The organism is Candidatus Nitrososphaera sp. 86-2 (assembly GCF_056726185.1).
Window position 1 is genome coordinate 1,929,278 of the sequence record NZ_JBWZON010000001.1, and the last position, 54,086, is coordinate 1,983,363.

Consider the following 54,086-nt stretch of genomic DNA (forward strand, 5'->3'; position numbering starts at 1 on the left):
TTGCCTCCTGCAGCATGTTGTAGACGCCCTTGTGCATACTTCCCCTGCACAGCATGTCTATTGCATCCGTCGCAAGCCGGACTTCGTGGTACGTGCCTATCAGGCTCACGGTATGCCCGTACACAGACAGCGACACGCCGCTTAACTCCTCTATTGTGCGCCGCGACTTGCCGCCCTCCCCTATTATCCTGCCCTTGACTCGCTCTAGCGCGCTTGACGACCTGCCGGTATAGTCGCGCAGGTCAATCTGCTGGAACAGCATCTCTTTTTCGTCCAACAGGCGCATGGCGCGCTGGGGCGAAAAGCCCCGCGAAATGGCAGAGATTATCTCGACTGCCTTGAACATCTCCATCTGCTCCACGGACTTTTCCCCGGTTATCAGGGCGTCGCCGGACTCGCTGTCGATCTCGATTGCGACACCGCACCTCTTCTCAATGTCCTGCTTTACCCTGCCGCCCTTGCCTATCAGGACGGCTATCCTTTCCCTTGGAAGCTTGATGTTGTACTGGAAACTCATTTTCTCTTTATCCCGCTGTCATTATCTTGTCCATGAGGTGCGTGGTGTCAATGACGTCTATGCCCCTCTTTATGAAGAACCTGTTTACGTTCTGCACGTCGCGGACTAAAAACTGTTTTGAATTTGGGTGCTTGACGTCGACTGCCGAGCCAAAGTCCAGTAGCATTATCTCGCCCTTTGGGTTCTTGAATATGTTGTACTCGGACAGGTCGGCGTGGACGAGGCCGGCCTTTTGGTACAGGATTTCCAGCTGCTCCACCACTTCGGCATAATCGGCTTCTGTTACGCTTTCAAGATTTGCCAAGGCCGTTGCCACGTTTCCCTCGCTGTCGCCAATGAACTCCATGACGAGCACGTTCTTGTCGACCGCTATCGGAGCAGGGGCGCGCACGCCGGCCTTGTGCGCCTGCTGCAGGTTCTTGAACTCTTTTCTCGCCCACGCCGCGATAAAGTTTCTAGTGCCTCCCTTGATCTCTGAAAAGCGCGGGTCGCCGGCGATGTACTGCATCCTCTTCTTGAACTCGGAACTCACCGTCAGGTATATCTTGACCGCAAGGGGCGAGCCGTCGGGCGCCTCTGCTATGAACACCTTGGCCTCCTTGCCGGAGGCAAAGTGGCTCTGCACCGATTTCAGTATGCCATCGTTTACCATTTTCGTGATGACCATCATCGTGGGCATGTCAAATACCTCCTCCATCACTTGATAGTCCTCCGACCTTTTCTGCAGAAAGCGGTTCTCACGCTCGTGGCGCGCGTAGCGCTTGTCGGCCCGCGTGACTGCCTTTGATTCTTCTTGTTGTTGATCTTCTTCCGGCGCTTGTTGATCTTCCGGCTCTTCTTCGCCCATCTGGGTCACTTTTGCTGGAACTTGAAGATCATCAAGAACGGGACGCCGGATATGCGCTTGACGCTTGCCTCCTTGGCCAGCTTCATCGAAAGCGCCTGCCCGACTATCTTGTCGCCGACCAGGTTTGCAATCGCGCATTTCTTCAAAAGCTCGCCGGCTTCCTGCTGTGCTATCACTTGCTGCTTAAAGTACGCCTCTGTCAGGTCGATGGCAAGGCCATCCTGCTCCAGCTTGCTTCCTATCAACTCAAGGTCGCAGATATCTACCATGAGTGACCCCTGGTACGGGGTCGTCCGGGCGGCGTACAACTGATTTTTCTTGCATGGACAGTGTAATGAGCATTGCTATGTCTATCTAGCCGTACGTCTCTACCTTGATGTCAAACGAGCCGTCCTTGCGCTTATTCCTGTTGCTGACAAACCCCAGCGGCTGCAGTATAGAGATGACGCTGTCAATCGTGCCAGAATAGCCGCAGATATGGAAAAACGAGTTTTCCGGCGAGACTTTGTTGCCAAGGGCCTTTTCAAGCTCGGACATGCCGTTCTTTGGCACAAGTAACGACTCTACCCTGCCGGTGTGGCCCGTCCAGCCCGCGGAATTCGGATCGCTTGGCCTGCTCACCGTGGGCAGGTAGATGAAGTTGCTGCTGTTTTCCTTTGCGAGCCTTTCAAACAGTTCGCGGTAGCCAAGCTCCTTTGCGTTGCGCGCTCCGTGCAACAGCGCTATCCTGCGCTTTGATCCGGTTGATTTCAGGTGCAGGCAATAGCCTACAAACGGCGCAAGGCCGGTCCCGGAAGCGACCAAGACTAGCGTCCTTTCGTCGGGCGTGCCGTCCACCTTTTTTTCCTCGATTGTAAAGGCTCCGGCGGGCTTGCGCCAGTAGAGCTCGTCGCCCTCCTTCATGTTGAAAAGTGCGGTGGTGAACTTGCCGGGCACCGGCTCTTGCGCCCACTTTATGTACAGTTCAAAGTACCGCTTTTCTTCCGGCGGCGATGAGAGGGAGTAGGCGCGGTTTGTTATCTTGTCGCCCTCGCCGTCCAGTTTTATCCCAAGCGTAACGAACTGGCCGGGTTTAAAGTCGGGAACGGGGCTGCCGTCGGACGGCTGGATGCGGATTATCGCAAGATCGGAGGTAAGGTCGTTTCGGTAGACGAGTTTGCCAAGGCTGGGCTGCACGCTCATAATATGTACACCCGTACTTTCGGATTTTGCGATATATTTTGGTATGTTTTTATTTGGAGCTGTTACACGGTAGATTTACCACCTTGGCAGTAAGCAAAAAGGGCATAGTGATAACAGCCGTAATCGCCGCCGGCATAATTGGCGCCAGCACGCTCATCTGGCTCTTGCCGCAACAGAGCGGGCCCACCGGCGTCAACATCACCGACGATAAAGGCGCCGCTGCTGACGCTGCAAACCTGCCCGCTGACAACCTTTCGTTCGTCTACACGCAGCACAATTTCGCAACGACGGAGGTTCAAAACTCGTTTGACAAGTGGACCAAGGGCGAGGTTTCTACCAGCGACATGAATTCTGCGATAACCAAGGCAAGGTCGGATCTTGACGCGCTGAAAAAGCGCGTGGACACGCCCGGCGTGCCGCAAGCATGGCAGGAAAGCTATGGCCTCTATTCGCAGGCCCTGAGCAAGTTCGGCAGCTACCTTGACGAGATGAAGAAAATAGTTGACGCCGACAACAAGAGCGGCGACCATTCAACACTTGATTCTATCAAGGCAGAGATGGACGGCCTGATTGACCGGGCGATAAAGTCGTTCCCCACCACCGCTACCTGAGAACGTCGATTATCCTGTCGAGCCTTGCGTCCGTCTTGAAGGCGCTTGGGTTGAACGGCGTCTTTGACGCCTTGTAGCCGGCGGCGCGCAGTTTCTCGATTATCTTTGCAATTGAATGCGGGTTTGTCCTCAATTTTGAAGAGATCTCGTCTGCCTTGAAGTAGTATGGAACGCCGTCTATCTCGTCGAGGGCCGCGTCGAGGACCTTTTTGCTCTTCTCGTCTGCGCCCTCTTTTGCCATTTTTGCAACAAACTCTTTGTCGTGCAGGGGCCCGGTCCACAGCTGGCCTCCTATCCTGAGCTTTTTCTGGCACAGCTCGCATTTTGCGTCCCCGTCGTACTCGGCGGCAGAAAAACGGTGGCCGCAGTTGAAGCAGTGCATCATATGGCCGATGCTCGCATAGACGTCGTTTGCCTCGCTAGAGCTGACCGACATCTGCGCGTACACCCGCAAATAGTGCATTGTGGCGTGCGAAAACACCGGCTTGACTGCAAGCTCTAGCCGGGAAGCGGTGAGCGCTATCAGCGACGTGAGCAGGCGCAGCGCTGTCTCGTTTCCATAGCTGTTGTTCAGGGGCCGGCCGTAGTAGCGGCGCAGGCACACCTCCGGGTACACACCGCAGAGGACTGCCGTGTCAGTCGCGGTTATCGAGACTAGGCCGCCGTCAAGCGCTGCGCGAAGCACGCAGTCGACGTGGCGCGCCGGCGTTCCAAATGGGTCGAGGTCGACTATCCCAAAGCGCTCCTCGCGGTCGTCTCCCTTCATCAAAAACTTGCAGACTTCATTTATCGAAAACCGGCATTTTCCAGACACGCCGTTGAGTTCCGCGGATTTTCTGGCGGCTTCAATCGCCGTCGGGTTGGCGTCGTTGGCAAACACCTGCCCTATCTCCGGCACCTCCACTGCCACGCGAAGCGCCCGGGCGCCAATCCCGGTAAAGCCGTCTGCAAGCGTCTTTTCCTTCAGCCGGGGAGCAAAGGCACGGTACGCAAGAATAGAGAGGTCGCGGCTCTGCTTTGCCGCGGGGTTGAAAAAGGCTGGGACCTTGGGCGGCACCTTCGCCGTCAGGGACAGCTCTGGCACCAGCAGTCTCGTCCTGCCCTCCATCGTCTCGACAAAGCCGTCCATGTACGCAAGAGAGCTGTTTCATGCGGTATTTATTATAAGTACACAGGCGCTTTTCGTCAGATGTCAAATCATCAAAGTCATCGGCGCCACAAATCACACATTTTATACCCGGATGTTGAATTAAGGATGAAGCAGATTGCAAGGACAGGACGAGGTAAATAATAACGTCGATAACTCGCTACTTTCGCATTTTGAGCAAGAGATCTGGAGCAAGGTTCCTCACAGGGCAGAGAAATCTGGCAGTGCAGGAACAATAATCAACGCGACTCCGCTTGTTGACATCACCAAAGAAGTAAAGGAATGCGCAAAAAGCGTGTTCGGCCTGGACCTTTCCGGCAAAGCATTGAAGGTTTTCGGCAAGTTTGATTCAGAATTGCTGGCAGGCTCGATAAAGGTAAGGCCGGCAGTCCAGATAATTCACGGCGCCATTGCCACTGGCAAACTCAGGCGCGGGCAGACGGTGTTCGAAGCGACTTCGGGCAACTTTGGCATTGCCCTGGGGCAAATCTCCAAGCTGGGCATTGACGTTATCGCCCTTGTCTCTAGAAAGCTCCAGGAAGGGGTGTTTGACGAGCTGCGGAATGAAAAAACGCGCATCATCAACCTCGACATGGACATCTGCCCTGCCCCGGGTATGAAGGGAAACGCAAGCCTGATGGCGGCAAAGGCAACGGCCTCAAACGTCCGCGCACAGCTCACCGAGCTTGGGTTTGACCCCGCAATTTTCGACAAGTCGCGCTCTGAAGTGGAAGCGGTTCTGGCTAGTCAGGACATAATCAACCTGGCAAAACTGTTGGCAAAGATCTATGGCGGCTTTTGCCCCGAGCAGTACGACAACGAGCTGAACATCGAGGCGCACAGGACCGTGACGGCTGCAGAACTGGACCAGCAGCTGCAAGAGCAGAAAAGCGCGCTGTCAGAATCCAGGATCGTCTGCACGTTTGGCACGGGTGGCACCTCCGGCGGCCTGAGCAGGTACATGATGGAAAAATACGGCAAAAAGTCTGTGCACGTGGTCTTTCCGCTTGGCGACCAAGACGTTGCAGGAATAAGGACAAAAAGCAAGGCGTCGGGCCTAAAGTTCTACCAGCCTGACATGTACGCAGGGCAGCACGAGGTAGATTTCAAACAGGCAAGGCGCCTGCTAAAGTTTTTCGTGGACAAAGGATACGACATGGGAGAGAGCAGCGCGCTTGCGCTTTATGCCGTGGTGCAGCTGGCGAATTTTGGCGCAGGTGATGATAGCACCTTTGTCGTGATGATTGCAGACGGGATAGAAAAGTACAGAAAGAACCTTGAAGCGATGCAGGAAGAGAAAAAGCAAAGAGGTCTTGAGGTTCCCCTGCAAGAAGCCGTCTCGAACATCGGAGATTATGACCGGGTTGTCTGGATTCACACGATGTACACCCCGCGCAAAGAGGGGATAGAGCTCATCGCAAAATCGCTGGGCGTCGATGAAAGCAAGATCTTTGTGCCGACGGCCAGAGAGGTGGAGCAATTGCTGATGACCCAGCAGGTGCCCAAGGAGATGGAAAAATCATTGGGAGGAGCCGGCGCCAAGCCGTTGCTCGTCTGCATGATGGGAAACACTTCTCTCAGGGTAGCAGAAGTGCTTGCGCGCAAGGGCATCGTGGCTGAAAGTCTGAACGGCGGCATATCTGCCCTTTCTGCAGGGAAAGGCAAACAGCTGCCCGAACTGGTGCGGATGGCCACAGAATAAGAAGAACCACAACAACAATCTGGTTTCGTCAGCATTATTTTTTATTGTCGCAATGCTGACGGCGATTATGTCAAAGATTATGCCAGGTGCTCGCCGCGCTTTATTCTTTCCAGCTTTTCTTTAATCTTTTTTTTCAGCTCTTTTTCCCCTTCCCTGTCGATGCTGACGCTTGCCACTTTATCATTTTCTGATATTGTCAGCTTTAACCTGGCGCCCTGCCGTGCCCTCTTTGGAAGCAATGTCCTTGCAACGTCAAATTTCCTGCCGTCGTCGGAATAGACTATTGCATAATCGCCTTCAAATCTGTCCAAGCTTGCCTTTACTTCAACCGGTTCCATATTGCGTCCCTCTTTTTGAGTACAAGCAGGATGCCCAGCAATGCGACAGCCGATAGCATGGCAGGATTGCTGAATTCCGGCACCACGACCACGGTTTTTTCCGACCTAGACGTTTGCATGGTATATTGCCCGCTGCCGTCGGTTGTCAGGACAATAGAGCCGTCGATGTCCGTCCTAAAGATGTTCTTCACCTTCATGGCGTCAAAGTTATCCATCGCTTTTTGGTTTGGAAACCCGTACTGGTTGTTTGCCCCCGCGTAAATGACAACCGTTTCGGGAGACACCGCCCTCAGGAAGGGAATCGAATTGGAGTGGCTGCTTCCGTGGTGCGCCGCCAGCAGTACGTCTGCGTCCAGCTTTTTGGCGGCAAGCCTTCCTTCAGCATCTTCCCTTACGTCGCCGGGGAACACTATTGAAAAGTTGCCGTACGTCATCCTCAGGACGACGGAATTATTGCTGATGTTGTCGTCCGACCCGTTAATCAAGGGAATTGGTGGATTGAAAACTTCAATATTCACAGACTGGTCAAGGTCTAGCTTGTCGCCTTCGTGCACAATCCCGTACGGAATCTTGTTTCTGTCAATCGCATCAAGGTAGTCGAAATACGTGTTTGTGGTGTAATCCTGTCCAGAGTCAACCACTTTGCCCACAGGCAGCTGGTTCATGACTGAAATCAACCCGCCTATGTGGTCTGCGTGCGGATGCGTCGCGACGATAACATCTATCTTGGCAACGTGCATGTCTTTGATGGTTGACAGGACTGCGTCGCCCATGTCGCGTTCGCCACCGTCAATGAGCACGGATTTTCCGTTAGGCAGGATTACCAGCGTGGAATCGCCCTGCCCGACGTCGATAAAGACGACTTTCAATTCTTGCCCGTTTGCGGCAGCAAATGCACGTGGCACGTAGTAGAATTGCGTGCAGAGTAAGGCTGCTAAACAGCCCGAGACGAAAAAAAGTACAAGGCTTTTTGGCAGCAACAGCACTATTCTGCCCAACAGCGATGTTATTAGCATTGTGTAGCGAGAGAGGGCAAGACATTGGGTGCAATTCATTCTCGAATCCCCGAGATTGAGTAGGACCCGAGCGCAGGTTCTGTTTCTTTGGGCGTATGATCGCAGGCAATGATTTTCCAGATTCATCGCTTACGTGATAGAACTTTAGATCCTTGCTTCTCTTTGCATATTCGTGTTTGTCGTACGACATGACTACCAGGCGGGAAAAGAACGCCGCCAGCTTTAGCTTTTTTGGTTATTTCTTTATTGCGAGTATTCTAACTGAATGTTCCCACTAACATTTTTCGCCGATATGATCGAAAAGCTGTTATCGAATACTAAGTAGTATGTCTGTCCGTCAGGCAAGTTTGTATTGATATTGCCTGTCGTCACCTTGCCGCTGTTATAATTTGTACTCGAAGAATGTCCGTTTTGCCAATTGATGTAATCTGTCTGTGAAAGTATCGTTACAACAATATCGTTACCGCTTCCGCCGCTAGCGTAAAAGGTTCCAGTGACTTTCGTATTCGTAGCGCCACTAGGCACATTGAATTGATAGGACTGATAATGACCAGGATTCACAGCCACGTTACCACTCATCAGCTGTATGCTATGCTTGGACTTACCAACTGAGGATAATCCCCCGTTTGAAGCTGCTGCTCCAATAATCATTACTGCAATAATGGCAACTATAACCACGCCGACGCCGATTCCGATATACTTTCCCTTAGACGCCTTTCCTTTTGGTTGCGCCTCTGTCATAGTCGCCTCTAGAAGAGTCTTATATAAATAGATACCATAGGACTGTCGCCTCCGATGCTTAACGGTCTGAATAACGCCCGAAGATTGAACAGAACCGGAGCGCAAAAGGGATAATAGCTACCTCCCAAATCACATAGACAGCTTATGCTGATGATTGGCGGCGTGGACGAGGCGGGGCGCGGCTCGATAATAGGGCCGCTCGTCGTCGCCGGCGTCTCTGTCCGCGAATCCAAAGTTGCGAAATTAAAGGAGATGGGCGTCAAGGACTCGAAGCAGCTGACGCGGCAGGCCCGCGAAAGGCTCCACGACGAAATAGTGAGCATAGCCGACCACTACCATGTGCACACGATAAAGTCGACGGAGGTTGACAGCCACGTGCTTCAGCGCGGCCTGAACAGGCTGGAGGCAAGGGCGATGGCGCACGTCATCGGCAAGATGAAGGTCGACGAGGTGTACGTCGACTGCTGCGACACAAACCCGGAACGCTACAGGGAGCACATCGCCGGCCACCTGAAGAGCGCGCCGCCGGCAAAGATACACTCGATGCACCACGCGGACAGGATAAACGTCGTGGTGTCCGCCGCGTCGGTATTGGCCAAGGTAACACGCGATTCTGAAATACAGAAGATTAGGAAGCGCTACCGCGACATCGGCTCCGGCTACCCTTCCGACGAAAAGACGATGCTTTTCATCCGCAACTGGGTGGAGGCGAAAAAGGTGCCGCCGGCGTTTGCAAGGAAATCGTGGAAGCCCTTGCGAATCATGCTCGAAGGGATGGAGCAGAGGACGCTTTTCTAGGACTTGAAAAGCAGTAGATCATGCCGTGGTCCTTGTCAAAAGGCTCTAGCTTTAGGATCTGATCTATCTTGAATCCCGCCTTTTCCAGTTTTTTTGCCTCCTGCGCTATCACCGCATTCGGGTCGCGTGTGACGTCGATGCTCTGCGTCTTTACCAGAAGGAGCATGATTCCTCCCGGCTTCAGGTACGCGTTGCAGTTTGCTATCGCAATGTCGGTCTGGTCCGGCTGGGCGATGTCGCAGTAGACCACGTCGACCTTGCCGAACACGGAAAAATACGAGTTTGGCTTCCTTGCATCTTCAAGGACCGGCACGACGTTCTTGCGCTTTGACGCCACGTTCTCTATCAGCTCCCTTGCGACGCGCGTCGCCGGCTCTACTGCAAACACTATCCCCGAGTTGCCGACGATGTCAGAGACATGGCTCACTGTCGTTCCAGTTGAAGCGCCGAGGTACAGAACCTTGGTGCCGTTTTTTATCGGCAGGTTCTTTAGCCCTTTTTTCAGCGCGCCGGCAAGCTTGCTCCGGAAAGGGTCCCACAGCCGGTATTCCTCGCCCCCCTGCTTCACCAGCTTTTCGCCGTAGACGCTGTCGCCGGGGACGAGGTTAACCGTGGCCGCGTGCTTTTCGCCGCCGGAAAAAATCCACTTAATATCGTCGTTTTCCAAAGCGTTTTCTGTCCTTTCCCGACTTGCCCTGCGAGCCGCCGTAGCCGCTGCTAGAGCCGCCAATGTCGCCGCTGCCACCCTCACGTCTGTCCCGGCCATAGCCTCCACCACCGCCGCTGCTGGAGCCACCACCGGCACTAGCACTGCTGTCACGCCTATCGCGGTCGCTGCCGCCGCCGAACCTTCCGCCTCCTCCGCGCCTGTCGCGGCCATATCCTCCACCGCCACCATAGCGCCTTCCTCCACCGCCGCCGAACCTTCCGCCTCCTCCGCGCCTGTCGCGGCCGCCGCTACCACCACCGCCCCGGCCCTCGCGGCGCTCGTGCTCCCTGTATTTCTTGTCGCGCTCTTTCTCAGGCACCGGTTCCTTGTACTTTTCGCGGATCTCTTCAAGGCGCGTGTTCAGTTTTTCCGTTATCTGGGTGTCCTTGCCGGCGTGCCGGTAATAGTCAATCCTTGCGGCTATTGCGACCTTGGACGCTATTGCGCGGGCTATTTTGCCCCGCTGCCACTTTGGAGCAGAGTGTATGAGCGGATGCTGGAATAATATGCCGTGCTTGGGCGGCCTTGCGCCCGTCTTTAGCGCCCTGAAAAGCGCCTTTTCTGCTCCGAGCACCTGAATCGTGCTTGCGGGAAGCACTGCAAGCCTTGCGAGGCTTCCGGCCTTGGCGATGAGCCTTGCGCCCACCGCGGCCGTCAGCAGTTCCTTGACGTTCGGGGCGACCACTTCCATCGCCGCCTCGATGTGGTCAGAGAGTATGCGCCTCAGGTCCGACTGCAATATGACCTGGTCTGCCAGCTTTTTCACTATTGCGAGGTTCTCCGGCGTCATGTCGCCACCCCTGCTGCGCCTTGCGCCGTCAATGATTATCTCTACCTTTTTGTCCTGCATCCCGGCGCTCTCTAGGATTTCTTTTGTAATTTTGTCACGCGAGCCGGCCCTGCTGATAATCTCTGCGTGCGCGACCTGGCTCTGCACCAGGTTGTCGAGTTCTGGATAGTGCAGCCCGTACCACTCGCGCATCCTCGTGCCGATTGTATTGATTATCTTGTCCAGCTCATCCAGCGCGTTTATCGACTGGACTATGTGCAGGTCGAGCTTCTCCGACGCCTCCTTTACGCGGGAAGACGAAAGCTCTATCGCAAAGTCGCGCAGCGCTTGCATGGCGTCCTGCGGGTTTGCCGCAAAGCCGGCTTTTACGATATAGTCGGGCTTGCTCCCCTGTATCTCTTGCTGCTGGGCTTCCTGCATCATCTGGGTGTTGGGAAGGCCGGCCTGGCGCAGCACTATGGCCACGCTTGCGTCGTTTACGGATATCGTATCAAATGAGCGCAATTTGTCCACAAAGGACTTGATCTCGTCGGGCGTGCCCCCGCTCTTTAGCAGTCGGTACGAGCGCAGCGCGCTGTCGAACTTCCTTGACGCCACGGCGTTGCCGGCGCCGTCAAAGGCTGCTATGCCAAGCTCCAGCAGGACCACGGAGCAGGAGTTACTGTTACTTGAAGACATTTGAAAAGTGCTACAATAATGCCATTAAAAAAGTTAGGGTCAAGGGACCTGCCTCGCTTTTGTAAAGGCCAAAAGCAAACAAGGATTTTCTTGCTAGAATTTATACCCACCCGACCCACCAACAGGCGTGGGACTTGCGCTTGCTGACAGAAAACAGCTTGAAACGTTGCTAAAGGCGGCCGCCAAAGACCCCAAGGTGGCGACAGCCCTTGCGGGCAGGATGGTCCCGGGGCAGGGCGACGCAAAAGAGTTTGCGTATGGCCTCCTGTCGGGCATGGTCATCGGCAGCTTTATAGCCTCTTTTGAAGCCAGAAACGGCAGGCAGCCGGACAGGGACGAGACTTCTGACCTGCTGTCAATCGTGATGTCTGGGATGCCAGCGCTAAGAAAGGCCATAATGAAGCAGCTTGACATGCGCTAAGCAAGTAAGTGAACATTGTTCGAAAACGTTTATCTAATGTTTACGTCACAAAGCCTCCGGTGGAGCAAAAGTCCAAGGTGCCAGTCGCCGTGCGCGACATCATCATCGTCGTTGCCGGCGTGGCCATAGTGTGGCTTGGACTGAGGCTTGCGTTTGACACCAACAACCCGTTCTACGTGGTTTCCAGCCAGAGCATGGTTCCTATCCTGCAGGTAAATGACGTCCTTGTGGTGAGGAACGGAGGCTCATGGGACACCCTCCATGTGGGCGACATCATTGTGTTCAACAGGCCCGACGGCGAGGACCGCGTCATTGTCCATCGCGTGGCCGAGATAGGCGAGAACTCCGCCGGCGACCGCGTCATCAGGACAAAAGGCGACGCAAACCCGGCCTCCATACCCGGCACCGACTATCCCATACACAAGGACAACTATATCGGCAAGGTCGTGTACGTCCTGCCGGGCGCCGGCGTGATAACAAAGATCATCAGCCCGCCCGTCAACTATATCATAATCGCGATAATTCTCGTGATACTATTTTTCAGCAAGTGGAGCGGCAGAAAGGGAAAAAGCGACTCTTCGCAGCCGTCGCCATCGTCGTCCTCATCCGGCACGCCGACGGGCCAGCCGCCGGCATGAAATCCATGACGGAATACCTGACTTTTAACACGCCGGAAAGGCACGCTTTTGTAAACATTACGCCGCAGGTGAGAAAAATAGTCGACGAGAGCGGCGTGAAGGAGGGATTGGTCCTGGTGAACGCGATGCACATCTCGGCAAGCGTCTTTATCAACGACGACGAAAGCGGCCTGCACCAGGATTTTGAAAGGTGGCTTGAAGGACTTGCGCCGTACTCGCCGGAGAGCTACCTCCACAACCGCACCGGCGAGGACAACGCCGATGCCCACCTAAAGAGGCAGGTTATGGGCAGAGAAGTCGTAGTTGCAGTCACAAAGGGCAAGCTTGATTTCGGCCCATGGGAGCAAATTTTCTACGGCGAGTTTGACGGCCAGAGGCCAAAGCGCGTCCTGGTGAAGGTCATCGGCGAATAGAGAGAGAGAGAGGAGTAGAGTATTTAGCTCCGCTTAAATCGGCCGACTGAAATTTACTTCAAATTTTCAACAAATCGTTCGAAATATGGCAAGCAGGTATATATACTGCCCCTTTATAAAGGGGAGTGTGCCCCAGACCAAGCCCATAGTCAGCATTGAAAACGTGGTAGCTTCTGCGACCGTCAACCAGACGGTCAACCTAAACCTCATCACCCAGATATTCCCCGACGTCGAGTACCACCCGGACCAGTTCCCGGGCCTCGTGTTCAGGCTGAGGTCGCCCAAGACTGCTACCCTGATTTTCAGTTCCGGCAAGATGGTTTGCACCGGCGCAAAATCGGAAAAGATGGCAATCCAGGCGGTCAAAAACGTGGTCCAAAAGCTGAAAAAGGGAGGAATCCCGCTTGAAAACGAGCCGCAGATAGAGATACAGAATATCGTAGCGTCTGCAAGCCTCGGGGGCAAGATACATCTTGAATTGGCTGCACGTGTACTGCCAAGGAGCATGTACGAGCCGGAGCAGTTCCCCGGCCTCATCCACAGGATGCTGGACCCAAAGACGGTCATACTGCTCTTTGCCTCCGGAAAACTGGTGTGCACCGGCGCCAAGAAGGAGAGCGAGGTGTACAGGGCGGTCGGCAACCTACACACGCTGCTCGAAGAAAAGAACCTGATGATCTACGAAGGTTGAAAGGGTAAAGGGTTATTAGCACTTGTACTAGAATGTGTCAATAGTGGCCCGGGCGCTTGCGTTTGCTTTGGTTGCAACAGTCATTGTTGCAGGGTTTGTAGCAGCACCGGCGTTTGCCGCAACGGGCTCCCGTCCCGCGTACATCTATGACAGGGCGAACATCATCACGCCAGAATACAGGCAGACAATCGACGCGTACCTGCGCGGCCTTGACGACGCGACCACCAACGAAATAGTGATCTACACCATCCCAAGCTTTGTAGGCCACGGGATAAAGAAGGACGGAATAGAGATTCAGGACCGGGACATGCTTGCCAACTATATCTACAACGAGTTGACGCTGGACGGAAAAAAAGGGATAGGCAAGGCTGGAAAGGACAACGGCGTGCTCGTGCTGGTGTCGCTAGAGCGCGACGCAGGCGGAGGCTCCATGAGGATTGAAGTCGGCAGGGGGCTTGAAGGGAACATCACGGACGGGACGGCAGGTGAGATCCTCGACCGGTACCTGGTGCCGGCAAGGCAAGAGTACGAGAACACGGGAAGCACGGCGGCGTTTGACAGGGCGTTTTACAACACGGTGATTGCCCTGGGCGCGCGGACGGGCTACCAGGCAGGCGACTCGGTGTCTGTGCCCACAGACAGCTCGCGGCCGGTGACAGACGACAATAATATGCAGACTATATTTTTTGTATTGTTCTTTGTGGCAGTAATAGCTATAGGCGTGCTCAACGCCAAGTATGGAAGGGGAAGGAGAAGAGGCGGCTACGTCGGCGGAGGGTATGGCGGTGGCTGGGGTGGAGGTTGGGGAGGAGGAGGAGGGGGTGGCGGCTTTGGCGGGGGAGGCGGCAGGTCCGGCGGCGGTGGCGCGGGGCGCTAAAAGTAATAAGTAGGCACAAATAAAGAGAAGCTGCTACCACCTTGGTTAAAAAGAGCATTATAATAGCAGGCGCCGCAGTTGGCATCATCGCAATAATTTTCGGCTCGCTGTTTTCCATGTATTTTTCGGGCTTTAACGCCGCGCAGGCCAAAGACGAGAACGTGAAAAAGCTGGCGGGGGACATTGACGTGCAGCTGCAGCGCCGGTACGACCTGATACCCAACATAGTCAGGACGGCGCAGACGTACCTCCAGTTTGAAAAGAGCGTGCTTGAAAACGTCACAAAGCTCAGGACAGACTGGCAGAGGGCCCCGACAGTCAACGAGCGTGTGCAGACGAGCAACCAGATAGAGCAGGCGCTCAGCAAGATCCTGATAACGTACGAGAACTACCCTCAGCTAAAGTCCGACCAGCAGCTGACAAGGGTCATGGACGAGCTTGCGGGCACGGAAAACCGCATAGCAGTCGCGCGCACCTACTACAACGACGGCGTGCGGGACTTTAACGTCAACCTGCGCACGTTCCCGAACAACGTGTTCAATGAAAGCGGCTTTTTAGGGTTAAAGCCGTGGGGACTCCAGCAGTACGTGTCCTACCAGGCGACGACAGCAGCGCAGACGACCGTCCCGCAGGTAAACATACAGGTGCCCTAGCTAGTCCGTCTCTAGGCCGCCGCTTGCGGCCACCTGCTTGACCACGGCGCCCATCGTGCTATCGTCCACGAGCCCGGCCTTGTGGAGCGCGCCGGCGATGTCCTGTATGGTGGCGACAGAGGTGAGCCGGACGCCCATCTGCTTTAGCTTTTCCGTTGCGCCTTCCATCCTGTTAACCACTGCGACTACGTCCTCCACCACGCCGCCGTTCGCCCTCAACGCGTCTATCGCCTTGCTAACTGAAAGGCCGGTGGTCGCCACGTCGTCAATTATCACCACCTTGGCACCTGAGGCAAGGTGTCCCTCCACCAGCTTGCTCATGCCATAGCCCTTGGACTCTTTTCTCACGTAGACAAAGGGCTTTTCCATCTCGTAGGCGAGAGCGGAGCCAAAGACAAGTCCGGAGGTCGGGACCGAGGCAAAGGTGTCAAAGCTTCCCACATTTTTTGCCACAGCGTCTTTGAGGGCGCCTATTGTCAGGCGAAAGTGCGCCGGAAAGCTCGGCAGCATGCGCAGATCGATGTAGTAGGGGCTTGGCTTGCCGCTTGCAAGCGTGAACGCGCCGAACTTTAGCGCGTTGCTCTTTAGCAGGAACGATGCAAATTCCAGCGTGAAATCAGAAGAGGACACGCCTGATCTGCAAGGGATTCGTTTTTATCTTTTGTTATCGTGCCCTGCATGGGGGATAATATATGCCGGAGATATGGCTCAGGTATGGCGGCACCGACGTGGTGCTCGACATAAAGTTTGAAAACCTGTCAAGCCATGTGTCATCCGCGTTTTCAGCCATGCCCGACGAGCAGTACGGAGCTGCGCTTGACTCTGTCCCGGTAACTGACAACATGCTTGTGCTGGCGCTTGCCCCGTCAAGGGCGGCTGCAAGGGCTGTTTCTTTTATTTCAGAAGCTGCAAAGACAAAGGGCTTTTCTGCCATCACAGTCGATGTGCCTGCAAAGGCCGCCGGTGCGCTGCGGGCAAACCTTGCGTCCGTTGCGCCTGCTGACCCGCAAGCATCCGTTTCGATAAACCGCATCGACTACCAACAATCATTTGAAGAGCGCGCCAAGAAATTCCAGAGCACCGTCATCGTGTCCCAGGCCGGCCTTGACCCGCTCTTTGGGTTTTCCGGGGCGCCCACCGCGCTGGTCCGCGCCCTGTATCCAGAAAAGATGTCAGAGGCGTTTTCGGCTCGAAAGGAAGGCAATGTGCCGGCGCCCGGCGAGCAGGGCGAGCCACTGAAAATAGCAACGGCGGCCGTGCAGGGTGTGTCTGCGACGGCAGTGGAGCTCGTGGCAAACGGCACAGGCATTGCCGGCGTGCACACCGGCACCGTGCAGGAAGCGTTTTCAAAAGCAGTCGAGCAATTAAAGGCGGTCGCGACCGTCGAAGCCGATCCCGTCAGGTCCGCGATAATCAGCGCGGGGAGCGAGGCCGGCACGCACGCGACGCTTGCTGGCGCGCTCTACTCCCTGTGGAACGCAACCTACATCGTGAGAGATGGCGGGTCAGCAGTGCTCCTTGCAGAGTGCCGCGAGGGCGTCGGGGGCGGCGCGCTGCAGGCTTTCGTAGAAGGCAGGCTAAAGCCGGAGCAGATTGCGACGGCGCCGTACGTTGACGGCCTTGAGCATCTGCTGTACATGCAGGAGCTGAGGCAGAGATGCGAGCTTGGGCTGGTGTCGAGCCTGCCCCATTATTATGCAGGAGCCAAGCTCGGCTTTGTCACGTACGCAGGCGCAAGGGACGCCCTTGAAAAGCTGCTGGCTCGGAACGGCAAAGGCCACAAGGCGCTCGTGGTGTCTGACGCCGACATCACTTTGCTCAGGCCAAGGGCCTGAAAATCTCTGCCGGCAGCGGCGCGCACAGGACGGCAAGCGCTATTGCGACCCAGAAAAGCACCTTGCGCTTTTTCGACAGGGGCGACACGTCATCAAGAGGCGTGCTTTCCGGCGCGCGGGAGCTAAAGAGGAGCACGAACGCGGCCATGATAAAGTAGCCGAGGCCCGTCAGCACGCCGACGCTGGAATAGGTCAGGACGCGGTGCCACCGGACGCCAAGGGCAGACCTTGCGAGGTGCCCGCCGTCTAGCTGCCATGCGGGAAGCAGGTTGAGAAACGTGATGAGAAAGCCTACCCACGCGGCAAAGAGCACGGGCGACATTATCAGGACCGCGTTGCCGGCAGCAGCGCCGTGACCCGTCAGGTCCAAAGTAGCCTGCATCAGGATGCTGCTGTTTATGCGCATCAGGTCGAAATTGCCTATCAGGTCCTGCACTCTTTCGGCAGGCACGAGCACCGATATGGACGAGCCGTATACTGACACCACCATAGTCACAAGCAGGCCGGCTATGGGCCCGGCTATGCCCACGTCGAACAGGACGTTTCGGTTGGTCATGTTGCTGCGTATCTGGATCATCGCGCCAAAAGTAGGCACAAAGAGCCCGGGTATCCCTGGTATAAAGTACGGCCACGATGCCCTTATGCCGTGGTGTTTTGCCGCAATCATGTGGCCCATCTCGTGCACGCCCAGTATGCCCACGAGCGACATCGTGTAGACTGCCGCCAAGAGAAGGGGGTCGCGGATGAACGCGTTGGCAAAGCTGGACTGGGAGCGGTACAGGCCGTCAATAAAGACGACGGTAAGGGTCGCTATGAACAGAATCACCGGGAGCGAGAGCAGGTACTTGCTGCGCGGCTTTTTGCTCTGCTTTTGCATCTTGGACACGGTCACTACTATACCGTCATCGACCGTCAGGTTGGTAGACGAAAGCGATGGCATCAGCCTCGATGCGTACTTGGTGCGCTTGGCGGTGGCTATCATGTCCACCTTGGCAAGCTCCCTTATGAGCCGCGGAAACGAGTCATAGATGTCCGACTCGGCTATCAGGAACCGGACGGCGTCCTCGGTCTGGTGCTTTTGCATGTCCACTATGCGGTAGAACGAGGAGACGACCGGGACCGCCCGCGAGTAGTCGCCTCCGACAAAGCTTGCCACTGCAACCACCTATTGGCAATTTTGGGATTAAAACATTGTTCCATGCGGCTCCATTAGACCCGGCCTCAATAAAAGGCAGAACTGTAGACTTAAGGTTAAATAGTGTCGGTTCAGAGTCTAGTTCAGGTTTGCAGACTGCCCTGCGAAAAATAGGCGACGACTATGTGATACGCCGCTGCGAGGAAGGCGACCTACAGGCAGTCATAGACATCAACATGGCCGCACTGCCTGAACACTATTCGGACTATTTCTTCGAGTCGATATTAAGAGAGCTTCCCGAGGCGTTCATCGTGGCCGAGACAGGAGGCAAGGTGATCGGCTACATTATGTGCAAGATAGAGTTTGGCTTTTCCAACTTTCGCAAGCTGGGCTTTGTGAAAAAAGGTCATGTGGTCTCTGTGGCCGTGCTTGAGGAGCACAGGGGCAGGGGAGTAGGCAAGGCGCTGATGCTAGAGGGCGTCAACGGCGTGCTCCAGAGAAAGGCAGACGAAATATACCTTGAAGTCAGGGTCAGCAACACCAGCGCAGTCAAGATGTACGAGAGGCTGCGCTTTGAGACGAAATCCAGGCTGCGCTCGTACTACCGCGACGGCGAGGACGCGTACCTCATGGCGCTGGAACTCACTTAATCGACATAGTCGTTTGCGATGTTGCCTATTGCTTCCATTATCCTCGGCTCGTGAGCCTTGGCGTTGACAAGCACTACCGCGCCGGCGCCCTCGTAGGACGAGACGGCTTCCGACACGCGGCGCAGGAGAGAGAACGCCTTCTCAAAGCCAAGCGTGTATATGAGCTCAGTCGCGCTGTCGATTAGGACGGTCGCGCCAGGGTTTTCCCGGATTATCGACTCTATTTTGCTGGCTATTCCGTCCTCGCTGTCCGACGGGATGACCCGCTCGGAGCCGTTTCTGCCCTCCTTTACGCCTCCGGCCGGCTGGAATATGTACAGCTTGCCCTTTGCTGCACGGTAGACGTTGCTCCCCTTTCTCGTGAGGACCAGAGTGTCCGGGCTTGCAAGCAGTTCTTCAAGCGCCTTTGCGGCGTGGCCGAACCTGCTTGCGTTGAGTATCACAAGCTTGCCCCTGTAGTCGATTTTCGGGGCCGGCGAATCCTCTCTGTTGGCGTCTGCAAACGCCTTTGTCTTTCTGCCGACAGCGGCGGCAGAAGAAGAAGGCTTGCTGTCGTCGTCTGCAAACGCCCACGTCGGCTTGCCTGCAGCAGCCGACGGGTCATCGTCCTCGATGAAAGCCTTGGCCTTTTTCTTGCCGATGACGACATCGTCCTCGCTTGCGGACGGCACCACGGCGAACGGCACGTCTGCAACAACCCGTGGCGCCCCGCCTTCTTCACTCTGCATCTGGCTCTTTACCATCTGCAAGAGCGCGTCAGAGCCTCCGCCGATGAGGTCCCGGAGCGTGGTCTCGACAAGCTCTAGCTTTGTCATGCGCACCAGGTCGCCAAGCACTACCCTCTTTGAGATGAGAATGGCCGCCGCAGTCGCGCATGCGGCCGAAATGGCCGACGCAAGGCCGCCATACAGGAACCCCAGCTGCATCACCTGCTGCGACTGGGTGCGGGACGCATTGCCTATCTGCGCGTCGACTGCGAGGAGCGCGTCGTAAGACGAGACGAGCTTGTCAGTCTGCGTCACGAGCTGCAGCGCCTCCGCCTGTGCTTGGGCGGAAAATGACGGGTCCGTGGACAGGATTGCGAGGTCGTCCACCCGGGAGCCATAGTCTTTCCATTGCTGGCCTATGGTCTCCACAAGCACGGCCTCGTCAGCAGATATCTTGCCCAGGTCGACTCCTTCCACTGGCAAAAAGTCGCCCGGCAGGTTTTCTATGGTCTTGTAGCCTCCCGCGGTCAAGGCTATGCCGTTTTTGAGCGAGATCATGTGGGTTATGCCGGCCTTTTTCAGCGCAGGGTCTTGCGAGTTTGCGAACTGGATGAGGTCGGACCTGATGCCGAGCAGGTCGCCCTTGTTCTTTGAGAGCAGTTCCACGTTTGTGACGTAGCCGGAATAGATGTTGGCTATCTGGTCCTTGAACTTGATTATCGTGACCGTCGAGACGGCCGAAAGCGCGATGATTGGGATGATGGCTATCAGGATGAAAAACAGGATCAGCCTGTTCTTAAAATCCAAGTATGGATCGATAGAAATAGGTTCTATGTAAGTTTTGCCGGGGAACCGTTTTTGGGCAATTAAGAGGAGTTGTCGCCCTAATCGCGGCCAATGGCGGTGAGTTTAAAAGCGCACACCATAAGATATGCGCATGGTTTTCAAGTACATCGACATCTTGGGTGAGTCGACAAAGAGCTTTGAGGACGCGGTGCAGAACGCCATCACAGAGACTGCAAGGACCGTCAAGGACATCCGCACGGCCGAGGTGATGAAGATGAATGCCATCGTCAACAGCGACAAGATTGTAGAGTACCAGGCGGTGGTGCGCGTAGCCTTCAAGGTCCGCCGGAAGGAAGAATAGCTAACTGGCCCTAAAGATTGATAAGATGCACAGCTTGCCATCAACGGCATGGGCGCAGTGAAGGGCAACAAGGGCGCAGGTGCGGCCCTTTTAGCGGCTGCAATAATCGCATTTCTAGCCTACGCCTATGCCATGTTCGGGACGCAGTACAGCGAGATAATAATAAAGTTCACCATGGTAGGCGCAGTTGGCGTGCTCCTTGCGGTGCTAGGCTGGATAGGCTACACGATGCTGACTGCGCCAAAGGAAGACAAGGCTATTTCGTGATTTGTACGTCGGCGACTATCTGGTAGATGCGGGGGCCGACTTCGCGCACTATTGTCGTTTCCGTGATTTCATTTTTGTAGGGCGAAAACGCCTCTGCGGCGTCCTTGGTGCCTGCCTCTCTCGCCTTTTGCTTGCCGTCTGCCTTGACATGGGCAAAATAGTGCACGATGCCATCGCGCCCTTCTTTCAGGGCAAGCACTGCCGGCCCGACAAACTCCCTTGCCCTTTCCGGAAGAGGCATTATCACCCTGTCTGCGACGCCGGCAAGCTGCGACTCTATCGCCTCGGTCGCGTCAGCGCACACCGGCATGACGCGGTCAGCCACCTTGTTCAGTTTTGCGTTTTGTATGCACAGGTCGTTTGCCACTGGGTTTGAATCGATGCTGTACACCTTGCACGTCTTGACCATCTTGGCGATTATTACAGAGTAGGTGCCGATGCCGGCAAACATGTTGACCACTGTCTCGCCGTCCTGCACCAAGCTTGCTATGCGCTGGCGCTCTGTAGATAGGCGTGGTGAGAAATAGGCGCGCGCAACGTCAACTCTGAACCTGCATCCATGCTCTTTATACTCTGTGACCGTGCGGTCCTCCCCTGCCATGAACTCTAATTCGCGGATGCGATAGTCTCCCTTTACCGCGGACGCTTGCGCAAACACTGCCTTTGCGGTCTTGACGTTTGCAAGTATCGCCTCCGCAATGACCTGCTTTTTTGAGGCAAGGCCGTCGGGGATTTTTATTATGACAATGTCGCCCACCTGGTCAAACGCGGAATAGACCTGCGACGCCTCCTCGGCAGGGAGCACGCCGGCTAGCACGTTTCTGAGCATGTGCGGCATTTTATTGCTGCGGCTGCCTTGTGTAGTAATAGTTGCCCGAATCCTTTTGCTCCCTGTCCAGCCTGCCGCCTTCCTTGTTCACTCGGGGCCTGCCGGTGGTCTCGTCGCGCCTGTAGGTGATGGCAAGCGCCTGCAAAAAGCGGTTCATCCCGTCCTCCTTGCGCATGGGAGCAGTCGCGTGGCCCTCGATGCCCGGCTCGCCCTCGAATATCACTAGCGTGTCCGACACGAGGTCTATCAGCTGGAGGTCGTGGTCGATGATTATGGCCGAGCGCCCCTGCGCCCGTACAAAGCGCTGCAGGAATTTTGCGACGGCTATCCTATCCTCTGCGTCCAAAAACGCGGACGGCTCGTCGAGCGCGTAAATGTCGGCCTGGCGCAACAGCGATGCGGCGACTGCTACCTTTTGCAGCTCGCCTCCGCTCAGGTTCTTGACGCTCTTTTCAAGAAGCTTTTTTATGCCAAGTGGGATGATTATCTGCTCCTCCGCCGGCGAGTTTTCAATCGGGCCCTGGTATGCCGTGTACAGGAGCGAGCGCACGTCGCCCTCATAGTCCTGGTTGAGGTACTGCGGCTTGTAAGATATTTTTGCGCCGACTTCAATCTTGCCAGAGTCTGGCTTGTCGACTCCGGCCAGCATACGCATGAACGTGGTCTTGCCAAGCGCGTTTGCACCCACCATGCCCACTATCTCGCCCCTGCGGATCTTGCCCGCTGCTACGTTCAGCTTGAACGAGGGAAACGCCTTTGAAACGTCGGTATAGCTTGCGACTGCCACTTCCTCTATCACGTCGTCCATCGCCGTGGCGACATCAAAGCGGAACGCCTTTTCTCTGAATCGCACGTTTTCCGCTGGCAAGTAGCCTTCGAGAAAGTTGTTGATGCCCACCTTGGTGCTCTGCAGAGCCGAGACGATGCCGTACGCGCCCGGCTCGCCGTATATTATGTGGACGTAATCGGACAAATAGTCAAGGAGCGTCATGTCGTGCTCTACAACCATCACGCTCTTGCCCTGCTCTGCAAGGCCCTTCATCACCTTTGCGACTGCGAGGCGCTGGTACACGTCGTTGTACGAAGACGGCTCGTCGAAAAAGTAATAGTCGGCGTCCTTTGCTGCAGCCACCGCAACCGCAAGGCGCTGGAGCTCCCCTCCCGAAAGCGTGGCAATGTCGCGCTCTAGCACGTTTTTCAATCCCAGCTCTTCAACCAGGCTGTCAGAGACCTTGCGCTCGTCGTACTTTTTCAAAAGTTCCTTTGGCGTGCCCTTGAACGCCTTTGGTATCATGTACACGAGCTGCGGCTTTATCGACGCGCGCAGCTGGCCGTTTGCTATCTTTTCAAAATGGGCTTTTAGCTCGGTGCCCTGGAAATATTTCAACACTTCGTCCCATGCCGGCTCGCCCCCGAATTTGCCTAAGTTTGGCTTCATGTTGCCGGAAAGGACGTTTACTATCGTGGACTTGCCCATGCCGTTTCTGCCCACGAGGCCGACCACTGCGCCCTTTTTGGGCGTCGGCAGGCGGTAAAATCGGAACGAGTTGACGCCGTACTGGTGGATTTTGTCCTCGGACAGCTCTTTTGCGAGGTTGACTATGACGATGGCGTCAAAGGGGCACTTCTTTATGCAGATGCCGCATCCAGTGCACAGCTCCTCGGAAATCAGCGCTTTTCCGTCCTCCTCGCGCTGTATTATGCACTGGCCTCCCGTCTTGTTCACGGGACAATACACTATGCACTCTAGGCCGCACTTTCTAGGCTGGCAGAGCTCATAGTCCATTACCGCTACGCGGTGGGTCGATGACGGGTCGTCGCTTCCCATGCAAGCTCTTTGCGGCGCAAATGCGTTATATAGGTAGTGTTTTTTGTTTGCGCGCCGGAGAGAGTCCTGCCGGCAAGGCGGCCAGCAGCAGTACTGCTCATCTCATTATTTTTGCATCTGTTGGAGGAAGGGCCGCGGGTCGAAAACCACCCTGAGCGAACTTAATTTCCCATCGTCGCCCACGCGATACCAGCCGCACACGAAAACGGCCGCAGGCGGGTTGCCACCGACATTCAGGTCGTAGAGGAGGCAGACGTCGTTGCCGTCCGCAAAGACCTTTTTTATATCGAACTTTGGCAGGCGCAGGCGTTCCATGTCCTTAAAGTATGTTTCAGCATTGTCGTACGAAGCAAGCGGTCCCCGAAAAGACATGCTGTCGTTCACAAAGCTCCGGGCAGATTTATAATCCTGGTTCCCAAGGGCCTCCACGAACGACATTACGACTTGCTTTGCACTTCTTTTTTCAGGTTCGTTCTTTTGCATGGCATTCCTCTGACAATATTGGATTTATCTGCGCGTAAGGTCTGACTTTTGATAAAGGGAAACTTTTATCCTGTCACCAACGCAAACAGAGCGTATGGACTCGAAGGACTTTCAGCTGCTCGTGGCGCTGGAGGATAACGCGCGCCGGAGCTACCGGTCGCTTGGCCGGCGAGTCTCGCTCTCTGCTCCTGCGGTTCGAGACAGGCTGGAGCGCCTGAAGGGCAAAGGAGTCCTCCAGGGGTTCATGCTGTCGATAGACCCGGGCGTGTTTGACCGCGATTATCTCTTGCTGTTCTTTCGCGGCGATTTTACGCGAAAAACGGTGCTGGCGGCGCTTGAAGCGCCAGACGTGTCTTGGGTGGCATGGAAACTCGACGGGCGCGTGACTGCCGGGCTGTGGGTGAAAGACGAGCGAGAGGCTACAGACGCCCTTGCGAACATCCTTGGCGTCCAGCCCTCGGGACGGGCTTTTACTCCGCGCAACAAAAAGCGCGCGCCGGTTTCGGTTATCGGCCTGTCCATAATGGACGCCCTTGTCGACGAGCCGAGGCTGCCGTTTGACCAACTTGTCAAGTCCACGGGGCTGAGCCCAAAGACGGTGCGCAAGCATCTTGAGACACTCGTAGAGACGAAAACGATTTCCATCGAACCCAGTCTGGGGGCGCTGACGGATTCAGGCGAATTGATATGCCAGCTGCTGGTCGCAGGGAGGGTCGGCATGAGCGAGGTGCGGAGGATAATGGGCGAGACTGCCCTGACTCACCGCACCCAGGAACCGCCGATGAAGTACATGCTCTGCATGGGAAGTTCGTTAACTGACGTGACAAGCAAGACTCGCTTGCTGGAGAAGGTCGAGGGAGTAGAGTCAGTCACCATATCCCTGAACCGCGAGGTTCTGGTCTCTACGAGCCTCAGGCATTCGCTTATCAGGGAGGAAATGCGAAAGATGGAAAACGCCAAGAGCAAGGTTAAATTAACCCCTTCTCGGAAAAGAGAGTAAGCCGGTCATAGCGGCAGGGTGCGACCCGGTCCCATTCCGAACCCGGAAGTCAAACCTGCCGTCGCTGCTGTGTTACTGATCTGCGTGAGCGGTCGGGAAGCAGCAGTGCTGGCATTTTACTATATTTTACTAAACATACTCGTTTTCCCCAAAGTGCACCTGCTTCATCAGCTTGCGCGCGTGCATCGCCGCCCTGTCCATTATCCCAAACACGGAGGCAAGGCCGGCGGGGTCCCATACAGAAGTTTCCACGACGCAGCAATAGTTGTGCGCCCGGACGCTTATTCTCTTGCACTCTTCCTTCATGATGTTTTTCGCAAGCTCGTCTGAAAGCTCGGCGTCCTTTGCGAGCAGATTTGAAAGCACGCCTCCGCTCCAGCCGAGGTTCCTTGGCTTGCCCCGGTGCAGGTCGAAATAAGGGCTTGCGTCCAGCAGGTTGTGGGCGTTGTCGTCGCTTCCAGACAGTGAGTCGTTTCCGACAAGGCAGTAGACGTTGAAGAACGGCCCCATGCGCACAACCTCCTCTATTCCTATAAAATCAATATGGCCGCTTTCCATCGTCACAAAGCCGTCGCGGTTTTGCAGCCACCGCTCAAAATAGGGCCACCTGTCCGGCCTGATGTCCGACCTGGATCCTGCCCTGCACGCGTAGCCAAGCGCCGCAAGGGCCTCCACAAGGGCGTCGACTGCAAAAATCGGCATCTCTCGCTCTACTCTACTATTGCTGCTGTTGTTGTTGTCCCTGCTGTTGCTGTTGTTGTTGCGGCGACGGCTTTTCCTCCTCTCCGAGCAGCTTTAAAAGAGTCCTTATTCCAAAGCCCGTGGCGCCTTTCGGGTTGTAGCTTCTCTCGTAGGTGCCGTCCTGCGTCCACGCGGTTCCGGCGATGTCCATGTGGACCCACGGCACGCCGTTGATGAAATTAGAGAGAAACGCCGCTGCGGTTATGGCGCCGCCTGACCTGCCGCCGATGTTCTTGATGTCCGCGTACGGGCTTTTTATCTGCTCATGGAACTCGTCGAACAGGGGCAGGTCCCACATGCGCTCGCCAGCCTTTTCCGCCATCCTGCGCACCCTGTCGGTCAGCTGCTTGTTGTTTCCGACAAGCGCCGCGACGTTGGAGCCAAGGGCGATTATTGCCGCCCCCGTGAGGGTGGCCATGTCGATTACCGCCTTGGGGCTGTAGGTGGCAATCCCGTACGCCAGCGCGTCGGCGAGAATAAGGCGCCCCTCGGCGTCCGTGTTGAGCACCTCGACGGTCTTGCCGCTGTACATCCTGATAATGTCGCCGGGCCTGTATGACGTGCTTGACGGCATGTTCTCGGCCGACGGCACGATGCCCACCACGTTTACCGCAAGCTTTAGCGATGCCACCGCCCGGAGTATCGCAAGCACGTCGCAGCCGCCGCACTTGTCAAACTTCATCTCGTCCATCTTGTCGCCTGACTTTAGCGATATGCCGCCGGTGTCAAACGTGACTGCTTTTCCCACCAGCAGGTATGGCTTGGCATCGCTTGCGGCGCCGTTGTATTCGAGGATTATCAGTTTGGGAGGGTTGTTGCTGCCCTTGCCCACTGCGACTATTCCACCCATGTTCATGTTCTCTAGCTCGTAGCGGTCGATGACGCGGGCCTTCATGCCATAGTCGGCCGCAAGCGACAGCGCCACCGACGCAAGGTGCGCCGGCGGGCAGTCGTTTGGTGGCAGGTTCCCGAGGTCGCGGGCAAAGTTGACGGCGTCTGCGACGTGGCTTGCGCGCTCGGCTATCATGGAAAAGCGCGGCGAGTCCGAGTTTATCAGGATGGTGACTTCTTCGACGCGGCCAGCATCCTTGTCCTGCGCCTTGTACTTGTCAAACGAGTAGAGTGCAAGGGCGATTCCCTCAGTCATGGCCTCCACGAGCCCCTCGTCGAGGTTTGAGAACTGCAGTATCGAGAACTCTCTTGTTCCGAGGTCTTTTGCCCTGTGGGCCGCCTTGCCGGCGCATATCCTAGCCATCTCGTCGGTGAATTTTTCACGCTTGCCGAGGCCGAGGAGCAAGACCTTCTTCATGGGCCCCTTGCCTAGCGTGTACGCGACCATGCTGGAGCCAAATGTGCCCCGGAAATCCTTGTTCTCAAGGGCCTCCTTTATGTACGTCAGTACGAATGGGTCGAGCTCTTTGGACTGAGAGAAATCCTGCTCGCCTTCAAACACGCCGATAACCAATAGAGAAGTCTGCTTTTGATCAATCTTGGCCTTTTCCACCCTGATCTGGACCATATGGAATATTGTGTTGCTTTCTTTGTTATTTTAATAATATGATCATGAGAGGAAGGAAAAGGTCGCGCCGTGCGACAGCATCTTGGCCAGCCGCTTGAAGATGTTGGTTGGCGTGTAACACGACATAGATGGGGTGCCGTCATACTCGCAGACTGGCGCAAACATGTCCATGTTCTTTCTGCCTCCCTTGAACCACCCTGCCACTACCTCTTTTGCAAGCGGCGGCAGGCCCGAGCGGGCCCCGTGTGCTCCTGACCTGTTGACGAGCCAGAACATGCGGGTTGAGTCATAGCTTTTCGGAAATATCATCTCCTTAGCCCTCTTGGCCTCCTCCGAGTGATAGTGGCCCGCGGTGCGTATCCAGCCCCTTGAGAGGGCGCTTGCAGTCCTGGCGAACTTGGTGCACGAGTAGCACTTGTCGTCGTATATGAGAAGCGGCCTTGCAAACGTCGATGACAGCGACAAGCTTCAGCGTACATTGCACTGCCGGCGTTATAGCCTTAGCGGAGGCATGTGGGGAGCTATGTTTTTATTTCCTCAAGAATAGGTGTCAGCTGCCGCTTGGGCTGTTGCTTGCAGGGTGACAATGACAATAATGGGATTTGACATGCGCTATCTGGAGCTAAAGAGGAAGATACGCGAGGTCCGAATGTGGGCCATTCAGGGAATCGCGGAGGCCGGTTCCGGCCACCCGGGCGCGTCGTTTTCTGCAGCAGAGATAATGAGCACGCTCTACTTCCGCAGGATGAGGCACGACCCGAAAGACCCGGCGTGGCAAGAGCGCGACTACTTCATCAATTCAAAGGCGCACTCGGCGCCCGGCTATTACTCTACGCTTGCTGTGGCAGGCTATTTTCCGCCGGAGGAATTAAAGACGCTTCGCAAGCTGGGCGCCCGGCTTCAGGGCCATCCCGTGCGTTACTCTAATCACCAGAAGGACCACAGCGTGCCCGGCGTAGAGTATTCTGGCGGGTCAGAAGGCATCGGGCTCTCTGTCGGAGTCGGCATCGCGCTTGCAAGCAAGCTGGACGGCAAGAAAAACCGCGTCTACGTCATGATAGGCGACGGCGAATCGAATGAGGGCCAGGTGTGGGAAGCCTCGATGGCTGCTGCAAAATTCAAGCTCGACAACCTAGTGGCAGTGCTTGACAGAAACCGCATCCAGCAGGACGGCTTTACCGAGGACATCATGCCTCTTGACCCGGCAAAGAACAAGTGGGAGGCGTTCAACTGGCAGGTATTCGAAGTCGACGGCCACCGCGTCGAGCAGCTGGTGGACGCGCTCAACAGGGCTTCTCAGGTAAAGGACAAGCCGGTGATGATAGTGGCAAATACGGTGAAGGGAAACGGCATACGCCACATGGCCAACAACCCGCAGTGGCACGGAAAGGCGCCTTCCAAAAAGCAGACGCCGGTGCTCCTTGAGGAACTTGAAAGTGAGTATTTCATAGCACCCTCCATAATCGCCGGCGAAAAAGAGAACTATGATGACAAGATACGCAAGGTCGAGCGCGAGGGGGTGGAGATGATACACCTCGACGTGATGGACGGCAAGTTCGTGCCAAACACCACGTTCTTTGCAGACACGATAAAGCGCCTGCGGCGCGTGACTGCGCTTCCCTTTGACGCGCACCTGATGATAGAAAAGCCCCTTGAGCACATTGACGAGTACATTGACGCGCGCTGCGACGTCATCACCGTCCACGCAGAGGCGTGCAACGAGGGCGAGTTTGTCCAGATACAGGACAGGTGCTTGGCGGCAGGCATCAGCCCGGGGATTGCGATAAACCCCAAGACGGACATACCGGATTGGCTGTACCCGCACATTTCAAACGTCGACGTAGTGATTGTCATGTCTGTCAACCCCGGCTTTGCGGGGCAGAAGTTCATGCCCGAAGTCTTGCCAAAGATGGTCGCAGTCGACAAGAAACTGCGCGAGCACGGCTTCAAAGGTTACATAGAGGCGGATGGCGGCATCGATTCAACAACATTGCCGCAGGTATACGACGCCGGCGCCCGCATATTCGTGACAGGCAACGCAGTCTACGGCAACGTCGACGTGCACACGGCGGTGATACAGCTGCGCCACAAGGCGGCAGTCGCGCTAGAGAGGAAACTGCTCGACCACGCGACGCGCCTCGGCATAAGGGGCGACTGGATGAAGGCGCGTAAACATATATTGATTCCGTACGCTTCTGAACTTGGGATAGAGGCAGAGCTTCATGCTGTTAAGTAGCGAGAAAAAGACGGCAGACATGAGGGGCGCGTACGGCGACGCCCTGGTGGAGCTTGGCAAGACAGACTCGCGCATCGTCTGTGTCGGAGGCGACACAACCGACTCGCTCAAGACCAAGAAATTCGGCGACAAGTACCCCGAGCGCATGTTCAACGTCGGCATAGCAGAGGCAAATCTAGTCTCGATTGCCGCCGGCCTGGCGATTGCAGGCAAGGTGGCTTTTGCAAGCACCTACGCGGCTTTTATCCCGGGAAGGGCGGTCGACCAGATACGGAACGCAATATGCTATCCTGCGCTCAATGTAAAGCTCGTAGTGTCGCACGGAGGGCTCACGGTGGGCCCGGACGGCGCGACGCACCAGCAGATTGAAGACCTGAGCACCACGCGCGTCATGCCAAACATGCGCGTCCTGGTACCGGCAGACGCTATCGCAGTCAGGCACCTGATAAAGGTCGCAGTCGACACGCCGGGGCCATTCTACATGCGCATCGCAAGGCCGACTACGGAACTCGTCTATGCAGAGTCTACGCCGGCCGACCAGTTCAGGGTAGGCAGAGGAAACGTGCTCGTGGACGGCTCTGACGCTACCATAATTGCGTGCGGCCTGATGGTCGGAAAAGCCCTTGAAGCGGCAGACGCGCTAAAGCGCGAAGGAATATCCGCAAGGGTGGTCGACATGTTTACGATAAAGCCGATTGACTTTGACCTTGTTGCAAAATGCGCCAAGGAAACCGGCGCAATTGCAACGGCTGAAGAGCACAACATAATCGGCGGCCTAGGCGCGGCAGTGTCAGAGGCGGCCGGCGAGACATACCCGGTCCCCATAAGGCGCGTAGGCGTGCGAGACACGTTTGGCGAGTCGTCAAGGGACGAGGAGGTAGACACGCTCCTTGAAAAATACGGCCTGACCGCAACAGAAATAGCAAAGGCAGTTGTTGAAGCAAGGAGCAGGATTAGAAAATAAAAATGAAGATCTTTCTTGACACGGCCAACCTCGACTCGATAAAAAAGTACAACGACATGGGCCTAGTCGACGGAGTCACCACCAACCCGACTCTCCTGTCAAAGGAGAAGGGAAACCCGGCGGACATCATGTACGAAATCGTGCGCATCGTCAAGGGCCCGGTGAGCCTGGAGGTCGTCGGAACGGACTATGACAGCATGATGGAAGAGGCGCACAGGCTGAAAAAATACGGCAGAAACGTCGTGGTGAAAATCCCGATGCTCCCCGATGGCATGAAGGCCGTAAAAAAGCTCAAGGAGGAGGGGATAGAGACGAACGTCACCCTGATCTTTTCTGCAAACCAGGCCGTGATTGCCGCAAAGGCAGGCGCCTCGTACGTCAGCCCGTTCATAGGCAGGCTGGACGACGCGGGGCAGGACGGCATGACACTGATTCGCGAGATAGTGCAGATCTTTGGCAACTACAAGTTCACCACAAACGTGCTCGTGGCAAGCGTGCGCCACCCGATGCACGTGGTAGAAGCAGGCAAAATTGGCGCGCACGTAGTCACGCTACCGCCGGACATCCTCGGCAAGATGATGGCCCACCCGCTCACGGACAAGGGGCTTGCGGCTTTTCTTGCAGACTGGGAAAAGGTAAAGAAGGAAAACCCGAAACTGTCGCTCTAGGAACGCAGCAGCTTTATTACTTTTGTCGGCATGTCCTGGAGACGGCTGACCGACAGGGCCTTTTCATAGTTCAGGTGCTTCAAGTTCTGGCCGATGCCTACCGCGTCGTTGAGGTTGCGCCCGACTCCTATTGCCACCATCTTTACCCCGACCTTGCGGTACGAGAGCACCATCGCCCTCACGGCGTCAAAGTCTGACGGCTCGCCGTCGGTCAGGGTCACGAATATGTCCGGCTTGAAAGACTTTAGCACCGGCTGCAACAGCCCATAGACTTCTGCGAGCGGAGTGCCGCCCACAGCCTTTATCTGTACGAGCCGGCGGGCGCAAACAAGCGACCACTTTACCGCAGGCGGCTTGACCACCCAGCACTTTACCTGCCGGTTCTCGGTGGAAAACGCGTACACTGCAAATTTCACGCCGAGGTAGCTGAGAGCCTCGCAGAGCGCCACCGTGGCCTGCTTGTATTCCATCTCCACGTCGGCTATGCTGCTCGAATGGTCAAGCAGCAGCACGACCTTGGACTTTATCGACAGTTTCACGTCAGAGAGAAACGGCTTTGGCAGGGACTCTACAATCGTCTCGATGTCAAGCTCCTCGCCCGTCTCGTCGTGGCGCTCTACCCAGCCTGTCTTCCACTGCCGAAAGGCGGCCTTGACCTTCTGTATCAGGTCGAGGTCGTAGATCTGCGCCTCGTCCACGTCCATCCTGTCCGGCACGCTCAGGCCAAAGTTCTCCAGGCTGTCGTAGCCCTTGTTCTCGGTTTTCTTGCTCTCCTTGACCAGCGCCTCGAACTCGTGCAGCACGTCGTTTCCCTCGTAGATCTCCTTTGACTTTTCCTCGGAATCCTTCTCCTTCTTTTTCGTCCTGACGACCTTCTCTATCTGCTTTAGCACGTCCTGCTGCGTCAGAGAGGCGCCCATCCGCGTGCGGGGCGCAAGGACGGGTATAGAGACTAGCGGGTCAAGCTCTAGCATTTTTATCAGCTTTGGAATCTGCTGCTCCACCCACTCTGTACCATAATTGTTGTCGAGGGCCTCCTTTACCACCTCATTGGCAAACTCGACTGCCCCCTGCACCTTTTCAAGCTCGCCACCGAACAACTCGCCCTTGACATAGCCTGTCAGGAAATACTGCGAAAACGCCTCTGCTATCTTGTACCGGCCGTAGATGGTGTTTAAAAGCTGCCGGGACTGCCACGAAATCCCCTCATAAAATATAAGCTCGTTTTCCATGCCCTCCCAGTCGCGCAAGCCCAGAATCTCAACCCTCTTTGTCTCTAGCGTGTTCAGGAGAAAGCCAAACGCGTGCTCGTTTGACAGCACCTTGCTTGAATGGCGCATACGCATCGACTCGTACCACAGGGCGACGCGCCACTGCCGGTACTTCTGGAAATCCGTGCCTACATAGTAGGCAAGGGTGGGGAGCGTCACCTGGCTCGTGTCCGGCTTTGTCGCCGGCGGCTTGTCCGGCGCAAGGGCGATTATCACCCTGTCGTTTCCCGACCACCTGCGGGCAAGGAACGTGGCGATGTCCAAAAGGACGTCGTTTCGCATCACGGCCTTTTCAAGCTTTGACATGCTGTGTGTTACCTGTCGCCAAAGATAGAAGTTATCATGTCCAGGACCTTCTGGTACTCCACCTGGCCCCACTGGTCGTACGCGTTGGCGTACACCACTTCAGCGGCCTGCCTGCCGGAAAGACCTGCGTTGAGCATCTTGGCAAACGCAATCGTCTCCCGGAGCGATGGGCTGTAGTACAGCTCTTCCACCGACGCGGCGTCGCGCAGGCTCCTTGCAAGCTGTATGGCGTGCTTGACGTCGCGCATCCTGCCGTCGTCCATGTTCACATGCCTCTTTACTATCTCTAGTTCCAGCTCTTCCGGCGGGTAGTCAAGCCTCATCCTCACCGGGAACCTGCTCAAGAGCTGCGGCGGAAGCTCCTTCGTGCCTACGTGCGAAAGCGGGTTAATCGTCGCAATCACGAACCAGCCCGGTGACGCCTTTATCAGCTGGCCCTCTGCCTCCTTGAGCACCAGCTGGCGCCTGTCGTCAAGGGCCTCGTCGAGGCGCAAAAGCACGTCTGCCTCGGCGGCGTTGAGCTCGTCAAGGTACAGCATCGTGCCTTCCTTCATCGATTTTACCAGCACGCCTTCTACAAAGCTTATCTGCCCCTTGTCAATCGTCCTAGTGCCGACAAGGTGCGACTCCCTCGTCCTGAGCGAAAAGTTGACGGAATAAAGCTCTTTTTTCATCGCCGAGGCGAACTTGCGCACGAGCGTGGTCTTGCCGGTCCCCTTGGGGCCGATGATTAGCACAAAGAGCCCGGCTTTTTGGGCCTTTTCAAGCACGTCCAGGGCGTTGTTCCAGTCAAGGTAAGTGACTTCTTGACTGCCGTCCAGTTCAGTCGCTGTCATCTCTGAGTTATAGCGAGACGCAATGGTATTTGAGCGTTTAAGCGCAGAGATATTATAGAGAGACGGTGCGCATTTTTCCCGCGGTGAGCACCAGGGAGCTCGTACACGACCACGTCGTCATCAGGCGCATACGCGACGTCGCGCAGAGGTGCTCCGACAGGCTGTACGCCGGCGACGACATCCCGCTTGAGGAGATAGAGATAATCTCCGTGGTCATTGAGGAGTTTGTCGACGCGTTCCACCACGGCAAGGAGGAAAAGGCGTACTTTCCGGCAAGCGAGCACAAAAGCGAGGGCTACGCGGAGGAGGTGCGCAAGTTCACGATAGAGCACGAGTTCGGTCGCAGGGTCGCAAGGATGATGCTCCGCAACCTGAAAGAGTGGAAGAGTGGAGCTGCCAACGGCAGAGAACCCGTCGCGCGGTTTTTGAAAACGTACGCCGCGTTTGTAACCGACCACACAGGCAAGGAGGAAAAGTTCTTTGAAGCGGCTGAAAAGAGCATTTCAAGCGAGGAGGACAGGCAGATCCTGCGCCACTATGAATCGTGCAGGAGAGAGGCAGGCGGAAGCGCAAGGGTACAGGAATTGCTAAAGCTGGTAGAGTACCTGGAAGAAAGGAAGTGGATGAAAAAATAACTCACCCCACAGTCACGCTTCCTTCCATCCACGGATGCAGCGCGCAGTAATAGTCGTACTTGCCTGCGCTGTCGAACTTGTGCGTCCACGAGCCGCCAGCGTATATCATCGACGAGTCAAAGGCTCCCTTCCTGTCCGTGACGGTATGCATGGTGGCGTCATGGTTTTCCCATGTCAGTTCCGATCCTGCGTTGACGGACATTTCGCGCGGGGAATAGTTCTCTTTTTGCTTGTTGTCCCACGAGCCTTTTGCAATCGCGACCTGCGGTCCCGTGCCGTGATGGCCTGCTGCAGGGGCGGCGGTAGCTGTGGCGTTGTTTGCACCGCTGGCGTGCTCTGTCGTCGTCATCTCCGGCTTTTGCAGCTTTTCAATCTGCTCGTGCTGCCAGCCTATCATTGACTCTGCCTGGTACGGCCCCTGCGATGGCTCGACCATTATCTCGCCCATGTTGCCCCGCTCCTCCTGCAGGCCGTGGCTGTGGAATAGGTACGTCCCTGGCCACTTCCACTTTGCCTCGATGATGGCGGCGTTTCCCGGCCCTATCTCGACAGTCTGGGCGTCTATTGGAGCATTGGACCAGAGCCCCGATGGGTACGCCTTGAAGATGGTGCTGTGCAGGTGGAACGAATATGGAATCGTGGTGCCCATGTTAATGACGTACATCCTGACAAGCTCGCCCTGCTTGGCGTGCAGCATGTTGTCTCCCATGTACTGGTCCGCGTAACCGTTTACGAGATAGTACTTTGGCACAAAGTTCTCTTGATTCTCTGGGTCAAACTCTCCCATCACTATCGCAAACTCCCTTGCAGGAGCGGGCTTATCCTTGGGGTCTATTATCAGCGCGCCGTACATGCCCATCCTGATGTGGTGCGACGTCGGGTACGCGTGGCAGTGGTACATCAGCGCGCCTGCAGGGTCGGCCACGAAGGTATAGTTGTACGTCTGCCCGGGAAGTATCTGCGGGTTGACGCCGTCGCTTTCGTCGTCGTGATTCCCGTGCAGGTGAACAGTGTGAGCAAGAGGGGTCTTGTTTATGAAATGCAGAGTGACGTTGTCGCCCTCGGTGAACCGGAGGGTCGGCCCGGGCACGGTGCCGTTGTACGTCCACGCCTTCACCCGCTCGCCGGGCGCTATCTCTATCTCGGCCTCCTCGGCCACGAGCGTGACTTCCTTCTTTTTAGCACCATCATTATTATTACCGCCTGCCGCCGCTGCCACCACTCCCGCCGCCTGGCCTTCTGGCGCAAGGAAGAAGAGCGAGCCGGCCGCTGCGCTTGAAACGACTGCAGCCACGATTGCAAAGGCGAGGAGCTTTTTCCCTCCAGTATTGCTGTTGTTTTCACTCGACATGGAAAAGCTGTCCCCAGTTTTGCATATAGGCAGGCCGTATACACAGCAAGCCCGCCTCTGTACCATAATCGCCTGCAACCTTTTGCAGCCGACAGCAGGTGTGCGCCTGATTGCCGGCGCTTGCAATGCAGACTTTTTGTTTTAATATGGGCGGAACAAACGTGATGCCGTTGGCCGACTGGCTGGTGGAAAAGCGCGCGCTCTTGGAAGGCGTCATGTTCGTGGCAATAGCCGAGATCGAGCTGAAGAAAGGAAAGGAGGAAGCTTTCAAAAAGTGGTTTTCGCAGTCAAACCGCGTTCTTGCAGGGCAGGACGGCTTTATTGCAAGAAGGCTGCTAAAGTCGCCTGCTGGGCAGCACATCATAATGGTCCTCATGGAAAGCAGAGAGGCGTTTGCCAAGATGCATACAACGCAGGAGCACGCCAGGCTGCACGCGGAGGCGCTTGCCTTCATGGCAAGGCCGCCGAAAATATCCGCGTACGAGTCTGCGGCCTGAAACACTATTCGTCGACGGTGAGCGTGAGCATCGTGTTTGACACCATGATGTCCACGCGCCTGTTCAGGATCTCGTTGAATATCTGCTCCAAAAGCGTCTTGTGGTAGAGCGACCAATTGTAGCCGAGGTCGTGCTTCATGACAAAGACGTGCCGGCCCTCGTTTTCGCTGTGGGAAAACTCTATCGACGAGCTTTTCATCCTAGTCTCAAGCCATGACAGGAACGACGAGAGGTCCATCCTAGTCTTCATGAAAAGCGCGATGTCGTGGACCACGCCTTTTCCTATTTTTTGCGCCATCTCGATTATCGCCTCCCTGTCCATGCTGTCAAAGAGCGCGTGCACCAGCGGCCTTGCGATTGGTATCATGCCGACCTTGGGCTCGTACACGTCCCACTCGACAAAGCGCTTCAGTATCTGGTTGACAAGCGTGTTGAGGCTGACTTCGCGCTTGTCAGACTCTGACCTGAGCTTGCCCATGACGCTCTCTTCGATGCGGAATGTCATCGTGACTGTTTTTTTAGAATCATCTGTCATGGACAAGTAGATTTTCCACGTTTGAACTATAATAACGATGCTGAAACGCTGAAACCGATTGCAGGCGATTGCAATGCGTACCTGACGCATAAGTATTGATATTGTCATATACGCAGCGTTGGTCCTTGGATGTAGGGGGCTGTGCACCCGGCTGGAGACTATTGGCGGGGGCAAGAACTCGGCGTACAGCCTCGGCTACAAGCGCTGCTCGTCCTGCGACATCTACATAAAGTGGGACAGCTGTCGGTGCCCATGCTGCAAGCTGCCGCTGCGCGTGAAAAAAAGGACGAAGCAGAGCAGCAGTAGTAGCAGTATCGTCGCAGCGTACTGATTATTTGTAGTACAGTTTTATGGCAATGCCGTCAGGGTCGCGCACGGTGACAGAGCCGCGCTCTTGCGACGCCAGCAGCACGCCCCGGCTCGACAGATTATTTGTCGCTCGCTGCAGCTCTTTTTCATCGGGGACTTTGATAGCAAAGTGGTTCAGGCCGACTTCCTCCTCTTCCGGTGAGGCAGCGGCGACAACATCGTTGCCAAGCCACGTGTTTACCGCGACATGGTGGTGATAACTCCCTGCGGCAAAAAAGTACGCGCCGGGAAGCGCAAGTGTGAGGCCAAAGCCAAGGGCCTGCGAGTAAAACTGCATTGCCTTGTCAAGGTCGCGCACGTGCAGGTGCATATGGCCTATGGTGGTTCCCGCTGGCACGCCCTTCCAGCCTGCGGTCGTGGCCTGCGCCAGCAGGTTTTCCGTGTCCAGTCTTTCAGTCACCACCTTGACACGCCCTCCAGACAATAGCTGCCATTCCGCGCGGGGCCTGTCCCGGTAGATCTCTATGCCGTTGAAATCCGGGTCGCGGATGTACACCGATTCGGAAACGCCGTGGTCGGCCATGCCGTCAAAGTGCACCTGGCCGCGCCTTTCCCCAAGGAGCACGAGTGCGTCGGCAAGGAATTTCCTTTCCGGCAGGAGCATCGCAAAATGGTACAGCCCCGCCCTCTTCTTCTCGTACCCTGCCGGCTTTGCAGCCTTGCGCAGCTCCACGAGGTGCTTGGAGTTGCCGTCGGAAGAGAGAAGCGCCCTATCGCCGGACGGCCTTCCCACCACCTCGAATCCGAGAATAGACTGGTAGAACTCTAGCGACTGCGGGATGTCCGACACGTTCAGGCTGACGTAGCCTATCCTGGTGGAAGGGTGGGCCATAAAATGTTCGCCGGCAGCAGCTGCCATTATCGTCATATTGTGCGCACGCCGGCGTATTAAAGAGGGCAGCAGGTCGAGTCAGGCACTTGTACAAAGAGGCAGATGTTCTGTACAATCAATAAAAATAATATTTATTCGGGCGCCAAGGACGAACTGTAGTAGGAAATGCCAAAAGAGCTTTCAGAAGCGCAAGCGTGGGAGATAATAAACCCAGTATGCAGGGAGCTGTTCGAGTTAGTCAACGAAAAGATGGTAAGGTTCGTCTCTGCGACAGAAAGCGACAGCGGGACGTACACAATAAATTTGAAATCAAGCCGCATCCACCTTGCGTCGCGCGGGTTCAAGGACAGCATCGGCGACGTAGAGTACGGCGAAGGCAAGATGAGGATAGGGCTGCGGGCAAACGGCAGGCCGGGGAATATCTTTATTGACCTAGAATAAGTAATGCATGGCCCTGTTTTTCAAGCGTGCATAAATGCATAATTTGAGCACGCTTGTGCATAATTCCTTGCAGCAGTGTATTTACAATGAACAATTTCAGCCACATATTGTGTGCTTCTGCACAAGAAGATAAAAGAGCTAATAATTTCACCCTACGCTGCTACTTTTGCAGCGGAGAATTCGAGTTCCTCTAGGTCCGGACTAGTTCAGCTCATCATCTATGAACTCGTTGGGATTTGAATCCCATATTCAAGATGAAACCCTTTGGACCATTATTCCTCATGATGGTCCAGTAACAATGTTACGAAGCGACGATGATGCCACCTCAGGTGGTGGAGTCAATCTTGCCTCTAAACTCCTGCATAACATAAGGCCGTTTGTTTTCATACATGACAAGGGCATTACCTGCAGGATCGCGGAAAGTGCAGCATGGACCGGGAGGAATTTCAATTCTGCTTTCTTCCTTCCAGCCTCTTGATTTTAGTTGCCTAGCTGCGTTTTCAAGGTTCTCCACCTGATATATCAGCATCACATCATTCCTTTTGATGTGGTCGGCAAGTAGAACATACGGCTTCTTCTCACCCTTCAAAAGATCAATGCATGCAACCCAAACTCCGTAGGCATGTATTTTCCATAGCAGTTCGCCTCCAAGCACTTGTGTGTAGTATCTCACCGAAGATTCGATATCAGGCGCAGGAACATACAGAAAGTCAAGAGACTTGAGCATCATCTTCCTTACTGCAGAGATTGAAATGAACTTTTGGAGTGGCGGATCAGATGGAATGCCAAAGACCCTGAAAAAGAGGTGATCGATAGAACCCCTATGATTTTCAATAGTTTAGTCGCTATTTCAATACACATTTGTGTGATCATTTTTGCGGATCTATTTCGATACGTTACATCAGACATTTGGATGCGTCTCGTCCTGCCAGCACTGCAAGCAATAGTCGCCTGTTACCTGGAATATCTCGGCCCTCCTCTGAGAGCAGTGCTCGCAATCTAGCGCGCCTGGCTCTTGTTGCCCGCCGCCTTGATTATGGCTTGTCATTTTTGCTGGGCCTCCTCGACGATCTTTAACAAAGAAGAGAGGAGGGGCTAGTGCCACATCCCCCAGCCAAATCCATGCCCCTTCCAGGGTCCGCCCCACCATCCTCCATGCCAAGGTCCTCCCCAGTGTCCAGACATTTGGCCGAACGAACCCAGAGGATGGCCTTCAGAGGTGTAGAGCACCTGGCCGTTTCCCGCGTCAACTATGACCAGATGTCCTGTCTGGTTTGAAGTGTCTGCCACAAAGAACGTGTGCACGAGATATCCCTGCACCATGCCCATGTGCCCGCCAAGCACGGTCCCGTTGGCCACCTGCTCCTGCGCAGTCTTGGCCGCTGCTACAAAGGGCACCTTGACGTTTTCATTGATAAAGCCCGTTGTTTCATTTGCGACGCTCACCGATCCTTTTATTTCAGGCACATTCTTCATCATCATGCCTCCGCCTGCCCCTCGCATCCACATCATTGTCTGTTGTTGCTGCTGTTGTGCAGCTGCCTGTGCCATCATAGACGATGCCACGAAAATTGCAGACACTGCGACGACAGCTAGAATGCTAACTACGATCACTTTCTTGCTGAGAAAGTTTGTTGACATGCGTAAACTAGGCAGAGAATTATTTTAACCCTTGTTTACCCATGACACGTAATATAGTTACCCGAGGTCTGCGGTCTTGCATTTTGTGATAGCACACAGCGCATGATTCTATGCAACGGCTTCTTTATTGTGTAGATAACGCCTGACGTCTCTTCTCGATAGCAAATAGAATGCTGCCAGGCTGGTAGCAACCGAGCGGATAGGCCGTACGAACTGTCAAAGGTGCCTATGAAGCCCTGCCAGCTGACAGAATGCAAATCCAAAAAATATACGTTTGAACAAAAAAATTAAGAATATCTCACGCCTATCGATCTTGAATATTGTATTATAACAATTTCTTTAGTAATTGTTAAATATTTTGCACATGATATTACGTCATGGCGTCTGCCCTTTCAAAGTATTTTGCAAACGCGTTCAGGACAAGACCTGAGAAGCGGCCTCCCAGGTACAAATGGTCGTGCTACATGTGCCAGCTTGATTTCGACGATTTACAGGAAAGGGAGGAGCATGTAAGGACTGTGCATTATGGAGAAGTCGAATAAGCCAGAACCATAAAGCTCCTCTGCCTACCCAAATCCGTTATAACGTATAAAAGTAGGCGGGCAAGAGGATTGCATTGCGCGGACGTGGCAGAGTGGTCTCTCTACGCGAGACACAGTAATGCGTCGGCCTTGAGTCGGTTATGGCCGGACAGAAAGCCGATTCGCCTTCGGGCGATCAGGAGTTCAAATCTCCTCGTCCGCGCCTACACTTCTTCTTCGGCTTTCCTTGCTGACTCGCGGTGCTCCCTGCCCTTTACCTTCTGCGTGTGCTCGGCCTTTATCTGCCTGTCAAGCTTTTCTATCAGCTCTTTTGCCGCGCTTATCGGGTCATAGCCCACCGCCTTTGCGTTTATCACGCCCCTTGCGGTCATCAGCCGGCACCTGACAGAGTATTTCCGGGTCTTGTGCTTGTCCGCGTACACTATTACAGACTGGATGTCGCCCAGCTTGCCCTGGATTTTTTTCACGAATTTTGCAATTTGCTCTTCTATCTCGCGCCTGTCCCGGTCGTCTTCAAGGTGCGCCATGTGTATTGCCGGCCCGTCCTTTTTGGGAGGCAGTATCAGCTCCAGCGCGTCCTTTGGCGTCACTATTCCCATCGGCCTGCCGTCGCCCACCACCACTATCTCCTCGTTGCGCCTGAAATGCTCCGACAGCTCGTTCATCTTTGTCCCCCGCTCGACGGACACCGCCCTTCGCATGATGTCTTTTACCTTCACGTCGCCCTGCACCTTGGACTTGTCCCCCGAGATGCCGGCGGACCGGCTCGTGCGCTCCTTGGGGTTTGTCGCCGTTATGGACGCGGCATCGAGTATGTTTATGACCCCGCAGAGGACGCCCTTTTTGCTTATCACGGGCAATCGGGAGATATTGTAGCGGCGCATCTTTGACATGGCGTCCGCAAGTTGGGTCCCCTCTTCAATTACAATGGCGCCGGACATCACCTCGTCGACGATGGCGTGGCCAAAGTCGGCAGTCTGGGCGATGTCCGTCTCGCTGACGATTCCGGCGAGCCTGCCGTTGCTTTCAACGACGGGAAGCGCCCTGTTGCCGCTTCCAAGAACCAGCCTTGCGGCCTTTTCGACGTCGTCGTCAAGGCTAAGAGCCTGCGTGTTGACCGCGTGGCCCTTTATTTTCGAGGCCGGCTGGGCGCTTGAGGAAAGGAGGTGCTTGGCAAAAACCATGCCAGCATACCTGCCTCCGTCGTCTATTAGCGGCAGCTGGTTCACCGACCTGTCTATCATGACGGAAAACGCCTTGGCTACGGTATCTTCCGAGGCGACGCTTGCGACGTCTGCAACCATGATGTCGGATACTTTCATAGGGTAAAGACGAGGGATTACATTTTAAGCCTTCTCCACCCAACCCCTTTGCGATGGAGCGGGACCGTAAGCTGACGCTTGTGGCGGCGGTGGCAATCATCATCGCGTCCGTGGCGACGATATTTTTCACGCCCTCTTCGACTACGATACCAATCCCCGAGCCGTCATCGGGCAAAAACAGCACTGGCATTAGCTCCGGCATAAAGGTGGTGGCAGAGAATCTAGACGTTCCTTGGGCTATCGATGTGGCGCAGGACGGCCGGCTGTTCTTCACCGAAAGGACAGGAGCGATACGGGTCGTGGCTGCAAACGGCACGCTCCTTTCGGACCCTGCGGCGTACATCAACGTGGCGCAGCAGGGCGAGGCAGGACTTCTTGGCCTTGCGCTCCACCCCAATTTTGCTCAGAACCACCTGCTCTACATCTACCAGACGTACACCAACGGCACGGCAGTCTTTAACAAGGTCATGATGCTGACAGAGAAGGACAACAAGATCGTTGACTCCAAGGTCGTACTTGACAAGATACCGGCCTCTGACAGGAACGACGGCGGCAGGATAAGGTTCGGGCCGGACGGCAAATTATACATTGCAACAGGCGACGTCAAGCAGCCACAGCTTGCGCAGAACGCCGGCTCGCTTGCAGGCAAGATACTGCGCATAAACCCGGACGGCTCGATACCGGAGGACAATCCGTTCTCCGGCTCGCCCGTCTACTCGTACGGCCACAGAAACGTGCAAGGGCTTGCCTGGGACGCGAAAGGCAACATGTACGCGGCGGAGCACGGCGAGTCTGGCAACGATGAAATCAACCTGATAAAGCCGGGCGAAAACTATGGCTGGCCGGTCGAGGAATGCGACGCCAAGAGGTTTGAAAAGCCGGTCGCGTGTTTCAACCCTGCCATTGCGCCGTCAGGCATGGCGATTGCACACTCGGACAAGCTGGGCTACAAGGGCGACCTGCTCGTCGCGTCGCTCAAGGCGATGCAGCTGCGCAAGGTCGACCTTTCAAACAACACAACCATGAACATCCTGACGAGCTACGGCAGGATACGCGACGTGGTGGAGGCTCCCGACGGCACGCTGTACGTGCTGACTTCAAACCGCGACGGAAGGGCGATACCCAACCCCGGCGACGACAAGATACTGCACATACAGGAACCTTGAGGGAGGGGTTCACACACGCCTTTGACGGCGTTAGCAGATTCTTTTCTAGAATTTTTTGCCTTGGTTCTTAAAATAACAGGCTAGGCATAATATTATCCACATATACGGCATCATCATCAACAAAAATCCCACGCGGCAAGACAGAGAGGGCGCTTGCAACCTTTACCCTAGTGAGCGCTGGTTTTACGCTGTTGGGCGGCTTTACCAACGCCTACGGCTGGCTTGGGACTTTGATGAAAACTCAGGATGCAAGGGAGCAGGATCTGCAGCCGCAAATAGAGTACGCCAAGAGTGCGTTATGGACGTGCTCCGACATGGCAAATACGGAAAAAGCAGTGGCCTACAGGAACCTCGAAAAGGCGTCCAAGATGCTGCAGCTTCTCCATGACTATGACGGTGCCAGAAGGATATTTGAGAACTATACCTCGGTGATTGTCAATTGCAGGGTCAGCTCCTATTACGATTCGCCCAGCGCAGGAAACGAGACTTTGAATCCTCCGCTTTTTACAGGCAACCCGGATATTTTCGGTCCGCCCTCTGATGGAGGAAGCCGATCGGAAGGAGCCTCTTCTTCTCTTATGTTCTTGATACCCCTTGCCGCAACTGCAGTTTTTGGAGTCCTCTGGTATACGACCCGCAAAAAATGAGGCATGAAAAAATAGGCTTTTGCCATGACGTGAATGCCAGCAGGGTATACGTGTTGGTAGTGCAACGGTGCCTGCCGATAAAACAAGTGTAAAGGAAATGGGTGGTGGTGTATGGAGTATCTATTGCGTACGTTATGCCGTGTACCCTTTCTTTTAGCTGGCGCCGGCTGGCTCTACCTTGAGCTTGCCAACCATCGACGGGTGGAGCATACAGAAGTACGAATAGTCGCCCGGCGCAGTCGGCTTGAATTCCTGCGTCTTGTTTGGCAGTATGACGTCAGGACCTCCATCTGCCTTGACCCCGAACTTGCCGTCAGGCGTGCCCGAACCTGATGTTACGGTATGCCCGCTAGAGTCCTTGTTTGTCCACGTCACCGTGTCGCCTACGTGGACATCGGAGGGACTTGGAGAAAATGCGTGGTCGCCCTTGTCTTCCGCTCCCGACACAATGTCGATATTTACGTTGGCAGCAAAGGCTGCCTGACTCGTCGTTGTAAAAGCCAGCACGGCTGCTGCCAGGATGGCGGCAGTGCCTGCGGCTGCAAAGGTTGTCTTCCTGTTCATTAGCGCTGTGCAACTTTTTGAGGAATTAAAAAGGTTTCGTAAAAAATATAGAATAATAACATAAAAAATTTCACGAATAACATATAACGAAGAACTTTCTTTCATGCATTATTTTAGGCAGATGTCGATTCTTGTTGCAGCATAGGGCGGTGACAAGATTTTAAGTGTGGCCAAGCTGCAGGCTAACTGCCTTGGGCGAGCAGAAAAAGAAATTCTACGAGATGGGCCGCGAGGAGCGGCTTGCGTTCCTTAGCGAGTCGGCAGGGCTGACGGGCGAGGAAACGGCGTCATTTGGCCAGCCCCTTGCGTTTGACGGGGCAAACAGGATGGTCGAAAACGCGGTCGGCATAATGTCGATCCCACTCGGCATAGCGACCGGCTTTGTGATAAACGGCGTCGAGCGCCTCGTGCCAATGGCGATAGAAGAGCCGTCCGTGATAGCGGCTGCTAGCAAGGCGGCCAAGATTGCCAAGGCGAAGGGCGGCTTTTTCGCGGAGGCAGGCGAGTCGCTCATGATAGGGCAGGTGCAGGTGGTTGCGCTGCGCAAAAAAGAGATAGACGTGGCAAAGCGAAAAGTGCTTGCGCGCAAAAAAGAGCTGCTGGCGATTGCAAATTCAAAGAGCAGGGCAGTCTCGGCAGTCGGCCTGCAGGCGCGCGTGGTAAAAGACTCTAGCAGGAACAGGATGGGCAGCATGCTCGTTGTCGAATTGATAATAGATGCCAAGGACGCGATGGGCGCAAACGCGGTGAACACGATGTGCGAGGCGATAGCGCCAAGGGTCGCCGAGATAACTGGAGGCGACGTTGTTCTAAAGATCCTGTCAAACTATGCGACAAAAAGGATGGTCCGGTGCAGGGCGGTGTTTGGCAGGGACGAGCTTGGAGGCAAAGAAACGGTCGAGCGGATGCTGTACGCGTACGCCCTCGCGCATTCCGATGTCTACCGCGCAGTCACGCACAACAAGGGCGTCATGAACGGGGTCGATGCGGTGGCGCTTGCGACGGGGCAGGACTTTCGAGCTATAGAGGCCGGCGCCCATGCATGGGCGGCGCGTGACGGCACGTACCGCTCCCTCACGAGGTGGTGGCGCACAAAGGGCGGAGACCTTGCAGGAGAGATAGAGCTCCCGCTGGCAGTTGGGGTCGTAGGCGGAGTCGCAAACGTGCATCCCACCGCAAAACTTGCACTAAAGGTGCTCGGGGTAAACAATGCAAAAGAGCTTGCGATGGCAATAGCCGCCGCCGGCCTTGCCCAGAACCTTGCTGCGATGCGCGCCCTTGCGTCTGAGGGCATACAGAAGGGCCACATGCGCCTGCACGCAAGAAACGTCGCGGTGATGGCCGGCGCCAGCGGCGCCGAAGTCGACGCGGTTGCAAAGAAAATAGCGGACGAAGGGCAGGTCAGCGTGGAAAAGGCGAAAGAAGCGCTTGCGAGCCTGCGCAAAGGCTAGCTGCCATAAATTTTTCAAGATAATTGGCAAGTTTTGAAAGACCTGGTGGCATCCACTACAAGATATATATGCGATAGCGCGATTTGTGAACCTGCACATATGCCCACTGTCAAATTTGCGGTCCCAAAAGGAAGCATTGAGGAAGTCACTTTCAAGCTTCTGGAGCAGGCCTACCAGAGCGTGAGCGGCAGGGGCCGGACGTACAGGGTGAGGCTCTCCGACCCGGAGATAGAGGCCAAGATCTTGAGGCCGCAAGAGATCCCAACCTATGTCCAGGAAGGGTTCTACGACGTGGGCATAACCGGCAGGGACTGGATAAAGGAGGCCAAGGCGGACGTCGAAGTGCTCCTCGACCTAGAGATAGGCAAGGTCAAGCAGGTTATTGCGGTCCCAAGCAGCTTTCCGTACGGGAGCCTCGACGAGATGGTGGCCGACTTTGCCAAAAAGAACAAGACGTTGCGCTTTTCGTCCGAGTACCTGACTACTACTTCGGCGTACATCAAGTCGACCAAGGCGTACAAAAAGGCGTACGGCGACTCTGACCCCATGATAGTGACGCCGTGGCTGCGCGTGGGCGACAACAAAAAGGTCGAGATATTCCTTTCCTTTGGCGCAACTGAGGCCAAGCCGCCAGAAGATGTCGACGCGATTTTCGACATCACGGAAACAGGAACGACATTGGTGCAAAATAACCTAAAGATAATCGACACCGTCGCCACGTCGACGGCAGTGCTTGTCGCAAACAAGAAAGCGCTAAAGGACGAGAAAAAGCGCGAAAAAATTGCCGACATGGTGGTGTTGCTAAAGGGCGTCGTCGACGGCCGCAAGAAATTGCACATCTTTGTCAACGTCAAGAAGGAGAACCTCGACAGGCTGTTGAAGTCATTGCCGGCGCTAAAGAGGCCGACAATAAGCCCGCTTTCCGAGGACGGCTGGTTCGGCGTCAACACGGTCATCGACAAGGAGGAGTTCATCAGGATAGTGCCAAAGATGAGGAGGCTGGCGCAGGGCCTGGTGGTCCTTGAGCCGAGGCAGATACTGCCGCTTGAAGAGGTAAACCTGGACGGATATTCGTAGCATGATAAAGGTCGTAAACGTCGCCGAGCCGGCGGCAGAGGCGGCAAAACTGCGCAAGTCTGCAGGCGCGGTCTCTGACGCGCTGATGGCGCAGGCGCGAGCGATAATGGACGACGTCCTGACGCACGGCGACCCCGCGGTTATCGATTACACTGTAAAATTTGACGGCGTGAAAATTGATTCTCTAAAAGTAACAAGACAGGAGATCAAGGACGCGTACGGCAAGGTGACAAAAGAACAGATTAAAGCATTAAAGCTAATGAAGGCGCGCCTTGAAAAAAGCGAGCTTGCAGTCCTTCGGAGGCTCAAAAACATCAAGGTAAGGTCGGAGGGCGTCTCCATAGACAGGGCAATACAGCCTGTGGCAAGCGTCGGCTGCTACATACCGGGTGGAAAGGCGAGGTATCCAAGCACGGTAGTGATGTGCGCAGTTCCGGCCAAAGTCGCAGGCGTGAAACGCATAGTGGCAGTATCGCCCCCGACAGGCGACGGCTCTATCGACCCGCTGACGCTCGTGGCCGCAGACGTTTGCGGCGTCGACGAAATCTACAAGGCCGGAGGCGCGCAAGGGATTGCCGCGCTTGCGTACGGCACTCAATCAATAAAGCAGGTGAGCAAAATAGTCGGCCCGGGAGGCATGTTCGTGACTGCGGCCAAGATAGCCGCGTCAAGCGTTGTGTCGACGGACATGGTCGCCGGCCCGACGGAGCTTTTGATATACGCCGACGCGACTGCGGACCCCAGGCTGGTAGCGATGGACCTGATCTCGCAAGCGGAGCACAGCCCCGACACGGTGTGCGGCCTCGTCACTACTTCAGAGAAACTGGCAATGCAGGTGCAGGAGCAGGCCGGCGCGATTTCATCAAATATTGCCCGGTCGGAGATCGTGAAAAAAAGCCTGTCGGAGAACGGCTTTGCCGCAATCTGCAAGGATGAAAAGGCGTGCGCCGACTTTGCAAACGAGTTTGCGCCGGAGCACTTGGAAATAATAAGCAAAAAGGCAGACGCGTTTGCGAAAAGGATAGAGTCTGCCGGGCTTGTCCTTATCGGTCCTGACGCGCCGTCGTCTGCAAGCGACTATTGCCTCGGCTCAAACCACGTGCTTCCCACGCTCGGGTTCGGCAAATCGAGGGCGTCGCTTTCCGTGCTTGACTTTGTGAAACTGGTAAACAGGGTAAAGGTGACAAAAGCCGGCCTTGCGAGAATCGACGGCTCGGTGAAAGAGATAGCGACTGCAGAAGGATTGCCAAACCACTACGAGGCGGTGAGGGCTAGGGGAAGAAGGAAATGACGGCGGTTGAAAAAGAGCTAAAGAGGATAGCAAAACTCGGCCGCTACATCCGTCCGGAAAAAATCGCCGGCGCAATAAAACTAGACTCTAACGAGAATTTCGCGCTTGACGGCGAGTTTGTATCGCAGGTAACGCAGGAGGCCGCAAGGCGCACGGACCTTCGTGAATATCCGATAGACGAGCTCGACGGGCTCTATACGCAGCTTGCAAGATACACGGGAATCAACAAAAGATACATCGGAGCAGGCAGCGGCTCTGACCAGATAATAGAGCTCTTGCTGACGACGCTTGCCGGCAGAAAGAGGAGCAGGGCAGCCGTTTTCGTCCCGACGTTTTCGTATTTCATCAACAGGTGCGAGCTGCATGGGATGACCGTTGACAAAGTCCCGCTTGACAAAAATTTCGAGCTTGACGTCGACAGGTTTGCAAAGAGCGCAAGAAAGGCAGACCTAGTGTACCTCTGCTCGCCAAACAACCCGACGGGTGGGCAGGTGCCCAGAAAGGACGCCGTGAAGCTCTTGGACAGGCTCGATGGTTTGGTGCTAGTAGACGAGGCGTACGCCGACTTTGCCGGCTACTCCCTTGCAAAAGAGGCGACAAAACGCGACAACGTCATAGTGCTTCGCACGCTGTCAAAGGCGTTCGGGCTTGCCGGCGCCCGCGTCGGCTACATGATAGCAGGACAAAAGGCAGCAGGTGTGTTCCGCTCGACGATCCAGTCGCCGTACCCTGTTAGCACGCTTTCGCTCACCATAGCAACTGGCGTCTTGGAGAGGGCAGATTTCGTGAAAAAGACCATAGAGGGCATAAAGGGCGAGCGAAAACGCGTCTTTGAAAGGCTCGCCGGAATGGACGGCATCATCAGGGTGTTCAGGTCTGACGCCAACTTTTTGTTCGTCGAAACAGGCAAGAATTATTCAACGATTGCAAAGGCGCTTGAAAAGGAAGCAATAGTGGTCAAGATGCTCGGTAGCGTCGCCGGCCACAGGGGCTGCATGCGCGTCACGATCGGCACGCAGGAGATGAACGACAGGTTCCTTGCGTGCGTCAAAGGTGCAACTGTCTGATGCAATTTGACTGCGCGCTGTTTGACATCGACGGCGTGCTCGTTGACATACGCAGGTCGTACAACGAGGCGATAAAAGAGACAGTCGATTTCGTGCTTGCTGCCAAGTCAGGGACAAAGATGCGCAGACTCGTCACCGACCGGCTGATACTAAAGTTCAGGCAGTCCGGCGGCTTTAACAACGACACCGACACCAGCTATGCGATTGCGCTTGCCATGCTTGCGAGCCGACAGCAGAAAAACGCCGCCAGCGCGCGCAGGTTTCTTTTCGAGGTTGCAGAAAACGCGGACGAGACCGGGATAGAGTCCGTCGAAAGGTTCCTCTCAGGGTACGACATTTCAAAAACTAGAGAGATGCTTGCCTACCCCGCGCCCGTTAAAGATAGCTACATCGGCAGGGTATTTGACGAGCTGTTTTACGGGCCGGCGCTGTTCAAAAAGCAGAACGGCATTGCGCCAAAATACTGCAAGGACGCAAGGCCGCTCATCGACAACGACAAGCTAGTCGTGAGCACAAAGACGATGAAAACCCTGCACAAAAAGTTTGGTGGCAACCTTGCGATAGTGTCCGGGAGAAGCAGGCTTGCCGCGGAATATTCGCTCAAGCAGGTGATAAAGTATTTCGACATCGACGCCTGCGTGTTTCTGGAGGACGAAAAGCGGGAGCATGCCAAGCCAAACCCGTACGCGGCAAAAAAGGCCATGAAAACAATGGGCGCGAAAAACGCTGTATACTGTGGCGACTCGGCGGAGGACATGCTGATGGCCCGCAGGGCGCAGGAGGAAACGGGCCTGCCCATTGCGTTTGTCGGGATCTATGGCTTTTCTCCCGAGCAGGCCAAGACGCTGAAACTTTTCAAAGAGAGGGGCGCCGAGGCGGTGGCAAAAAGCGTCGACCTTTTGCCGAAGATATTATATAAAGTACAAGCGGGTTGATGCGTGTTGGCTCCTTCTCCTGCTGTTGCAAGGAAGGCTAGGGTCGAGCGCATCACCAAAGAGACCGCAGTCACCGTAGAGGTCAACATAGACGGCTCTGGCAACACCAAAGTAAAGACAGGGCTTCCGTTCATCGACCACCTCATAACCTCGATAGGCAAGCACTCGATGGTGGACATCACACTTGCCGGCAAGTCAAACGACGAGATTGTGCACCACCTTGCAGAGGACGTGGCAATCGCCCTTGCGCAGACGATAGACAAGGCGCTGGGCGACAGGGCGAGGATAACGAGGTTTGGGAGCGCCATGGTGCCCATGGACGAGGCGCTTGCGTACGTCGCAATCGACCTGGTGAAGCGCCAATACCACAAGATGGACATCAAGCTGGAACGCGCGAGCATAGAGGGCATCCCGAGGGAAGACCTTGAGCACTTTTGCAGGTCGCTTTTGCAGGGACTGAACGCGTGCACCCACATGGTAGTGGAGTATGGCGACAACGACCACCACAAGGTCGAGGCCGCGCTCAAGGCGTTTGCGCTAGCCCTCAGGGCGGCGGCAAGCGTCGACGACAGGAGGAAAGGGGTGCCAAGCACCAAGGGCACGATGTGAGACGATGATGACAAAGATAGCGATATTTGATTACGGCGCAGGTAACCTGTTCAGCCTGAAATCAGCGCTGGAGAGAAACGGCGCAAAAAAGGTGGACATTATCTACGACATGGAGAACTTGGAAAAGTACGACGGCCTTGTGCTCCCAGGGGTCGGCAACTTTGACCCTGCAATACAGTCAATTGAAAAGGATGCGAGGCATCTCGATTCTGCCATAGAAAAGGGGATGCCAGTGATGGGGATATGCCTCGGCATGGAGATGCTGTTCAACAAGAGCGAGGAGGGCAGGCTGGATGGGCTGAAAGTGCTGGACGGTGAAGTGGTGATGCTCCCAAAAGGCAAGGTAAAGGTGCCGCACATGGGCTGGAACAACCTAAAGATAAAGAGCAAGAGCAATAGCAGGTTCCTCAGGGGCATCGAGGACGACTCGTGGGTGTATTTCGTGCATTCGTACAAGACGGTGCCAAAGGACAAAAAGCTGGTCACGGCGTCGTCTGACTATGGCACCACGGTCCCGGCAGTGGTGGAAAGGGGCAACCTCGTAGGCGTCCAGTTCCACCCGGAAAAGTCCGGCGAGGTGGGCGCAAGGATGATCAAGAACTTTCTTTCGATGTGCAGGGAAGCCAGGGCGGATAACAAGAAATGAGAGTGATCCCTGCAATAGACGTCATGGGCGGAAGCGTGGTGAGGCTGGTCAAAGGCGACGCCCAGAACAAGGTCGTCTACAGCAACGACCCGGCAGAGACTGCGAAAAAATTGGAGGCAGCCGGCGCCGACATGCTCCACGTGGTGGACCTTGACGCGGCGTTTGGCACTGGAAACAACGCAGAGGCGATAGCAAAGGTGGTGTCGGCCGTGAAAACGCCGGTGCAGGTGGCAGGTGGCATCAGGACACCGGAAGCCGCAAAGGAGGCGCTTGAAAAGGCCGCAAGGGTTGTAATTGGCACTATGGCCTACAGCGACTCCGAGGCGGTGAGAAAGCTGGCCAAAAAGCACCCCGGCAGGGTCGTAATCTCGATAGACCAAGCCGGCGGTACGGTCATGGTGAAAGGCTGGAAAGAGTCTGCCGGCATCAAGGTAACAGACGCTATATCTCGGTTTGTCGCAATGGGAGTCGAGGACTTTTTGCTAACTAGCATAGAGAGGGACGGGACGCTTGCGGGCCCCGACGTACAGACGCTTGCAGGCGCAGTCGCGTTCAGCGAAAAGGCGAAAATAATCGCAAGCGGGGGCATCTCCAGCCTAGAGGACGTGCTGAGGGTAAAGAGCGTGGGGTGCGCCGCAGTGATACTTGGCAAGGCGATGTACGACGGCAAGGTCTCTGTAGAGAGGGCAAAGGCGATAGCATGACTCTTGCAAAGCGCATAATCCCGTGCCTTGACGTGGACAATGGCCGCGTGGTAAAAGGCGTGCATTTTGCAGACGTCAAGGACGCCGGCGACCCTGTTGAACTGGCGAAAAAGTACAGCGAGCAGGGCGCTGACGAGCTGGTGTTCCTCGACATCACGGCGTCGCAGCAGGGGCGCGACACGATGAAAAACGTGGTGCGCAAGGTGGCAAGCGTGATAGACATTCCGTTCACGGTGGGCGGGGGCATCAAAAAGCTGGAGGACGCCCGGGGCATCCTGCTTTCGGGGGCCGACAAGGTGTCGATAAACACCGCGGCGGTAAAGAGCCCGGAGCTGATAAAACAGCTGATGGAGATTTTCGGCAAGCAATGCGTGGTGGTAGCGATAGATGCCAAGCGACGTTATTGCGAAGGCACTGAATGCAAAGGCAAGCACGCATTCCGGGATAAAAAAAGTGGCAGGCGCTACTGGTTTGAGGTGATGATATACGGGGGCAAGGAGGGCACGGGCCTTGACGCGATAGCGTGGGCAAGCGAGGTCGAGTCCAGAGGCGCCGGCGAGATCCTCCTGACGAGCATCGACGCCGACGGCACGGAGAACGGCTATGACATCGAGCTGACAAAGGCGATATGCAAGGCGTCCACCATACCGGTCATTGCGTCCGGCGGCTGCGGAAGCCCGCGCCACATGCGCGACGTGTTTGAAAAAGCCGACGTGGACGCGGCGCTTGCCGCGTCGATATTCCATTATGAAAAGTCGACGGTCGACAAGGTCAAGAAATACCTAAAGAGAAGCGGCGTCAGGACGAGGATATGAATCTCGGATTCCTTCCTTCTTCTGGCAACGGGCCATCATTCGAGGCGCACCTTGCAAGCCTCCAAGAGCCGGCGAAGAGCATCATGGCCGATCTACGCAGGTTCACCCTGGCGCTTGGCCCAAGCGTGATAGAGGAGGTGAGGCCGCATAGAATAGTATATGCAAAGACGCTGACGTTCCGCACTTTTCTCGATGTCGAGCCGGCAGCAGACCACCTTGTAATCGAGATCAGGTCAGGCCGCCAGTCGCCTCCAGAGCGCGTCATAGTCAAGACGCGGCAAGAGGCCGAGCAGGCGAAAAACGCGATAGCAGAAGCGTACGAAAAGATCCGCTAGCCGGTTATCTCGAAACTGGCAAATTCGCCGATGTAGGTTTCGTGTTTTACGTCGATGCTGTCGACCTTTGCAGCTGGCGGACCGTGGCGGCACCAGTCGACTACCTTTATCACGGTCGCGTCGTCTCCCTCGATTACGGCCTCTACACGGCCGTCAGGTAGGTTTCGCACCCAGCCGGTGACGCCGTGCTCTCTTGCGGTAATCTGGGTGTTTTGCCGGAAATACACGCCCTGCACCTTGCCGGTCACAAAAACATGAGCCCGCGATTTTTTCAATATGAAAGAGACAAAAAGTATCTAAAATATGATGGTTGCTCTGCCGCGAGAGGCAGGAGCCTGTTTACGCTATGTCGCCGCCCTCTTCTACAAAGAGCTGCTCGTACGTCGTCCCCTTTCTCACCAGCCTGTACTTGCCGTCGCTGTCCTTCATCACGACCGGAGGCTTGGTCTGGCAGTGGAACGGCATGTTGAACACGACCGAGTAGGCGCCCACATTGTAGAACGAGACATAGTTGCCCACCTCTGCGCCCGACACGTCGGATGCCTTTGAGAGCGGAAAGACGTCGTACGTGTCGCACAGCCTGCCCGCAAGGTGCGTGTTCTTGGCAGCAGGCGCAGCAAGGCCGGTGGTCCTGTCCTGACTGTCCACTACAGGTATCACTTCCTGCGGGTATTCCTGCTTCAACAGAGCCGCGTCAAGGAGGATGTGGTAGCCTGCGTCGACTATCACTATCTTGTGCTCGTTGTACTCCTTGGTGTTCACTATCCTCGATACCAGTATCGACGACTCGGCCACTAGAAAGCGGCCCGACTCTATCATCAGCGTGAATATGCCGTGAGTCTCTGCGAGCTGGTTGAGCCGGGCAAGGTGGTTCTGGGCCATCTCTGCAGGCGTCGGCACGGGGTCGTTGTAGAACACGGGCGTCCCTCCGCCGATGTCAAACGTGTTTACCTGGAAGTTCGGGTACTCCTTCTTCATCTTGGTCATGAACGCGTCCATCTTGTCCAGCGCGTGTGTGTAGCAGGAAAAGTCAGTTATTTGCGAACCTAGGTGGAAGTGGAATCCCTCGAACTTTAGCAGGTCGCTCCCCATCAAGTATTTTACCATCTTGGTCGCGCTGTCGATTGTGCCGCCGTTGAACGGGACTCCAAACTTGCCGTTCTTGTATGATGCGCGCACCTTGGCGTCGGTCGCAACTTCTGGGTTGACCCTTATCATGGTCAGCGGGCGAACGCCCACCTGGCCTGCTGCAAGCGCGAGGTTCATCATGCCCTTGTGTGAGCTAACTACAACCCTGCGCACGCCGCTTCTCAGCACCTCGGCGTACTCTTCCGGCTCTTCAGTCACGCTGGTGTAGATGATGTTCTCTGGGTCAGCCTTGCACTGCTTGATAAAGTGGAGCTCGCCAAGCGACGTGAGGTCG

The 54,086-nt window shown here is 55.5% G+C and carries 64 protein-coding genes, 1 tRNA gene and 1 rRNA gene (2 of these 66 running past the window's edge); 35 read left to right on the forward strand and 31 right to left on the reverse strand.

Annotated features, from left to right (window positions below; genetic code table 11):
* From ACYOR7_RS11540 to ACYOR7_RS11555, 4 genes are all read right to left on the reverse strand, one after another.
* Positions 1–517 carry the 5' portion of a KH domain-containing protein gene (locus tag ACYOR7_RS11540; RefSeq protein ID WP_294806536.1) on the reverse strand. Its footprint begins 80 nt before the window's first position, so 517 of the gene's 597 nt are visible here — the first part of the coding sequence; the start codon lies at positions 515–517; its stop codon lies beyond the left edge, outside the window.
* A 7-nt stretch (positions 518–524) separates the two neighbouring features.
* Entirely contained in the window at positions 525–1,364 is an 840-nt protein-coding gene (locus ACYOR7_RS11545) for a serine protein kinase RIO (protein ID WP_294806553.1), read from the reverse strand.
* A gap of 5 nt (positions 1,365–1,369) precedes the next feature.
* Positions 1,370–1,633 carry a DUF424 domain-containing protein gene (locus tag ACYOR7_RS11550; RefSeq protein WP_294806538.1) on the reverse strand — a complete coding sequence of 88 codons (264 nt, stop codon included), beginning with the start codon at positions 1,631–1,633 and terminating at the stop codon, positions 1,370–1,372.
* 85 nt (positions 1,634–1,718) lie between these two features.
* The gene (locus tag ACYOR7_RS11555; RefSeq protein ID WP_294806541.1) at positions 1,719–2,546 is read right to left on the reverse strand and encodes a ferredoxin--NADP reductase; all 828 of its coding nucleotides are present in this window, start codon (positions 2,544–2,546) and stop codon (positions 1,719–1,721) included.
* A gap of 83 nt (positions 2,547–2,629) precedes the next feature.
* Here ACYOR7_RS11555 and ACYOR7_RS11560 point away from each other — a divergent pair, with 83 nt between their 5' ends.
* Positions 2,630–3,157: a hypothetical protein gene (locus ACYOR7_RS11560; protein ID WP_294806543.1), complete on the forward strand. Its 528-nt coding sequence runs from the start codon at positions 2,630–2,632 to the stop codon at positions 3,155–3,157.
* Here ACYOR7_RS11560 and ACYOR7_RS11565 read toward each other — a convergent pair.
* On the reverse strand, positions 3,150–4,286 hold the full coding sequence (locus ACYOR7_RS11565) for a tRNA (guanine(10)-N(2))-dimethyltransferase (RefSeq protein WP_479914028.1): 1,137 nt from the start codon (positions 4,284–4,286) through the stop codon (positions 3,150–3,152). The genes ACYOR7_RS11560 and ACYOR7_RS11565 overlap by 8 nt on opposite strands.
* A gap of 136 nt (positions 4,287–4,422) precedes the next feature.
* Here ACYOR7_RS11565 and ACYOR7_RS11570 point away from each other — a divergent pair, with 136 nt between their 5' ends.
* A complete protein-coding gene (locus tag ACYOR7_RS11570) occupies positions 4,423–6,006 on the forward strand; it encodes a pyridoxal-phosphate dependent enzyme (RefSeq protein ID WP_479914029.1) in 1,584 nt (527 codons plus the stop codon).
* Between the two features lie 77 nt (positions 6,007–6,083).
* Here the strand turns inward: ACYOR7_RS11570 and ACYOR7_RS11575 are convergent, their stop codons facing one another.
* The 3 genes from ACYOR7_RS11575 to ACYOR7_RS11585 form a co-directional block, all read right to left on the reverse strand.
* On the reverse strand, positions 6,084–6,344 hold the full coding sequence (locus ACYOR7_RS11575) for a DUF3006 domain-containing protein (RefSeq protein WP_294806550.1): 261 nt from the start codon (positions 6,342–6,344) through the stop codon (positions 6,084–6,086).
* The gene (locus ACYOR7_RS11580) at positions 6,326–7,249 is read right to left on the reverse strand and encodes a ComEC/Rec2 family competence protein (protein ID WP_479914030.1); all 924 of its coding nucleotides are present in this window, start codon (positions 7,247–7,249) and stop codon (positions 6,326–6,328) included. The genes ACYOR7_RS11575 and ACYOR7_RS11580 overlap by 19 nt, the downstream gene beginning before the upstream one ends.
* A gap of 354 nt (positions 7,250–7,603) precedes the next feature.
* Positions 7,604–8,101: a p24 family protein gene (locus ACYOR7_RS11585; RefSeq protein WP_479914031.1), complete on the reverse strand. Its 498-nt coding sequence runs from the start codon at positions 8,099–8,101 to the stop codon at positions 7,604–7,606.
* Positions 8,102–8,245: 144 nt separating this feature from the next.
* Between ACYOR7_RS11585 and rnhB the strand changes: the two genes are divergently transcribed.
* On the forward strand, positions 8,246–8,899 hold the full coding sequence (gene rnhB, locus ACYOR7_RS11590) for a ribonuclease HII (protein ID WP_479914032.1): 654 nt from the start codon (positions 8,246–8,248) through the stop codon (positions 8,897–8,899).
* On the opposite strand, the gene ACYOR7_RS11595 is transcribed toward rnhB, so the two are convergent.
* Positions 8,862–9,566, reverse strand: coding sequence for a fibrillarin-like rRNA/tRNA 2'-O-methyltransferase (locus ACYOR7_RS11595; RefSeq protein ID WP_294807891.1), 705 nt, complete (start codon positions 9,564–9,566; stop codon positions 8,862–8,864). The two genes, rnhB and ACYOR7_RS11595, sit on opposite strands and share 38 nt — an antisense overlap.
* Positions 9,547–11,076, reverse strand: coding sequence for an NOP5/NOP56 family protein (locus ACYOR7_RS11600; protein ID WP_479914033.1), 1,530 nt, complete (start codon positions 11,074–11,076; stop codon positions 9,547–9,549). The genes ACYOR7_RS11595 and ACYOR7_RS11600 overlap by 20 nt, the downstream gene beginning before the upstream one ends.
* Positions 11,077–11,203: 127 nt before the next feature.
* Between ACYOR7_RS11600 and ACYOR7_RS11605 the strand changes: the two genes are divergently transcribed.
* From ACYOR7_RS11605 to ACYOR7_RS11630, 6 genes are all read left to right on the forward strand, one after another.
* Entirely contained in the window at positions 11,204–11,497 is a 294-nt protein-coding gene (locus ACYOR7_RS11605; protein ID WP_294807896.1) for a hypothetical protein, read from the forward strand.
* A gap of 59 nt (positions 11,498–11,556) precedes the next feature.
* Positions 11,557–12,135 carry a signal peptidase I gene (locus tag ACYOR7_RS11610; protein ID WP_479914034.1) on the forward strand — a complete coding sequence of 193 codons (579 nt, stop codon included), beginning with the start codon at positions 11,557–11,559 and terminating at the stop codon, positions 12,133–12,135.
* A complete protein-coding gene (locus ACYOR7_RS11615; RefSeq protein WP_294807901.1) occupies positions 12,132–12,548 on the forward strand; it encodes a secondary thiamine-phosphate synthase enzyme YjbQ in 417 nt (138 codons plus the stop codon). The genes ACYOR7_RS11610 and ACYOR7_RS11615 overlap by 4 nt, the downstream gene beginning before the upstream one ends.
* Before the next feature lie 127 nt (positions 12,549–12,675).
* Complete coding sequence (locus ACYOR7_RS11620) at positions 12,676–13,239, forward strand: TATA-box-binding protein (protein ID WP_075054885.1); 564 nt, start codon at positions 12,676–12,678, stop codon at positions 13,237–13,239.
* 43 nt (positions 13,240–13,282) lie between these two features.
* Positions 13,283–14,116, forward strand: a complete 834-nt coding sequence (locus tag ACYOR7_RS11625; RefSeq protein WP_479914035.1) for a TPM domain-containing protein — start codon at positions 13,283–13,285, stop codon at positions 14,114–14,116.
* A gap of 41 nt (positions 14,117–14,157) precedes the next feature.
* Positions 14,158–14,769, forward strand: a complete 612-nt coding sequence (locus ACYOR7_RS11630) for a LemA family protein (protein WP_479914036.1) — start codon at positions 14,158–14,160, stop codon at positions 14,767–14,769.
* Here ACYOR7_RS11630 and pyrE read toward each other — a convergent pair whose 3' ends face one another.
* Positions 14,770–15,399: an orotate phosphoribosyltransferase gene (gene pyrE, locus ACYOR7_RS11635; RefSeq protein ID WP_294805572.1), complete on the reverse strand. Its 630-nt coding sequence runs from the start codon at positions 15,397–15,399 to the stop codon at positions 14,770–14,772.
* A 62-nt stretch (positions 15,400–15,461) separates the two neighbouring features.
* On the opposite strand from pyrE, the gene ACYOR7_RS11640 reads away from it, so the two are divergent.
* Positions 15,462–16,604, forward strand: a complete 1,143-nt coding sequence (locus tag ACYOR7_RS11640) for a nickel-dependent lactate racemase family protein (RefSeq protein WP_294805573.1) — start codon at positions 15,462–15,464, stop codon at positions 16,602–16,604.
* Here ACYOR7_RS11640 and ACYOR7_RS11645 read toward each other — a convergent pair.
* A complete protein-coding gene (locus ACYOR7_RS11645) occupies positions 16,588–17,760 on the reverse strand; it encodes a site-2 protease family protein (protein ID WP_294805574.1) in 1,173 nt (390 codons plus the stop codon). The genes ACYOR7_RS11640 and ACYOR7_RS11645 overlap by 17 nt on opposite strands.
* A 128-nt stretch (positions 17,761–17,888) precedes the next feature.
* On the opposite strand from ACYOR7_RS11645, the gene rimI reads away from it, so the two are divergent.
* Entirely contained in the window at positions 17,889–18,389 is a 501-nt protein-coding gene (gene rimI / locus ACYOR7_RS11650; RefSeq protein WP_294805575.1) for a ribosomal protein S18-alanine N-acetyltransferase, read from the forward strand.
* On the opposite strand, the gene ACYOR7_RS11655 is transcribed toward rimI, so the two are convergent.
* Positions 18,386–19,903, reverse strand: a complete 1,518-nt coding sequence (locus tag ACYOR7_RS11655) for a hypothetical protein (RefSeq protein WP_479914037.1) — start codon at positions 19,901–19,903, stop codon at positions 18,386–18,388. The two genes, rimI and ACYOR7_RS11655, sit on opposite strands and share 4 nt — an antisense overlap.
* 130 nt (positions 19,904–20,033) lie before the next feature.
* Here ACYOR7_RS11655 and ACYOR7_RS11660 point away from each other — a divergent pair, with 130 nt between their 5' ends.
* Both ACYOR7_RS11660 and ACYOR7_RS11665 read left to right on the forward strand, forming a co-directional pair.
* Complete coding sequence (locus tag ACYOR7_RS11660) at positions 20,034–20,243, forward strand: dodecin family protein (RefSeq protein ID WP_294805577.1); 210 nt, start codon at positions 20,034–20,036, stop codon at positions 20,241–20,243.
* Between the two features lie 48 nt (positions 20,244–20,291).
* Positions 20,292–20,510, forward strand: coding sequence for a hypothetical protein (locus ACYOR7_RS11665; RefSeq protein ID WP_294805578.1), 219 nt, complete (start codon positions 20,292–20,294; stop codon positions 20,508–20,510).
* Here the strand turns inward: ACYOR7_RS11665 and ACYOR7_RS11670 are convergent.
* The 3 genes from ACYOR7_RS11670 to ACYOR7_RS11680 all read right to left on the reverse strand — a co-directional run bounded on the left by ACYOR7_RS11670 (position 20,500) and on the right by ACYOR7_RS11680 (position 23,650).
* Entirely contained in the window at positions 20,500–21,348 is an 849-nt protein-coding gene (locus tag ACYOR7_RS11670; protein ID WP_479914038.1) for a class I SAM-dependent methyltransferase, read from the reverse strand. The two genes, ACYOR7_RS11665 and ACYOR7_RS11670, sit on opposite strands and share 11 nt — an antisense overlap.
* Before the next feature lies 1 nt (position 21,349).
* The gene (locus ACYOR7_RS11675; protein ID WP_479914039.1) at positions 21,350–23,167 is read right to left on the reverse strand and encodes a ribosome biogenesis/translation initiation ATPase RLI; all 1,818 of its coding nucleotides are present in this window, start codon (positions 23,165–23,167) and stop codon (positions 21,350–21,352) included.
* Between the two features lie 105 nt (positions 23,168–23,272).
* Entirely contained in the window at positions 23,273–23,650 is a 378-nt protein-coding gene (locus tag ACYOR7_RS11680; RefSeq protein WP_294805581.1) for a nuclear transport factor 2 family protein, read from the reverse strand.
* Between the two features lie 94 nt (positions 23,651–23,744).
* Between ACYOR7_RS11680 and ACYOR7_RS11685 the strand changes: the two genes are divergently transcribed.
* Positions 23,745–24,650: a winged helix-turn-helix transcriptional regulator gene (locus tag ACYOR7_RS11685; RefSeq protein WP_294805582.1), complete on the forward strand. Its 906-nt coding sequence runs from the start codon at positions 23,745–23,747 to the stop codon at positions 24,648–24,650.
* A 5S ribosomal RNA gene (gene rrf, locus ACYOR7_RS11690) occupies positions 24,648–24,767 on the forward strand. The genes ACYOR7_RS11685 and rrf overlap by 3 nt, the downstream gene beginning before the upstream one ends.
* A 12-nt stretch (positions 24,768–24,779) precedes the next feature.
* Here rrf and ACYOR7_RS11695 read toward each other — a convergent pair.
* The 3 genes from ACYOR7_RS11695 to ACYOR7_RS11705 are packed head-to-tail and all read right to left on the reverse strand — an operon-like array spanning position 24,780 to position 27,375.
* Positions 24,780–25,352 (reverse strand): hypothetical protein, encoded by a 573-nt coding sequence (locus ACYOR7_RS11695; RefSeq protein ID WP_294805583.1) that lies wholly within the window; start codon positions 25,350–25,352, stop codon positions 24,780–24,782.
* A 16-nt stretch (positions 25,353–25,368) separates the two neighbouring features.
* The gene (locus ACYOR7_RS11700) at positions 25,369–26,910 is read right to left on the reverse strand and encodes a leucyl aminopeptidase (protein ID WP_294805584.1); all 1,542 of its coding nucleotides are present in this window, start codon (positions 26,908–26,910) and stop codon (positions 25,369–25,371) included.
* 42 nt (positions 26,911–26,952) lie between these two features.
* A complete protein-coding gene (locus ACYOR7_RS11705; protein ID WP_294805585.1) occupies positions 26,953–27,375 on the reverse strand; it encodes a hypothetical protein in 423 nt (140 codons plus the stop codon).
* A gap of 121 nt (positions 27,376–27,496) precedes the next feature.
* On the opposite strand from ACYOR7_RS11705, the gene ACYOR7_RS11710 reads away from it, so the two are divergent.
* The 3 genes from ACYOR7_RS11710 to fsa are packed head-to-tail and all read left to right on the forward strand — an operon-like array spanning position 27,497 to position 30,778.
* Complete coding sequence (locus ACYOR7_RS11710) at positions 27,497–29,146, forward strand: ribulose-phosphate 3-epimerase (protein WP_294805586.1); 1,650 nt, start codon at positions 27,497–27,499, stop codon at positions 29,144–29,146.
* Positions 29,133–30,110: a transketolase family protein gene (locus ACYOR7_RS11715; RefSeq protein ID WP_294805587.1), complete on the forward strand. Its 978-nt coding sequence runs from the start codon at positions 29,133–29,135 to the stop codon at positions 30,108–30,110. The genes ACYOR7_RS11710 and ACYOR7_RS11715 overlap by 14 nt, the downstream gene beginning before the upstream one ends.
* A 2-nt stretch (positions 30,111–30,112) precedes the next feature.
* Complete coding sequence (gene fsa, locus ACYOR7_RS11720; RefSeq protein ID WP_294805588.1) at positions 30,113–30,778, forward strand: fructose-6-phosphate aldolase; 666 nt, start codon at positions 30,113–30,115, stop codon at positions 30,776–30,778.
* On the opposite strand, the gene ACYOR7_RS11725 is transcribed toward fsa, so the two are convergent.
* A complete protein-coding gene (locus ACYOR7_RS11725; RefSeq protein WP_294805589.1) occupies positions 30,775–32,355 on the reverse strand; it encodes a vWA domain-containing protein in 1,581 nt (526 codons plus the stop codon). The two genes, fsa and ACYOR7_RS11725, sit on opposite strands and share 4 nt — an antisense overlap.
* Before the next feature lie 8 nt (positions 32,356–32,363).
* Entirely contained in the window at positions 32,364–33,191 is an 828-nt protein-coding gene (locus ACYOR7_RS11730) for an AAA family ATPase (RefSeq protein ID WP_294805590.1), read from the reverse strand.
* 83 nt (positions 33,192–33,274) lie between these two features.
* On the opposite strand from ACYOR7_RS11730, the gene ACYOR7_RS11735 reads away from it, so the two are divergent.
* Positions 33,275–33,826, forward strand: a complete 552-nt coding sequence (locus ACYOR7_RS11735; protein ID WP_479914040.1) for a hemerythrin domain-containing protein — start codon at positions 33,275–33,277, stop codon at positions 33,824–33,826.
* Position 33,827: 1 nt separating this feature from the next.
* Here the strand turns inward: ACYOR7_RS11735 and ACYOR7_RS11740 are convergent, their stop codons facing one another.
* Complete coding sequence (locus ACYOR7_RS11740; RefSeq protein WP_294805592.1) at positions 33,828–35,177, reverse strand: multicopper oxidase domain-containing protein; 1,350 nt, start codon at positions 35,175–35,177, stop codon at positions 33,828–33,830.
* Between the two features lie 146 nt (positions 35,178–35,323).
* Here ACYOR7_RS11740 and ACYOR7_RS11745 point away from each other — a divergent pair, with 146 nt between their 5' ends.
* Complete coding sequence (locus tag ACYOR7_RS11745; RefSeq protein WP_294805593.1) at positions 35,324–35,674, forward strand: antibiotic biosynthesis monooxygenase family protein; 351 nt, start codon at positions 35,324–35,326, stop codon at positions 35,672–35,674.
* 4 nt (positions 35,675–35,678) lie between these two features.
* On the opposite strand, the gene ACYOR7_RS11750 is transcribed toward ACYOR7_RS11745, so the two are convergent.
* A complete protein-coding gene (locus ACYOR7_RS11750) occupies positions 35,679–36,209 on the reverse strand; it encodes a hypothetical protein (protein ID WP_294805594.1) in 531 nt (176 codons plus the stop codon).
* 118 nt (positions 36,210–36,327) lie between these two features.
* Here ACYOR7_RS11750 and ACYOR7_RS11755 point away from each other — a divergent pair, with 118 nt between their 5' ends.
* Positions 36,328–36,540, forward strand: coding sequence for a hypothetical protein (locus ACYOR7_RS11755; protein ID WP_294805595.1), 213 nt, complete (start codon positions 36,328–36,330; stop codon positions 36,538–36,540).
* Here the strand turns inward: ACYOR7_RS11755 and ACYOR7_RS11760 are convergent, their stop codons facing one another.
* Positions 36,541–37,437 carry a VOC family protein gene (locus ACYOR7_RS11760; protein ID WP_479914041.1) on the reverse strand — a complete coding sequence of 299 codons (897 nt, stop codon included), beginning with the start codon at positions 37,435–37,437 and terminating at the stop codon, positions 36,541–36,543. It abuts the gene before it with no gap.
* A 138-nt stretch (positions 37,438–37,575) separates the two neighbouring features.
* Between ACYOR7_RS11760 and ACYOR7_RS11765 the strand changes: the two genes are divergently transcribed.
* Positions 37,576–37,851 (forward strand): hypothetical protein, encoded by a 276-nt coding sequence (locus ACYOR7_RS11765; RefSeq protein WP_294805597.1) that lies wholly within the window; start codon positions 37,576–37,578, stop codon positions 37,849–37,851.
* Between the two features lie 325 nt (positions 37,852–38,176).
* On the opposite strand, the gene ACYOR7_RS11770 is transcribed toward ACYOR7_RS11765, so the two are convergent.
* The 3 genes from ACYOR7_RS11770 to ACYOR7_RS11780 all read right to left on the reverse strand — a co-directional run bounded on the left by ACYOR7_RS11770 (position 38,177) and on the right by ACYOR7_RS11780 (position 39,492).
* Positions 38,177–38,581, reverse strand: a complete 405-nt coding sequence (locus ACYOR7_RS11770) for a VOC family protein (RefSeq protein ID WP_479914042.1) — start codon at positions 38,579–38,581, stop codon at positions 38,177–38,179.
* A 171-nt stretch (positions 38,582–38,752) separates the two neighbouring features.
* On the reverse strand, positions 38,753–38,899 hold the full coding sequence (locus ACYOR7_RS11775; protein ID WP_479914043.1) for a hypothetical protein: 147 nt from the start codon (positions 38,897–38,899) through the stop codon (positions 38,753–38,755).
* 47 nt (positions 38,900–38,946) lie between these two features.
* Positions 38,947–39,492, reverse strand: a complete 546-nt coding sequence (locus tag ACYOR7_RS11780) for a PepSY domain-containing protein (RefSeq protein WP_479914044.1) — start codon at positions 39,490–39,492, stop codon at positions 38,947–38,949.
* A gap of 620 nt (positions 39,493–40,112) precedes the next feature.
* Between ACYOR7_RS11780 and ACYOR7_RS11785 the strand changes: the two genes are divergently transcribed.
* Positions 40,113–40,236: transfer RNA gene (locus ACYOR7_RS11785), tRNA-Ser, on the forward strand.
* 1 nt (position 40,237) lies between these two features.
* Here the strand turns inward: ACYOR7_RS11785 and ACYOR7_RS11790 are convergent.
* Positions 40,238–41,356, reverse strand: a complete 1,119-nt coding sequence (locus tag ACYOR7_RS11790) for a CBS domain-containing protein (RefSeq protein WP_479914045.1) — start codon at positions 41,354–41,356, stop codon at positions 40,238–40,240.
* 53 nt (positions 41,357–41,409) lie between these two features.
* On the opposite strand from ACYOR7_RS11790, the gene ACYOR7_RS11795 reads away from it, so the two are divergent.
* The gene (locus tag ACYOR7_RS11795; protein WP_294805366.1) at positions 41,410–42,522 is read left to right on the forward strand and encodes a PQQ-dependent sugar dehydrogenase; all 1,113 of its coding nucleotides are present in this window, start codon (positions 41,410–41,412) and stop codon (positions 42,520–42,522) included.
* A gap of 191 nt (positions 42,523–42,713) precedes the next feature.
* The gene (locus tag ACYOR7_RS11800) at positions 42,714–43,169 is read left to right on the forward strand and encodes a hypothetical protein (protein ID WP_479914046.1); all 456 of its coding nucleotides are present in this window, start codon (positions 42,714–42,716) and stop codon (positions 43,167–43,169) included.
* Positions 43,170–43,322: 153 nt separating this feature from the next.
* On the opposite strand, the gene ACYOR7_RS11805 is transcribed toward ACYOR7_RS11800, so the two are convergent.
* Entirely contained in the window at positions 43,323–43,733 is a 411-nt protein-coding gene (locus tag ACYOR7_RS11805) for a cupredoxin domain-containing protein (RefSeq protein WP_294805362.1), read from the reverse strand.
* A gap of 191 nt (positions 43,734–43,924) precedes the next feature.
* Here ACYOR7_RS11805 and ACYOR7_RS11810 point away from each other — a divergent pair, with 191 nt between their 5' ends.
* From ACYOR7_RS11810 to ACYOR7_RS11855, 10 genes are all read left to right on the forward strand, one after another.
* The gene (locus tag ACYOR7_RS11810) at positions 43,925–45,184 is read left to right on the forward strand and encodes a hydroxymethylglutaryl-CoA reductase, degradative (RefSeq protein ID WP_479914047.1); all 1,260 of its coding nucleotides are present in this window, start codon (positions 43,925–43,927) and stop codon (positions 45,182–45,184) included.
* A gap of 99 nt (positions 45,185–45,283) precedes the next feature.
* Entirely contained in the window at positions 45,284–46,261 is a 978-nt protein-coding gene (gene hisG, locus ACYOR7_RS11815) for an ATP phosphoribosyltransferase (protein ID WP_294805358.1), read from the forward strand.
* 1 nt (position 46,262) lies between these two features.
* A complete protein-coding gene (gene hisD / locus ACYOR7_RS11820; protein WP_294805356.1) occupies positions 46,263–47,552 on the forward strand; it encodes a histidinol dehydrogenase in 1,290 nt (429 codons plus the stop codon).
* Positions 47,549–48,619, forward strand: a complete 1,071-nt coding sequence (gene hisC, locus ACYOR7_RS11825) for a histidinol-phosphate transaminase (protein ID WP_294805354.1) — start codon at positions 47,549–47,551, stop codon at positions 48,617–48,619. The genes hisD and hisC overlap by 4 nt, the downstream gene beginning before the upstream one ends.
* Positions 48,619–49,554 carry an HAD family hydrolase gene (locus ACYOR7_RS11830; protein ID WP_294805352.1) on the forward strand — a complete coding sequence of 312 codons (936 nt, stop codon included), beginning with the start codon at positions 48,619–48,621 and terminating at the stop codon, positions 49,552–49,554. Before hisC ends, ACYOR7_RS11830 begins: the two co-directional genes overlap by 1 nt.
* Positions 49,555–49,557: 3 nt before the next feature.
* Positions 49,558–50,163: an imidazoleglycerol-phosphate dehydratase gene (locus ACYOR7_RS11835; RefSeq protein ID WP_479914048.1), complete on the forward strand. Its 606-nt coding sequence runs from the start codon at positions 49,558–49,560 to the stop codon at positions 50,161–50,163.
* Positions 50,164–50,170: 7 nt separating this feature from the next.
* A complete protein-coding gene (gene hisH / locus ACYOR7_RS11840) occupies positions 50,171–50,809 on the forward strand; it encodes an imidazole glycerol phosphate synthase subunit HisH (protein ID WP_366137511.1) in 639 nt (212 codons plus the stop codon).
* Entirely contained in the window at positions 50,806–51,513 is a 708-nt protein-coding gene (gene hisA / locus ACYOR7_RS11845; RefSeq protein WP_294805346.1) for a 1-(5-phosphoribosyl)-5-[(5-phosphoribosylamino)methylideneamino]imidazole-4-carboxamide isomerase, read from the forward strand. The genes hisH and hisA overlap by 4 nt, the downstream gene beginning before the upstream one ends.
* Positions 51,510–52,328 carry an imidazole glycerol phosphate synthase subunit HisF gene (hisF, locus tag ACYOR7_RS11850; protein ID WP_294805344.1) on the forward strand — a complete coding sequence of 273 codons (819 nt, stop codon included), beginning with the start codon at positions 51,510–51,512 and terminating at the stop codon, positions 52,326–52,328. The genes hisA and hisF overlap by 4 nt, the downstream gene beginning before the upstream one ends.
* Positions 52,325–52,663: a DUF5655 domain-containing protein gene (locus ACYOR7_RS11855; protein WP_294805342.1), complete on the forward strand. Its 339-nt coding sequence runs from the start codon at positions 52,325–52,327 to the stop codon at positions 52,661–52,663. Before hisF ends, ACYOR7_RS11855 begins: the two co-directional genes overlap by 4 nt.
* Here ACYOR7_RS11855 and ACYOR7_RS11860 read toward each other — a convergent pair.
* Positions 52,660–52,938 (reverse strand): acylphosphatase, encoded by a 279-nt coding sequence (locus ACYOR7_RS11860; RefSeq protein ID WP_294805340.1) that lies wholly within the window; start codon positions 52,936–52,938, stop codon positions 52,660–52,662. The genes ACYOR7_RS11855 and ACYOR7_RS11860 overlap by 4 nt on opposite strands.
* Before the next feature lie 64 nt (positions 52,939–53,002).
* Positions 53,003–54,086 carry the 3' portion of a diaminopimelate decarboxylase family protein gene (locus ACYOR7_RS11865; protein WP_479914049.1) on the reverse strand. The gene runs 266 nt beyond the window's last position, so 1,084 of the gene's 1,350 nt are visible here — the last part of the coding sequence; its start codon lies off the right edge, out of view; it ends in the stop codon at positions 53,003–53,005.

What these genes read in the sequence shown, in the direction of transcription:
- fsa (WP_294805588.1), top strand. Translation starts at nt 30,113, where the DNA reads ATGAAGATCTTTCTTGACACGGCCAACCTCGACTCGATAAAAAAGTAC.
- ACYOR7_RS11550 (WP_294806538.1), bottom strand. Translation starts at nt 1,633, where the DNA reads ATGGTAGATATCTGCGACCTTGAGTTGATAGGAAGCAAGCTGGAGCAG.
- ACYOR7_RS11765 (WP_294805597.1), top strand. Translation starts at nt 37,576, where the DNA reads ATGCCAAAAGAGCTTTCAGAAGCGCAAGCGTGGGAGATAATAAACCCA.
- ACYOR7_RS11575 (WP_294806550.1), bottom strand. Translation starts at nt 6,344, where the DNA reads ATGGAACCGGTTGAAGTAAAGGCAAGCTTGGACAGATTTGAAGGCGAT.
- ACYOR7_RS11555 (WP_294806541.1), bottom strand. Translation starts at nt 2,546, where the DNA reads ATGAGCGTGCAGCCCAGCCTTGGCAAACTCGTCTACCGAAACGACCTT.
- ACYOR7_RS11750 (WP_294805594.1), bottom strand. Translation starts at nt 36,209, where the DNA reads ATGACAGATGATTCTAAAAAAACAGTCACGATGACATTCCGCATCGAA.
- hisA (WP_294805346.1), top strand. Translation starts at nt 50,806, where the DNA reads ATGAGAGTGATCCCTGCAATAGACGTCATGGGCGGAAGCGTGGTGAGG.
- ACYOR7_RS11660 (WP_294805577.1), top strand. Translation starts at nt 20,034, where the DNA reads ATGGTTTTCAAGTACATCGACATCTTGGGTGAGTCGACAAAGAGCTTT.
- hisG (WP_294805358.1), top strand. Translation starts at nt 45,284, where the DNA reads ATGCCCACTGTCAAATTTGCGGTCCCAAAAGGAAGCATTGAGGAAGTC.
- ACYOR7_RS11725 (WP_294805589.1), bottom strand. Translation starts at nt 32,355, where the DNA reads ATGTCAAAGCTTGAAAAGGCCGTGATGCGAAACGACGTCCTTTTGGAC.
- ACYOR7_RS11695 (WP_294805583.1), bottom strand. Translation starts at nt 25,352, where the DNA reads ATGCCGATTTTTGCAGTCGACGCCCTTGTGGAGGCCCTTGCGGCGCTT.
- ACYOR7_RS11855 (WP_294805342.1), top strand. Translation starts at nt 52,325, where the DNA reads ATGAATCTCGGATTCCTTCCTTCTTCTGGCAACGGGCCATCATTCGAG.
- ACYOR7_RS11545 (WP_294806553.1), bottom strand. Translation starts at nt 1,364, where the DNA reads ATGGGCGAAGAAGAGCCGGAAGATCAACAAGCGCCGGAAGAAGATCAA.
- ACYOR7_RS11680 (WP_294805581.1), bottom strand. Translation starts at nt 23,650, where the DNA reads ATGCAAAAGAACGAACCTGAAAAAAGAAGTGCAAAGCAAGTCGTAATG.
- ACYOR7_RS11795 (WP_294805366.1), top strand. Translation starts at nt 41,410, where the DNA reads ATGGAGCGGGACCGTAAGCTGACGCTTGTGGCGGCGGTGGCAATCATC.
- ACYOR7_RS11615 (WP_294807901.1), top strand. Translation starts at nt 12,132, where the DNA reads ATGAAATCCATGACGGAATACCTGACTTTTAACACGCCGGAAAGGCAC.
- ACYOR7_RS11740 (WP_294805592.1), bottom strand. Translation starts at nt 35,177, where the DNA reads ATGTCGAGTGAAAACAACAGCAATACTGGAGGGAAAAAGCTCCTCGCC.
- ACYOR7_RS11745 (WP_294805593.1), top strand. Translation starts at nt 35,324, where the DNA reads ATGGGCGGAACAAACGTGATGCCGTTGGCCGACTGGCTGGTGGAAAAG.
- ACYOR7_RS11670 (WP_479914038.1), bottom strand. Translation starts at nt 21,348, where the DNA reads ATGCCGCACATGCTCAGAAACGTGCTAGCCGGCGTGCTCCCTGCCGAG.
- ACYOR7_RS11700 (WP_294805584.1), bottom strand. Translation starts at nt 26,910, where the DNA reads ATGGTCCAGATCAGGGTGGAAAAGGCCAAGATTGATCAAAAGCAGACT.
- rnhB (WP_479914032.1), top strand. Translation starts at nt 8,246, where the DNA reads ATGCTGATGATTGGCGGCGTGGACGAGGCGGGGCGCGGCTCGATAATA.
- ACYOR7_RS11830 (WP_294805352.1), top strand. Translation starts at nt 48,619, where the DNA reads ATGCAATTTGACTGCGCGCTGTTTGACATCGACGGCGTGCTCGTTGAC.
- ACYOR7_RS11600 (WP_479914033.1), bottom strand. Translation starts at nt 11,076, where the DNA reads ATGTCTTCAAGTAACAGTAACTCCTGCTCCGTGGTCCTGCTGGAGCTT.
- ACYOR7_RS11585 (WP_479914031.1), bottom strand. Translation starts at nt 8,101, where the DNA reads ATGACAGAGGCGCAACCAAAAGGAAAGGCGTCTAAGGGAAAGTATATC.
- ACYOR7_RS11780 (WP_479914044.1), bottom strand. Translation starts at nt 39,492, where the DNA reads ATGTCAACAAACTTTCTCAGCAAGAAAGTGATCGTAGTTAGCATTCTA.
- ACYOR7_RS11790 (WP_479914045.1), bottom strand. Translation starts at nt 41,356, where the DNA reads ATGAAAGTATCCGACATCATGGTTGCAGACGTCGCAAGCGTCGCCTCG.
- ACYOR7_RS11760 (WP_479914041.1), bottom strand. Translation starts at nt 37,437, where the DNA reads ATGGCAGCTGCTGCCGGCGAACATTTTATGGCCCACCCTTCCACCAGG.
- ACYOR7_RS11640 (WP_294805573.1), top strand. Translation starts at nt 15,462, where the DNA reads ATGCCGGAGATATGGCTCAGGTATGGCGGCACCGACGTGGTGCTCGAC.
- ACYOR7_RS11805 (WP_294805362.1), bottom strand. Translation starts at nt 43,733, where the DNA reads ATGAACAGGAAGACAACCTTTGCAGCCGCAGGCACTGCCGCCATCCTG.
- ACYOR7_RS11685 (WP_294805582.1), top strand. Translation starts at nt 23,745, where the DNA reads ATGGACTCGAAGGACTTTCAGCTGCTCGTGGCGCTGGAGGATAACGCG.
- ACYOR7_RS11730 (WP_294805590.1), bottom strand. Translation starts at nt 33,191, where the DNA reads ATGACAGCGACTGAACTGGACGGCAGTCAAGAAGTCACTTACCTTGAC.
- hisF (WP_294805344.1), top strand. Translation starts at nt 51,510, where the DNA reads ATGACTCTTGCAAAGCGCATAATCCCGTGCCTTGACGTGGACAATGGC.
- ACYOR7_RS11715 (WP_294805587.1), top strand. Translation starts at nt 29,133, where the DNA reads ATGCTGTTAAGTAGCGAGAAAAAGACGGCAGACATGAGGGGCGCGTAC.
- ACYOR7_RS11665 (WP_294805578.1), top strand. Translation starts at nt 20,292, where the DNA reads ATGGGCGCAGTGAAGGGCAACAAGGGCGCAGGTGCGGCCCTTTTAGCG.
- ACYOR7_RS11710 (WP_294805586.1), top strand. Translation starts at nt 27,497, where the DNA reads ATGACAATAATGGGATTTGACATGCGCTATCTGGAGCTAAAGAGGAAG.
- ACYOR7_RS11675 (WP_479914039.1), bottom strand. Translation starts at nt 23,167, where the DNA reads ATGGGAAGCGACGACCCGTCATCGACCCACCGCGTAGCGGTAATGGAC.
- hisH (WP_366137511.1), top strand. Translation starts at nt 50,171, where the DNA reads ATGACAAAGATAGCGATATTTGATTACGGCGCAGGTAACCTGTTCAGC.
- ACYOR7_RS11565 (WP_479914028.1), bottom strand. Translation starts at nt 4,286, where the DNA reads ATGGACGGCTTTGTCGAGACGATGGAGGGCAGGACGAGACTGCTGGTG.
- ACYOR7_RS11770 (WP_479914042.1), bottom strand. Translation starts at nt 38,581, where the DNA reads ATGATGCTCAAGTCTCTTGACTTTCTGTATGTTCCTGCGCCTGATATC.
- hisC (WP_294805354.1), top strand. Translation starts at nt 47,549, where the DNA reads ATGACGGCGGTTGAAAAAGAGCTAAAGAGGATAGCAAAACTCGGCCGC.
- hisD (WP_294805356.1), top strand. Translation starts at nt 46,263, where the DNA reads ATGATAAAGGTCGTAAACGTCGCCGAGCCGGCGGCAGAGGCGGCAAAA.
- ACYOR7_RS11775 (WP_479914043.1), bottom strand. Translation starts at nt 38,899, where the DNA reads ATGACAAGCCATAATCAAGGCGGCGGGCAACAAGAGCCAGGCGCGCTA.